We start from the raw sequence: 56982 nt of genomic DNA, 5'->3' as shown, positions 1-56982 counted from the left end.
CCTCGCGGGCCGCCCGGTCCAGGTCCGGGCGGCGGAGGGGGATCGTACGTCCCGTGGCGGGCCGGGTGACGGGCGGAGGCGGTGGCTCGGTGTCGCGCAGCGGGAAGACCGGGCCGTACACGCGGTCGCGCGGGCCGGCCCGGGCGCCGTCGTAGGCGAGCAGTTCGTGGAAGCTCCAGCCGGGCGGGAGGTCGGCGGTTTCGGCGCGCCTCGCATCCTGGACGGGGTGCAGAAAGCCGGTCGAGTACAGGAGGGTCAGGAGCGCGGTCAGGGCGCCCTCGGGCAGTTCGTGGCAGTGGCGGCCCAGCTCAGCGCGGGAGGCGGGGCCGGCGAGAAGCGCGAGCGGCGTGGCAGCGCGGGGGTCCTCGACCCGGACCCGGAAACGTGACCGTGGGGACTCCAGGGCGAGTTGGCCGTCGACCGGCCGCAGATGGGCGGTGCGGTCCAGGGTGAGCGGGGTGTCGGGCACGGGTCCGGGGCGCGGTGCGGCTTCGGGAGCGAGTGGCACGGCGGTCGCCAGGGGGCGGGAGCCGTGGGTGGCATGCCGTCGGAGGGTGTGCCCGAGCCGGTCCAGGCCGTGGTGGAACAGGGCGAGTTGGGGCTCCGGCGGCAGCCCGCAGCTCCGCGCCGTGGCATTGATACCGTCCGCCACCTCGTCGACGGCCGTGGGGCCCGCCGCGAGGGTGTGCAGCGCTTCGGCCAGGGGCGGGGTGTACGGGCCGAGCGGCGTACGGCCCCAGCGGTGGCGGACGGTCAGCAGGCCCTGGTCGTCGTGGACGGCGGTGCCGGGGTGCAGGGAGAGAAGCAGCGGCGGGCTCATGGCCGGTGGGCTCATGGCCGGTGGGCCCCGCTCCCGGCGGTGCGCAGATCGGCCGCCGCGCGTGCGGCGAAGTGGCGTAGCAGCGCTTCCTGCGGTCCGTACAGCCCGAGTCGGTTGCACATCAGATGGGCGCAGCGGTTGGCGGTCAGTGCGGCGCGCGGGCTTGGGAGGTCGAGCAGGGACGGATCGTCGCGCAGCGCGCTCAGGTCGGGCGTGAACTCGCCCGACCTCTCCAGGGCTTCGAGCGAGGCATACAGCCGCGAGACGCTGTGGCGCCATGCCGCGATGGGCCCCGTGGGGCCGTCGGAGCGCGGCCGCGGGTCGGGTGCGAGAAGGTGTCCGGCCCGGCGTACGAGGGCCCCTCGGCCGCTCTCGTAGGCACGGTCGAATGCCTCGGTGTCATACGCGGGCCCGAGCATACGGCGCCACGCCTCGGCGCCGGTGCGCAGCGCGTCGAGCCGTCGGCGCGGGTCGGGCTCCACCACGGCCCAGGTCAGCAGGGACACCGCGAAGCCTGCCGAAAGCCGCTCGGCGGGTCCGGGACGCCTGGCGAGAACGGCTTCGGCGCAGCGGCTGGCCTCCATGAAGTGCCGTTCCACCGCCGCGAGTGAGGCGCCGCTGCCGTAGCGGTCGTGTTCCGGCAGATAGCCGCGCACCTCCGCGCGGTCGTGCAGCCCGCGCCATGGCTCGTAGCCGGGCAGCCCCTCGCGGGTGGCGGCCTCGGTGGCGAAGCTCAGATAGGCCGCCTCGTCGACGGAGCGCGGCGAGGGGTGGTCGCCCAGCCATGCGTTCCACCGGTCGACGAGTTCGGTGGCGATGCCCTGGGGGCCGTTGTGTGCGGGTTCGCCGGCGAGAACGCGTACCCGCAGATGAGGACCGCCCTCCCAGTAGCGCAGAAAGAAGTGGCCGTGGATACGGCCGGCCTGGGCGAGGCCGGTCAGGGCGGGGGTCACGGCGTCCAGCAGCAGCGTGTCGAGGTCGCCCTGGTGGAAGAGGTGCACGGCCATCCACTGCCCGGGCGGGGTCGGCGGGTCAGACGGCCGGCTCATGGAAGTCTCCCGGGAGTTCGATGACGAATTCGCTCGTGTACGGGGTGTCGCCGTCGGACGCGGCCGGGTCCGGCAGTGCCTCCTCGATGTGGACGACGGTGTCCGGGTCGCCGAGAGAGCGAGTGAAGGCGGTCGTCAGGAGGGGCGAGGCGAAGTCGATGTACGCGGGTTTGTAGCCCTTGTCGGTGAAGGCGTCCGCGCCGTGGCTCCCGGGTGCGCGGGTGCGCACGAAGCAGGAGGCGGGAAGGCCCAGTTCACGGCGCCAGGCCAGCAGCCTCAGAAAGTGTTCGTGGTCGCGCTCGCCGGGCGTACGGCGGGGCACCGACCCGGCCCGGGTGAGCCATGAGCGGCGGCGCAGCACCACGCGCCCGGCCTCGATCCGGGGCAGGCTCGCCACGCCCCGGTCCGGCACGTCGTCGGCGAACGGCCCCGGCAGCAGCGGGTGTCCGGTGCGGAAGAGCGTATGCGGGTCGCCGAAGAGGCGCAGCACGGTCGCCAGTGGCGGTGGCAGCAGCAGCGGGCTCATCAGACCGAGGTGGACGGGCACCAGATCGGCGTCGCGCCGTGGTGAGCGGAGTGCGGGCAGCCCGGTGGCGCGGTCGAGGCGCACGGTCACCTCGCCGAGCGGAATGCGCCCGGGGCCGCTCCGGGCGCCACGGGTGAACGGGTGGTCGAAGGCGTGGGGCAGGGTGGGGTGCCGGAGGTTGGTGTTCGAGGCGTACAGACCGCCGATGTCCACGGGGATGCGGCCCTGGCCCATGTAAGTGGCGGGAGCCGGCGGCACGGGGCCGTCGGTGGCGCGGGCCCGCATCCGGTCCAGGCGGCCCTGCCAGTGGCCATGCCCGACGGTGACGGAGTTGAGCACGGCGCGCGGCCGTCCGTCCGGGCCGGGCAGCGGCTGGATGTAGTGGGCGAGGCTGAGCGGCGGGCGGGGCGCGGCGAGGTCGGTGGGCGGTTCACCGGCTCGTAGGGCCTGGAGGACGGTGGCGCGATGGTCGGCCAGGCGCCGGAGTGCGGGCAGCGGACTGTCCCGCAGAAGCGTGTCGTCGACGCCGAAGCCGGGCCGCAGCAGGGCCCGGACGTGTTCGGCGGCGGGCGACGGGTCCTCCTGCAGTTCGTGGAGAACCAGCAGCAGCGGCACCTGGGGGTGCGGGCCGTGCCGTTCGGCGAGCCATGCGGCCGCGGCGTACCGGGCGGGCAGATCGCGGTCGAGGACGGCCAGCGCCCGCCCGGCCGAGGCGAGGTCGGCGAGCAGCGGGCGCCAGGGTCCGTGGCCGAGGGTGACGGCCGTGCCGTCGAGCACGGAGTCCTCGTGGACGGGGCGGCGTTCGTACGGCTCGCCGGGGGCCGGGAGGCGCAGGGCGCGTTCCACGGCGAGCAGCCGGTCGCGGGCCGCGCGGGCCCGGTGGCGGCGCTCGGCGTGGTCCGCGGGGCGGGGGCGGCGGGGCAGCGCGGAGCGCAGGGCGGTCAGTGCACCGAGCGTGTCGCTGAGCGCGGAGGGGCCGTTGCCGGTGGGGCTGTTATCGGTGGGGCTGTTATCGGTGGGGCTGTTATCGGTGAGCCAGGTGATGAGCGCGTCGAGGTGGCAGGGCTCCAGATCGTCAAGGGGAAGGTCCTGCTGGAGAATTCCGGCCGCCACAAAGCGCCGGACTCCCGGCCCCGCGTCGGCCGCCGTGGCTCCGTCGAGGTTGCTCAAGGTGTCGAGGAGTCGCGGAGTCCGGTCCACGGCCGGGAAGGCGGTGACGCGGGCCCCGGGACCGGGGGCGATCAGGCGGAGGGTGCCGACGGCGACGTTCAGCGCCGGGTTGAGGCGCAGCCGCAGGGTGTCCCGCAGGGCCGGATGGGCGCGCAGCAGCCCGTCGGCGATGCGGCGCAGCCGGGCGAGGTTGAGTTCGGCGGACGTGGCGCGCCGCTCCAGGTCTCCGGTGTGCAGCCAGGGGCCGTCGGCGGTCCAGCGGGCCTGGCCGGTGGCGGTGAACGTGCCCTGCGGGCTGGTCTTCACGGCCGCCCGGGACAGATAACGGGCCAGGCTCACCAGGGCCTTGGTGCCGGGTGGCGGATGGCCCGGGGCGGCGATCCAGCGGTCCAGGACGTCGTCGAGCTCGGGGGTGGCATGCAGCAGCCCCTGCCGGAAACGAGGGTGCGCGAGGGCTTCCCGCAGGGCGGCGAGTGAGCCGTGTGTCTCTTCCTGGAGTACGGCCGCGAGGGACTCGGCGTGTTCCCCGCACTGGGCGCGCCGGTCGAGCCAGCGCCGGATCCGGTCGGCGAGCGGGCCGGGCAGCGCGGTCCGTACGGCCGTGTCCCATTCGGCGGCCCTCGGGGCGCGGCCCTGATGGACCGCCCGGCGCAGCCCGATGACCCGGGGCTTGAGGGCGGGTTCGGGCAGTGCCCCGATGACCGGGTGCAGGGCGTCGGCGATACGGCGGCCTTCCTCGGCGACCTGTTCCCGCGCCTGGAGGATGTGCTCGGCGAGCTCGAAGCTCTTCGGCGTGTTCAGGACGGCCAGCGTGGAGCGGGGCACCCCGGCGACGCGTACCACCGGGTCGGGCGGGGTGTTCATGGCAGCGCTCCAGAGGTGGCGAGGCGGACGGGGATACGGAGGCGGGGTTCGGGCTGTGCGTGGCCGAGGGTGAGGTGGCACGCCACGCCATCCACGTCGGGAATCAGCCCAAGGAGCGCGGCCGCGGCCTGAGTTGGCGCGTCGTCGTACCACGCGGCGAGCCCTGCGGCCGACGCGGCGACCCGCACGCGCAGCGCTTCGACGGCGCGCGGGGCCCCGGGCCCGCCGACGAGGTGCACGATGGCCCCGGCGCCGGCGAGGGCCGCGGCGGCGGGGTGTCCGCCACGGGTGAGGACATGGGCGTACGGCGCGGTGGGCCCGCGCCACACGGGTTCGAGCGGCCCCTGAGCGGTGTCCGCCCGGTACACACCGGGGTCCATACCGTCCACGGCGCGTACGGTCACGCGGTAGGGCGGCTCGGGCGCCGCCTTGCGCAGCAGGGTCAGCAGATCGGAAGCGGTGAGTCGGTCGGGTGCCGCCGTATAGACGGGAGGCTCGACGGGCAGGGCCGCCAACGCGTCCTCCATGCCCCCAGAGGCGGGGGCGGTGGCGGAGGAGGCGTACAGCAGCAAGGTGTCCGGCCCGGCGGCATGGGCGCACAGGCCGCACGCGGCGGCGACGAGCCGTACGCATGCGGCCGTCTCCCCCGCGCCGTCGCCCAGCTGCAGCGCGAGCGCCCCGTCGTACGCCCGGGCATGGTCGATACGCAGGGGGACGAGCCGGTGTGCCACCGGATCGTACGAATAACTCCCGGGTGTTACGGGGGTGTTGGCCCCGGTCGTCAGCCGCGTCCCGGCTATGCGCCCAAGCAGGCCGGGGCGCTCACCGGGCCGCGCCTCGAAGGGGCCGATGCCGCGGGCGTGGCCGAGCACGGCGGCCCAGCGCGAGAGGGGCACCGGGCGCGGGGTCCCGGTGTGGCAGGTGCAGCGGCGGGCGGCCCACAGGGTGTGGTCCACCGTGCCCAGAGCCGGTGGCGGGGGCAGTTGGACGGCGCCGGGGTGGTGGCCGGTCATGGGAAGGGGTGGGGGTCGGCGGACAGGTCACCGGTCAGCCGGGGCAGCCCTTCGGTGCGCCGCATGAGTGGCCCGTAGGTGACCGTGGCGGTGCCGGGGACGACGACCTTGGCCGCGGCCAGGTCCAGCGCGGCCACTTCGGCGGGCGTCTGGTCGACGGCGATCACATCGAGTCCGGTGTCCAGGTATCGGCTGATCAGATCCCGCAGATCGTCCGTGAGGTCCTGGTGGTGTCGCGGCAGGTGTCGGCCGCGGTGCACCTCGGTGAACGTGCGGGGCGGCTTGCCGTCGAGCAGGAAGGCGAGCCGTGCGAACGCCTCGGGCGCGGCGGCGGCCAGGGCGTGGTCGGCGGGGTGCGCGATGAGCGAGGGGTCGAGCGCGAGCCGGCGGGCCCGTTCCCGTTCGGCCCGGTAGCGGGAGGTCAGCAGGGTCAGATGGGGCACGAGCTCCATCAGGGCGCGTACGGCGGCCTGTTCCGGGTCGGGGTGGGCGCCGGCCGCGACGGCCGCGCGGGGTGTGTCCGGCCGCTCGTCCTCGTCCACGGCGAGGGCCACGACGCAGGGGATGTGCTGTTCCTGGGTGGCGTCGAGGAGATGGACACGGTGTCCGGTGAGCTGGGTGAGGTGTTCGACGAGGAGCGGTACGGCGCGGTCGCGGGCGCCGGCCGGGTCGATGGCGTCGAGCGGGGTGCGCCGGTACCAGGTGGTGAAGAAGGCGTCCCGTTCCGCCACTTCGAGCAGTCCGTGCAGCTGGGCCTCCTCAAGGCAGCTGCCCAGCGCACAGCCGTTGGACACCTCGAAGACGAAGGCGGGGTCCCGCTGAGTGGCGGACAGGAAGTAGACGTAGGACTGCGGCAGCAGCACGGGCCGGGCCCGCCCGTACGACCAGCCCCACACCCAGTCGGTCACCGCCGCCTCGTCGAAGCGGCGGAAGGGGAACCCGGGCAGGTCGTAGTGGCCGTCCGGGTGGAGCCCCAGCGTGCGCGGGTCGACGGCGTCCTCGCGCACCTCGGCGTACGCGGCCCGTACCGCGGCCCGCCGCGCCCGCGGCCGTACGCTCGCATACCGCTCGACGCCCTCCAGCAGCGCGCCCGCCTGTGCGGCGCCCCAGTCGTCGCCCGTCCCCAGCCCCGCCTCGAACTCGCCGCCACCGGGCAGCGTGAGCGGAGCCCGCGCGAGGGGCACCCCGGCGGACACCGCGCTCACCGCGCGCAGCAGCCCGGTCTCGGGGTCGGCGAGCGCGGTGCGCAGCCGGGTGGCGTCGGGGCGGCGCAGCCGGTGCCCCGGGCGGGGTTTGGGGCGGGGGCGGAGGGTCCGGGGCGCGGCCTGGGGGCCGTCGTCCGACAGCCCGCCGCATTCGGGGCAGCAGGGGTCGGGGAGGAAGGTGTGGCTGCTGACGTCGAGGGCGCGCAGGCCGATGACGGTCAGTTCCCGAGAAGAGATGCCTGCGGCCATGAGGCGCGTGGCGACGAGTTGAGCCGTGACCTCGGCGGCCACCGTGGTGAGCAGCGGAGACCGCTCGGGCTCCGGCGGCTCCGGCTCGGCGGTGTACCGCTCGCGCACCGCCCGTACCACCGGCCAGTCCTCGCGGGCGTGGGCGCGCCGCATACGCAGACAGCGGTGGCAGCCGGGGGCGCCCGGACGGACCAGCGGGCCGATCAGGGCGCGGGCGCCCTCGGTCCACACGGGAAGCCAGGTGACGCCGGAGGCGAGGGCACGGCGCCGGTGGCGGTCGTGTGCCGTGTCGCTCTCCCATCCGTCGCTCACGGTCAGCAGGACGGCGGGTGTGCGTAGGTCCCGCCCCGAGGTCAGGCGCTCGGCGATGGCCTGGTGCAGCAGGCCGCCGTCCCCGACCACGGCCGCCCGCACGTCAGCGGACCTCATCGAGAACCACCCGGGCCACGAAGGGGATGAGGGTATGGAAGTCCGCGTCATGGTCGAGCGGCACGGCGTATGCGGTGTATCCCTCAGCCTCCAGGCTCGTGGCGAGGTGGTCGATGCGCTCGCGGGGCCCGGAGCCGGGCAGCGACGCGGGTACGTGGCTGGTGAGCGGCCCCGGTGCGGCGAGGAGCGGCCGGGTCCCCGCGGCCGGCTCCGTTCCGCGTTGCCGGACGAGCAGCAGCTCACGCGCGGCCTCGGCGAGCGCTCCGGCCGCGGTGGCGGCGCAGCCCACCGAGACGAGCCGGTCCCCGGCCACCAGGCCGATGACCGGCGCCGCCGGCCCACCGGAGAGATCCCGTACCTCGGGTACCGGGCCGAGCGTGCGCAACAGCCGCCAGTGGCGCACCGCTTCGGGCTCGGTCAGCAACCCTTCCGGTATCAGCGTGGCGGGCTGCAGGTCGGCCGCGCGCCGCCGGGCGAGCGCCCGTACGGCGTCGAAGAGGGCGGCCTCCACCGCGGCATCCCAGCTCTCGGCGCATGCGGTGCCCGCGCCCGCGGGGCGGCCGCCCGGCTGCTCCTCCCCCGCCGGACGCGGCAGCACCAGCGGCGCGGCCAGAGACCGCGCGCCGCCGTCCGTCAGGCGCTCGGCGCGGAAGCAGACGGGGTCCGGAGCGGCTTGACCGGCCGGCTGCGGTGGTACGTGCGCGGCGGCGGACAGCGCGTACGACGCCCCGGCGCGGCGCAGCGCCGCGGCCGTGGCGGTCCGTGGGTCCAGGGAGGCCCCGACCACCACGCCCGCACCCGCCACAACACATTGCGCGACGGTGAGCGGTATCTGGCTGCCGTACTCCGTGGTGGGCGGTGCGTACGGTCCCGCGATGTCGTCGGCGCAGTCGGCGAGCCGCGCGGTGAGCTCGTCGGGGTCGAGCGCGGGGGCTTCGCGCAGCTCTTTCATCCGGCCCTCGGCGGCGCACCCCGAGTCGTGGCACCGGGGCGCGGGGAGCACGCGGTGGCGATGCGTGGCGAGCGTGGCGAGGTCGACGCGGAGGATCCCGGGTACGGAGCAGGAAGCATCGGCGTCCTCGTCGGGAATCCCGGTGAGGAGGCGGAAGACGGCCAGGGCGAGCCGTCCACCGACGAGGGCGGCGGCTGCCGCCGTCATGGGTGTGGCTCCGGCGCTGTCCGGGGCGGCGGTGTGCCGTATCCGATGCCGAACATCGGCCCAGGTGAGGCGGGGCGCGGTGGGCGGGAGGAGCCAGCAGTCGCCGGGCCGGCCGAGCGCGCGGAACAGCGGCACCCCGCCGCAGGCGCGTTCGACGGCCGCGACGCCCGGCCCCACTTGGGGGGTGGTCGCGTCGCCCGCGTACACCACGGCGTCGGCGGTGTCGTACGGAGGGCCGGCCTCCTCGGTGAACACCTGACGCAGTCCGCAGGCGAGAAGGGCGTGCCGGGTGGCCGCGTACAGCGGACCGTCGCCGAGCAGCAGCACGCGGGCGGTGCGATAGCGCTCGAAGCGGTGTTCCGGGGAGTCGAGCCAGTGCCCGATGTAGGCGATCTCGTGGCGGTGGCGGTGCAGTTCGGTGGCGGTGAGGCCGTGCGGCCGTGGCTCGGTGGCCTCCCGCAGGAAGTCCCGCCGCTGGAGGGTTTCCAGCAGACGTGTGGCGACCGCCCGGTGTCCGTCGGGGAGTTGGGCGAGTACGGCGTCCACGTCCTGGGCGCCGTCGAGGAGCGGCCACAGCCGCTCCAGCCACGCGTACACACCGGCTCCCCGAAGAGCGAGCGACGCGCCGGACGGTCCGAGCACGGCGGCGCCGTTCTCGGTCGGCGCGTACCGCACCTGCCGCACGAGCTTCAGCCGACGGCCGCCCATGACGGACCTCCCTCCGAGGGGGCCGGCCCCGGTGGCACGGAAGGCACGCCACCGGGGCCGGCCGCTGTGTCACGACAGCGCGCAGGAACTGCTGGCGCTCTGACAACAGGCGTACGCCCACGCCGAACCGGCGCCGCCGTTGTCCTCGGTCGTGTCCGACTCGACTACCTCGAACATCTCGTCACCGAGCTGTTCGAGGTCGAGGAGAGAGGTGTTCTCCATTTCCTCATTCCTTTCGATGGACTGCAAAGGACAATCGAATAGTTATCCCGCTCCAAAGGCGTCGGACACCCCTCTTACAGATTTCTTGCACGCCGCTTGCGGAATCTTGTTTCACCGCTGTCGCTCCGCTGACCTCCGTCTGCCCAGTCGTTTCCGTACCAACGCCGATGCTGATGCACATGAAGAAGGTCCATTTCGATGGCACACATCGAGTCCGGCATCCGGAAGAGACCTGGACGCTCATCAATGGGCTGCGGGACAGATTCGGTATCACGCGGGTCGCCGATGTCACCGGTCTCGACACCCTGGGCGTGCCGGTGGTGATGGCCGTGCGCCCGGCGGCCAAGACCCTCACCGTCTCGCAGGGCAAGGGGCCATCGCTGCTGCTGGCCCGCGTCTCCGCGGTCATGGAGTCCGTGGAGCTGTGGCACGCCGAGTACGCGTGTCCGGCCCCCGAGCTCAGGCACACCCCCGCATGCGAGCTGGAGTTGCCGTACGACGTATGCGATCTGCAGCAGCAGCACGGCAGCCTGCTGAGCGAACGGACACCGCTGGACTGGGTCATCGGCGTCGACGCCGTCAGCGGCACCAAGACCCTGGTGCCGCGCGCCTACGTCAGGGTCGACTACCAGGTGTCCCGGGCCTGGCAGCCACCGCTCCTGCACGGCTCCACCAACGGTCTGGCCAGCGGGAACACTTACGACGAGGCGTTGGCGCACGCGCTGTACGAGGTCATCGAGCGGGACTGCACGGCCACCATCGGCTCGCTGCCCGTGGCCGGGCGGCGGCATGTGGATCCGTCGAGCGTGGCCGATCCGCTGTGCGCGACGGTGCTCGGGCGGATCGCGGAGGCGGGCGCCTGGGTCGAGATCGTGGAGGTGCCCAACCGCTGGGGGCTGCCCTGCTTCGTGAGCTACATCTGGTCGGAGGACTTCCCGGCGCTCGCGGTCGGCTCCGGGGTGCACAGCTCACCGGCCGTGGCGCTCAGCCGCGCCGTGACGGAGTCGGCTCAGAGCCGGCTGACCGCGATCGCGGGCAGCCGCGACGACCTGGCCGCGGTGCTGTTCACGGGCGGCCCGTCGGCCGCCGCGCCGCCACCGGTCACCGAGGGCGAGATCGTCCCTTGGCAGGCCGTCTCCGGGCAGGGCCGTGAGTTCGCGGAGGACACCGAGGAGACGCGTTGGCTCGCGGGCGAGGTGCACCGGGTGACCGGCCGTCCGCCCGTGGCCGTCGACCTCAGTACGGAGAGCGGCTTCAGCGTGGTCAAGGTGGTGGCGGCGGGTCTTGAGTTCGACGGCCGCCACGAGATTCCACGGCCCCTCAAGGCCACGTCGTCATCCACCGCCCGTCCCAAGGGGGCCTCGTGACCGTCCATGTGTTCATCGGGCCCACCCTCTCGGCCGCCGATGTCCTGGCGGTGGCGGACCGTGCGGTGGTGCACCGCCCGGTGCGCCACGGCGATCTGCTCGCCCTGGACACGGGCGCGGCGGACACCGTGCTGATCATCGACGGGGTGTTCCACCAGACCGCCCCGGTGCGGCACAAGGAGATCATCGATGTCCTGGCCCGGCGCACCCGTGTCATCGGCGCCTCCAGCATGGGCGCGCTACGGGCCGCCGAGCTGTGGCCGTACGGCATGGAGGGCGTGGGGCTGGTCTTCGGCATGTACGCGCAGGGCGAGCTGGATTCCGACGAGGAGGTCGCGGTCGGCCATCTGCCGTCGGGCGAACACCGGCAGTTGACCGTTCCGCTGGTCAATGTGCGGTGGACGATCTCCAACGCGGTCACCGGGAAGGCGCTCGCTCCCGAGGACGGCACGACGCTGCTGAACACGGCCCGGACCCTGCACTACACCGAGCGGAGCTGGTCGGCGATCGTGCACACCACCCGGCGGCTGCACCCGGCCGCCGCCGAAGCGGCCGTGGCGCTGCGCGAGTTCGCGGAGCGCCACCCCGACCTCTCCGACCTCAAGCGGCGCGACGCGCTGCTGGCCCTGTCGCACTGCGCGACCCCGCGCACCGCCGCCTCCTTCCCCGGGTTCACGCCTGCCTGGATGGTGCCGCGCACGATGTATCTGGACCGCTGGCGCGGGACGTACCGCCCCGCGGTGCGTGATCGGCGCACGGCCGCGGTATCCGAGCTCGACGTGCTGCGCTTCCAGCAGCTGTACGCGCCCGACTTCCCGCTGCGCTACCGCCGGTTCGCGCTGACCCGGATCGCGGGCGTACCGCCGGCTTCCACCGACGACGGCGGCGACGGCAGCGACGGCAGCGACGGCGACAGTTGCCTCGTGCGCGCCGCGCTGGAGGCCGCGGACCAGCGCGGCATCTCCGCGCAGACGCTGCCGCCCTCCGCCTGGTCGTACTGGCTGACGCCGCGGGAGCAGCGCGAGGGCGGCCCCGAACACCGCCTGTCGACGCTGCTGGTGCGCTCGTTCCGGAGCGCACCCGGGGCGGTGCCCTTCCATGACGCCCCCGCGGAGCTGCGCGGTACGGACGAGGCGTGGGCCGCGAGCGCCGACGCCGTGGCGGCGGCGGACCGCCTCAACGAGCAGATGGCCCGCACCGGCGAGCGCCGCACCCCGCGCCATCTGCCGCTGCCCCTGGTCCGGCGCCACCTGGCGGACACCTGGCGCGTCGAGGAGCCCGCCGCGTTGACGGCCGTGGCGCGCGACCGGGGGTTCGTCTCCCTCGGGGAGGCCGAGGACGCCGCCCGGCGGTTCGTAACTCTGCGCCGGGCGCGCGGGGATCGGCGCCCCGAAGCCCCCGCCTGCTGAACGGACTATTCACCGCCCCCTGAACGAGGACCTTTCATGTTCATCTCCATTGAAAATCTGATGACCCGCTTGATAAACAAGAGCGAAGGGAAAAACGGTTCGGTCAACATAATCGCGGTATCGATATGCGGCTCCGCCGTGTGTCGCGATCGCGCTCCGCCCACGGGGGAGGACCAGATCCATGAACATCCTGATCGTCGAGGACGACGACAGAATAGCCGAGGCTCTAAAGCAGACCTTACGCGTCCACGGTTATGAATCGAATTACGTAGGCACGGGCGCGGCAGCCCTGACCCGGCTCGCGGACGCGGGCCTGGTCCTTCTCGACCTCGGCCTGCCGGATCTCGACGGCCACGAGGTCTGCCGGCGGATCCGCGAGCTGTCGTGCGTACCCGTCATCGTGCTCAGCGGCAGAACCGAGGAACTGGACCGGGTGATGGCCCTGCACATGGGCGCGGACGATTTCGTCGCCAAACCCTTCAGCCGCTATGAGTTGGTGGCCCGTATCCAGGCCGTGCTGCGCAGGGCGGGGGGCTGTCCCCAGCACGCAGCCGACGCGGTGGCTCCCGCCCCAGTCTCCCTGGAAACGTCCCTTCCGAAACCGGAACCGCACGGTCCGGCGCAGCCCCCGCTGCAGCCTCTCCTCCAGGCCGGCCCGATCCGGCTGGACCCGCGCACCCGCAAGCTGTTCGTGGAAGGCTCGGAAGTGCACATCACCCGCAAGGAGTTCGACCTGCTGGCGATGTTGCTCGAAGAGCCCGGAGCGGTGATGGAGCGCCAGGACATCATGTGCCGGGTGTGGGACGAGAACTGGTTCGGGTCCACCCGGACCCTCGACGTCCATGTGGGCTCGCTGCGCGCCAAGCTCGGCCATACGGAATGGATCGAGACCGTGCGCGGAGTCGGCTATCGGCTGGCGCTGCCGACCGCCGCGCACGCCTGAGACTGGACGTACCACGATGACGAAGAGGCTGCCCGCCCCCGCACCGGTCCCGGCACCGCCGCTCCCCGCTGTCGGCTCCCCCTCCATGGCCGCCGTGGCCGCCCATCAGGTGCGCGGCCCCCTGTCCTCCGTACGGCTCCGTCTGGAGCTGCTGCAGGACACGCTGACCGGTGCGTCCCATACGGCCGCCAGACGCGAGGTCTCCGGTGTGCTCCACGAGGTGGACCGCCTCTCCCATGTGCTGGAACAGGTGCTGGCCTGGGGCACCGTCGACCACGGCGCCGACACCCCGGTCGAGACGGTCGACGTCCTGAGCGTGGCCGCGTCCCGCGTCGACGCCTGGTCGGCCCTGGCCGCGGACCGTGGCGTACGGCTGCGGATGGACGGGACCGCCGTCACCGGCAGGCACGTCCGCAGCTCCCTGGAGCAGGTCCTCGACATCCTGCTCGACAACGCGCTGCATGTGACACCGGGCGGGGGCAGCGTGCTCGTGGCGGTGCACACCGCCGCCTCCGAGGCCCGTGTGGAGGTCCGCGATCAGGGGCCCGGAATGACGAACGAGGAGATCTCACACGCCTGCGAGCCGTTCTGGCGCGGAAGCTCCGGACCCGACCGCAAGGGAACGGGCCTCGGGCTGACGATCGCCGCGGGGCTCCTGGCCGCCTCGGGCGGCCGCCTCGAACTGGGCCGCTCCCCCGTCGGCGGGCTACGGGCGGTGGCGGTGCTGCCACGGGCGGAGTGACGCCTTCCAACCCACCACGCTCAGCGGGAGGGCCGCTGGTCGGTCAGGACGATGCTGGTGACCTCTCCGCGCATCCGGTCGTGGGCCATGAGGGCGGTGGTGGAGGCGGTGCGCGCGAGGTGCAGCCGGCGTGGCGGGAGGCCGGTCATCGCCGTGCACTCGCGGGTGAAATGCGCCTGGTCGCAGTAGCCGGAGGCGGCCGCGACCTGGGCCGGGACGCAGCCTCGCGCCAGCAGTCGCAAGGCGCGCCGCAGCCGCAGCACGCGCGCTGCGGTCTTGGGCGGCAGGCCGATCTGCTCCCGGAACCGCTTCTCCAGCGTCCGTGACCCCCAGCCCGTAAGCGCGGTCAACCGGCGGATCGGCACGGTGCCGCCGGTGCGTACGAGCTCCCGCCAGGCGGCCACCACGGGCGGTGCGCACGGCGGCCCGCCGGCGGCCCAGGCCGGCAGCACGGTGTCCAGCAGCTGGAACCGTTCGGGCCAGCCGGGCAGGGCCGCGAGCGCGTCGGTCAGGTCGTGGATGCGGGGGCCGAGGAGTTCGCCCGGGGGGATGACGGTCTCGGCCAGCTCGTGCATGGCCACCCCGAACAGGGTGAAGGCCACCCATGGTTCGAGGACCACCTCCACCCCGTACAGACTGCCGTTGTGCTCCCCCTGCCCGGCATGGGTGCCGAGCCCCATGAGCACGGAGGTGAAGTCGGCCGCGGACGAGGGCCGGGTCGGGTCGCTGATCCGCAGCGAGCCCTGGAAGCCGAGCATGAGGGTCACCGCCCCGATGGGCAGCTCCAGTCGGCGCCGGGGCCGCCCGAGGGCCATCCGGAAGCCGCGGTAGCCGTGCACACCCGGCCGCAGCCGCGGATGTGGCCGGGCCGCCACCGTCTCCCACGTTCGCTCGGGACAGACGCCGCGCCGCAGCCCGCCCATGGACGATTCCCCCCGGGACGATCCGAACACCCGTGACGGGTGTGATGGACAGGGCCCAGTCCAGTGGCCGGGGGATTGTTGCGCAAGCCGGATCCACGCCATCGAACAATCGCTTCAACGGGGCAGAACAGCGGGTCAGGAGTGCTCGGCGCACAGACAGCCCACGCCCTTCTCGATCCACTCCCGTCCCGCCCACTGCGGATGCCGTTCGATCATCACCGCCCTGACCTCCTCGGTGATCGTCTCCTCGCTCATGGCCGAGTCCCGGCGCACCCAGGTCTCCTCGCGCAGCGACAGGAGGTAGTCACGGACGTCGGCGAGCAGTTGCGGGCCGCCGATGTCGCCGTGGCCGGGTACCACCACCCGTGGGTCCTCGGCGGCCAGGCGCCGCATCACCTCGATCCAGCGGATGCCGGACACATCGGTGTCGTGCGGCGGAAACCAGGGGAAGATCGCGAACTGCCCGGCCTCCGCCAGATCTCCGGTGAACATCACCCCGGCGTCCGGGACCGTGACCACCTGATCCCCCTTGCTGTGCGCCCGGCCGGTGGCCCGCAGCCGCACCGCCCGGCCGCCGAGGTCGAGGTCGTACGAGGTGTCGTAGACGAGGTCCGGAGCCACCAGTTCGACCCCCTCCAGCTGCCGGGCGACCGGCTCGCCGAGCCCTCTGAACATCTCGAGGTAGCCGGGGCCCTTGGTGGCCAGATCCTCGGCCTGCGCCTTGTTGACCAGGTACGTAGCCTCCCCGGCGAACTCCTGTGCGCCGAAGGCGTGCTCGGGGTGGAAGTGCGTCGTCGTCAGATAGAGCTTGCGGCCACCGGCGTGATCGGCCGCGAATTTCAGCACGGCGGCGGCGTTGCGCGGGCCCATTCCGGTCTCGACGACCAGTACGGAGTGTGTGCCACCGATGATGCCGACGTTGGGCACCAGCTGGACGCCCCGGTTCGGGATCACCACCAGATCGCGGGCGAGTTCCCGCGCGTGGGCGGTCCGTACCACGGGCTCGGGCAGCGTGTATTCGGTCATGACACAGGCTCCTTTCGGGTCCGTCCCAGTCCAGCGCGGGAGGCAGGGGCGGGTCCAACACCGGTTCCGCAGGCCCGATACCGCGCGGGTATCGTTGCCGGTGATGGACCTACGCTCGCTCCGCTATTTCGTGGCCGTCGCCGAGGAGCGCCACTTCGGGCGCGCCGCGGTCCGGCTGCATATGACCCAGCCGCCGCTGAGCCGGGCCGTGAAGCAGCTGGAGACCGAGCTCGGCGCGCCCCTGCTGCGCCGCTCCGCCACGGGAGTCGCGCTCACCGCCGCCGGAACCGCGCTCTACGACGAGGCGCGCACGCTGCTGGCCGCTGCCGAGCAGGCGCGCGCCCGGGTCGCCGCCGCGGCCGGTGCCGCCACCATGACCATCGGCACCCTCGCCGACAGCGCCGAACAGGCCGGTCACCGCCTCGTCGCGGCCTTCCGCCGACGCCACCCCGATATCCATGTCGGCATCCGCGAAGCGGACTTCGCCGACCCGACCACGGGCCTGCGGGCAGGTCTCGTCGATGTCGCGCTCACCCGGACACCGTTCGACGACACCGGAATCAGCACCCATGTATTGCGCTCCGACCCGGTCGGGGCGGTGCTGCGCACCGAGGACCCGCTCGCCCGCCAGACCACCCTGCACCTGCGCGATCTCGCCGGGCGCCCATGGTTCCGGCTGCCCGAGGGCACCGATCCCCTCTGGGCCGCCTGCTGGACCGGCGCCATGTCCGGCGGTGAGCTCCGGGACGGTCCCGTGGTGCGCACGGCCCAGGAGTGTCAGCAGGCCGTGCTCTGGAACGGCACGGTCGGGCTGATGCCCCTCGCGCATACGCCGCCCGCCGGGCTCACCGTCGTACCGCTGGCCGACATGCCGCCCAGCCGGCTCGTCGTCGCCTGGAAAACCGACGACGCCGCCCCGCTCGTCCGCTCGTTCGTCGGCATCGCCGCGGCCCTCTACCGCTCAGGGGCGCCATCGGGCCGGCACCGTACCGTCCGGCGATCGACGACATCGTGATGATCTTCCCACGGGGCCGGTCGACGGCCAGGGGTTGCTGGGCGCGCATCCGGGCAGCGGCCTGAATGGTCGGCATAACGTCGAGCCACCTCGGCGAGGTCGGCGTCGCGGCCGATGACAGCCAGGTGTGCACACAGAGGCGAGCCGCAGGACGATCGGCCGTCCCATGCCGGCCCGGCTCCGGTGACCGCGATGCAGAGACCGCCGAGGTCGTGCTCTCTCAGGATAACCCCGCAGAGCGGGACGTCTCACCCAAGGCCGACAGAGAGGGTGCCAATCGGGCGATCCAGCGAGCGACGAGGCGTGAGCGGGCGCGAAGGGTGGTCAGCTCGTGGTGTCCGGGGCGGCCTGGTGGCCGGCCGCGGCCCAGGAGGCGAGGATGCGCAGGCCGTCGTGCGAGGGCGTGCCCGGTTTCGCGGTCCAGATGACCAGCTGCTGGTCCGGGTCGGTGCTGGCGGTGAGCGTGTCCCATTCGAGGACGAGGGGGCCGGCCACGGGGTGGTTCAGCGTCTTCGTGCCCACGGTGCGCGCGGCCACATGGCGAGCCGCCCACCACCGGCGGAAATCCGGGTCCCGCTCCGACAGTTCGTTCACCAGCGCGGTGAGCCGTGGGGAGCCGGCGCTGTGGGCCGCCTCCATACGCAGCTGGGCCACGGTGATCAGGGCCGTGTCCTCCCAGTCCGCGTACAGGTCTTTCATTCGGTCGCTGAAGACCATCTTCGCGTAGTTGCGGTCCTCGGGCGGGACCTGCCCGAAGTCGCCGACCAGGGCGGCGGCCAGCGGATTCCACGCGAGCACATCCATCTGGCGGCCGAGGACCATGGCCGGGATCGAGACGAGGTCGTCCAGCAACCGCTGCAACTGCGGATTGACCGTCTGCACCTCATGCCGACGCGACCGGCCGGTCTCCCGGCCCGCCAGCTCGAACGCGTACGCGCGCTGGTCCTCGTTCAGCCGCAGAACACGCGAGATGGCGGACAGCACCGGCTCGGACACCTGCATACGGCCCTGTTCCAGGCGGGTGTAGTAGTCGGTGCTGATGGCGGCCAACATGGCCACTTCCTCGCGGCGCAGCCCCGGCACCCGCCGGGACGCACCGCTGTCGGGCAGCCCCACGGAGCGGGGGGTCAGCTCGGCGCGCCGGGTCTTGAGGAACTGTCCCAGCTCGATGGCTGCGTTGCGCGTCATGCCAGCCATTTTCACAGAAACCGACCGCTGCGCGAATGGCTGGGCCACCGCTCCAGGGCAGGGGCAGGGGCCGAAGGGGGGAGAGTTTTCTCCCTGGTTGATTGCCTTCCGCGGTGGAACTCTCCTCTGTACGGGCACACGGGGGTACGGGCTCGGGAACGACGTGATGTACGGGCTCGAGACCGACGAGACCGACGAGAAGAAAGCACGCACGATGGAACTGCTGAAGCCACCGCCGACCATGAAACTGCCCGCCGAGTGGTTCACCGGCGACGCCTGGGCCGATGTGATCCACCGGGGCGAGGAGCCCTCCCGCGCCCGGGCCAACATGGTCAGGTTCTCGCCCGGCGCCCGTACCGCCTGGCATTCGCACGGCCTGGGCCAGACCCTCTACATCGTCGAGGGCATCGCGCTGATCCAGTCCCGCGGTGGCGACATCCTCGAGGCCCGCCCCGGCGATGTCGTCTACACGCCCCCGGGCGAGCAGCACTGGCACGGCGCCGCTCCCGACCGGTTCATGGCCCATCTCGCGCTGTGGGAGACCGACGAGGTCTCCTGGCTGGAGCATGTCACCGACGCCGAGTACAACGGCCCACGCGTCGGCACCCGCACCCGCCCCTGACGCGCGCGATCGCATACGCGAGGGCCGTATCACCCACATCACTCGCAAGACCGGTATCGCGAAGGAGACGAGCCGATGACGATATGGACGAGCGACGAGCTCAGCAACATCGCGGCGGCCGACGAACTCGAGATTGCTCCGCTCCGCGGGGACGGCACACCGCGCACAGCGGTGCCGATCTGGGTGGTCCGCGACGGCGACGATCTCTACGTCCGCTCCTTCCGGGGCAGCGGCGGCGCCTGGTACCGCGCCGCTCAGGCCAGCCACGCGGGCCACATCACCTCCGGTGGCGTCGACAAGGACGTCACCCTCGTCGAGGCGCCCGACCCCGGCGTCAACGACCGCATCGACGCCGCGTACCGCTCCAAGTACAGCCGCTACAGCGGAACGTACGTCAGGCCCATGGTCGCGGACACGGCGCGCGCCACGACGCTCAAGCTCGTACCGCGCTGACCGGCCCGACCACCCGCCCCCGCGGAAAACCCGCTCGGCCTGGTCGCTGCCGACGGCTACCGTGGTCTCGGCCGGGAGGGTGCCCGGTGCGCAGGCGGCGGATACTTCTGGATCAACGATCCTCGCGGGTTCGAATCCCGCCACCGGCCCGATGGCCGGCGTGGCCGAGCGGCCGAAGGCAAAGGCACCGCAGCCGACTCTCGATCTCGGGCACCCTCCCCCGGCCCGCCCGGGCCGCCCGGCCCGCCCGGGCCTTCGATATGAGCCAGATGCACCCGCTCGGGGGTAAACGCCCTTGCGAGCGGAAATGCTCTGACGAAGTGCGGTAGTCGAGTCACGGCGAAGGTCCAGGAAGGTTCGAGGGCTCAGGGGGGAGGCGACCGCGGCATGGGCGGCGCCTTGTACCTGGAGCCGCGGTTGGGGGCGAGGCTCGGATCGCTGCTGGAGTCGGACCACCTGCTGCACACCCTCGCCGACGCGCTCGGTTCGCCGCTGGGCGTGGTGCTGCCCGACCAGCTCGCCGAGAACGTGGAGCGGTTCCGCTCGGTGTACCGCGGCCACCACCTCACGGGCCAGATCCTCCTGGCACACAAGGCAAACCGGTCCAGCGCCCTGCTGCGGCGCCTCGCCGCCACCGGCGCGGGGGTCGACGTCGCCTCGCTCGGCGAGTTGCAGCACGCCCTGGGCTGCGGGTTCGCCCCGTCCCTGATCACGGCCACCGGGCCGAAGGACCCGCGGTTCCTGTGGCTGGCCGCCCGGACCGGGGCCACCGTGAGCCTCGACTCCCCCGCCGAGCTCGACCAGCTCGCCACGCTGGTGCGCGCCCACGGCCTGCCGCGCGTCCGGGTGCTGCTGCGGCTGTCGGGGTTCGAGTCGTCGGGCGTCAAGGTGCTGACGCGCCGCAGCCGCTTCGGTACGCCTGTACCGGAGCTGGACACCGTACTGGGCACCCTCAAGCGGTACGCCGACGCGGTGGAGCTGACCGGTGTCGCCTATCACCTCGACACCACGTCCGCCGCCGAGAAGGCGGTCGCCCTCGAAGGCTGTCTGCTGGCCCTGGAGGACTGTCGCGACCGGGGTCTGACGCCACGGGCCGTCGACATCGGCGGCGGTTTCGGGGTCAACTACCTCGCCGACCGTACCCAGTGGGAGCGGTACACGACCGAGCTCGCACAGGCCGTCCTGGGCACCCGCCCGCCGCTGACCTGGGGCGGCCATGGCTACGGGCTGCGCGAGGACGGCGGCACGCTGCGCGGTGCGCTCGGGGTGTACCCGGCGTACCGTCCGGTGGCCGGTGAGCGTTATCTGGACGATCTGCTGTCCCGCCCGGCCGCCGCCTTCGGTGGCCGCCCGCTGGCCACGCTGCTTCTGGAACACCTCTACGACCTGCACACCGAGCCCGGCCGCGCCCTGCTCGACCAGTGCGGGGTGACCCTGGCGCGGGTGCTGGAGACCCGGGACGTGGGGGCGGGCCCGCTGTGGGTGCGGCTCGCGGCCACGGCGGGCGACATCGGTCTTGAGGAACACGGCATCCTCATGGATCCCGTCCTGCTGCCACGCGAACCGGGCGCGTCCGGCGTGCCCGCCGGACCCGTGGAGACGTATCTGTTCGGAAGTCTGTGCCTGGAGTCCGACCTGATCACGCGGCGGGTGGTGCATCTGCCGCGCCGCCCCGCCCCCGGCGATCTGCTGGCCTTTGTGAACACGGCCGGGTACTGCATGGACTTCCATGCCACGCGGGCGCAACGGCAGCCCGTCGCCCGCAAGGTGGCCGCCTGGCAGGACCGCGCCGGGTGGCGCTGGTGTCTGGACGAGGAGTACTGGCCGATCACACCTCCTGGGGGACAGCAGTGAGGTACGACAGCATCACCGGCGCCATCGGCAACACCCCGCTGGTCCGCATCGACCCGGCCGTGCACGGACTGCGCCATATCGACCTGTACGCCAAGCTCGAACTGCTCAACCCCTTCGGATCGGTCAAGGACCGGGCCGCATGGCATATGGCGCGCCCGCAACTGGCCGCCGCCATGGCGGCCGACAGCCAGGTCGTCGAGCTCTCCAGCGGAAACACGGCCAAGGCGCTCGCCGTGATCGCGGGCATGCACGGGCTGTCCTTCAAGAGCGTGACCAACCGGATGCGGGTGCCGGAGATCAAGGATCTGCTTCTGCTGCTGGGCGCGGAGATCGAGGAGTTGCCGGGGCAGAGCGAGTGTCTGGACCCGACGGCGACGGACGACCCGCTCACCGTCTTCCACCGCACGCTCGCCGCGTCCGGCAGCGCCTATCTCCACACCGACCAGTACTTCAACGCCCGTAACACCGAGGCCCATATCACCGGCACCGGGCCGGAGATCGTCAAGGATCTGGACGGCAAGGCCCCGGACTGGTTCATCGCCTGCGTGGGCACCGCCGGATCCTCCACCGGCGTCGCCCGGGTGCTGCGCGAACACGACCCCGGGGTGCGGGTCGTCGGCCTGGTGGCGGCCAAGTCCGACTTCATCCCGGGCATCCGCACCCTCGACGAGGTGCACGAGGTCGGGCTGTTCGACCCGGACACCTACGACACCATCGAGTCCGTCAGCGCGGACGAGGCCATCGACGGACTGCTGACCCTGAACCGGCGCTGCGGCATCATGGCGGGGCCCACCGGTGGCGCCGCGTACGTCGGCGCCGTACGCCATCTGCGCGCGTACGACGAGAAGATACGCGCCGAGAAGACGTGTGACGAGAACCCGGGCGGTGAGCAGCCGTCGGAGCCGGGGGGCGGCCGCAGGACCGCGGTGTTCATCGTCTGCGACCGGGTGGAGAGCTATCTGAGCTACGTCCGGCAGCGGCGCCCGGAGCTGCTGGGCCACCCGCGCCGGAAGTACTCCGCCGCCGATGTGTCCGACGCCGAGGCGCTGGCCGCGCCGTCCATCACGGTCCCCGACGCGCGGGCGTGGATCGATCGGGAGGGGCCGCTGGTGGTCGATCTGCGCAGCCCGTACGCGTACGCCGCGCTGCATATCGACGGCTCGGTGAACATCGTGGACGAGCTGTTCGAGGAGCTGGTCCACGGCGGCCTGCCCTTCAGCCGCAGCCGGCCGGTGCTGCTGGCCTGCCCGGTGGGCGAGAAGTCCGCTCGGTACGCGGCGCTGCTGACCCGGATGGGCCACCCCGACATACGCAGCCTCGAAGGCGGCATCATCGCCTGGCGCGACGCCGGCGCACCGCTCGTACGGGACTGAGGTGGCCGCCATGCCGGAAGCGCCGGAGGGGCCGGAAGGGCTGAAATCTCTGGAGGCACTGGAAGAGCTGCGGAAGTGGCAGCGCCGGCTGCGCGCCCAGTTCCCGATCGTCACCGGCCAGCCGGATCTGGTCTACCTGGACAGCGCGGCCACCGCGCAGAAGCCGCAGGCCGTGCTCGACGCCGTCTGGGCCTATCTCACCACCACCAACGCCAACGCCGGGCGCGCCACCTACCCCTGGGCCAACCGGACCACGGCGCTGGTCGAGGAGGCCCGGGACCGGATCAAGGAGTTTCTGCACGACCCGACCCCCGACAGGTCGTGCACACACTTCACCAGCGGTACGACGGAGGGTCTGCGGACCGTGGCCCGCGACTGGCTCCCGGAGTATCTGGCCGACGGGGACGAAATCGTCGTGCCCATGGCGGACCACCAGGCGAACATCTCCCCCTGGCTGGAGGCGCAGCGGCTGCTGGCCCGCCAGGGTGTCCGGGTGTCCGTCGTCGAGATGCCGTACCAGAAGGGTTCGGGCGACTACGACCACCGCGCGCTGGCAGCACTCGCCGGGCCCCGGACCCGGTTTGTCGCCGTCACGCATGTCCACCACGTCTACGGCGCGGACATGAACGTCCACCGCATCCGCCGGGCCGTCGGCCCTCAGGCGGTCATCTGCCTGGACGCCGCCCAGAGCGTCGGCCATCTGCCGGTCTCCGTGGCCGACCTCGACGTGGACTTCGTCGTCTTCTCCGGGCACAAGGCCCTGGCCCTGCCGGGCTCGGGCGCGGTGTGGGCCCGGCAGGCGCGCGGGCCGAAGTTCCGGCCCGGCGGCTGGAGCGGCACCCCGAACACCGCGGGCATCGTCTCCCTGGCCGCCGCGCTCGACTGGCTGGACGCGGCGGGCCTCGACCGGATCGAACGCTGGACCATGGCCCTGGCGGCCCGGCTGACCGACGGGCTGCGGCGGTTGGACGCGTACGAGGTGCTGGGCTGCCGGACCAGCCTCGCCGCGGACTCGACCGTGCAGCGGCGCCAGGGCATCGTCGCCTTCCGGCATCGCGAAATCACCTCCGGCGACCTGGGGTTCATCCTCTTCAGCCATGGCTTCATGGTCCGCTCGGACAGCCACTGCCAGGGCAGCGCGGGCGAGCGGACCGGGTCGGTGCGGGTGAGTCTGCACCTCCACAACACCCCTGAGGAGATCGAGCGGCTGCTCGATGTGTTGCGCGGGCTTCAGTGAAACTCATGGTTCAAACTCAGCGAATCGGGTGAATTCTCCGGACAGATGTGAATGGGAACCGTTTCCATCTGTAGGCTTCAGGCGCGCCGAGAACAGCAGGGAACAGCACAGAGCAGCAGAGAACAGCAAGGTGGTACGACCCGATGAGGCTGAGCAGGGCCGCGGCCGAGCGGTGGGTAGGGCGCTGGGAGCGTCAGCAGCAGCGCTACGCGGTCGACCGCGAGGAACGGTTCACCGTGATCGCCGACGTCGTGCAGCACAGCACGGCCGACCGGCCGCGCCCGCTGATCGTCGACCTCGGCTGCGGCCCCGGGTCGCTGACCGCGCGGCTGGCCGAGCGGATGCCGGCCGCGGAGATCGTCGCGGTGGACCGCGACCCCCTGCTGCTGGCCCTCGCCCGAACCCGCCACGCCGCCGCGGCCCGCTATGTCGAGGCGGTCATCGGCGAGCCGGGGTGGACCGACGTACTGGGCCTGCACGGCCCCCTGGACGCCGCGGTCTCCACGACGGCGCTGCACTGCCTCACCGAGGAGTCGCTGCGCCGGACCTACCAGCGACTCGCCGCCCTGCTGCGCCCCGGCGGTGTCCTCGTCAACGCCGACCACTTTCCACCGGACGACACCCAGCCGGCGCGGATCGCCGCCCATGTCGGGGCGCGGCGCTCCGCGCGGCTGCGCGCGTTCGCCCACGAGGACTGGGAGTCCTGGTGGGCCGCCACGGCCGAGGACCCGGAGCTGGCCGGGCTGCTCGCCGAGCGCCGCGAGAGCCGGCAACCAGCACACCGGCAGGACTCGGGGGTCGGCCACAACGGCCTGTGTCTGTCGCGGCATATCGCGCTGCTACGGCAGGCGGGGTTCGCCCAGGCCGGGCCGGTCTGGCAGTTCGGGGACAGCCATGTCCTCGTCGCCGTCCGCCCGTGACACAGGCAGCGGCGGAGGCGCGGCGACGCTGTCGCGTACGACGATGTGGGTGCCGAGCACATGGTGGGCGCCCGCGGCGTGTTCGGGGTCGTGCAGGGCGATGCGTACGGCGGCGCGGCCAAGTTCCTCGGCGGGGGTGCGGACCGTGGTGAGCGGGGGGTTGAAGTCCTCGGCGAGCGGGATGTCGTTGTAGCCGACGACGGAGATGTCGTCGGGGACGCGCAGACCCGCCTCGGCGATGGCGCGCAGGGCCCCGGCGGCCACCATGTCGTCCCCGGCGAACACCGCGGTGAACTCCGGTGTGCCGTCAGTGCCGCCGAGGAGTTCGGCCATGGCGCGGTGTCCGGCGGTACGGCCCAGGCCGCAGTCGACGACCTGCGCGGCCTCGGGCGGCAGACCGTGCTGGGCGAGGGCGGCCCGGTAGCCGGCGACGCGTGCGTCCAGGGCCGTGTTGCCGGGCAGTCCGCCGAGGAAGACGATCCTGCGGTGGCCCGCGGAGAGCAGATGCCCGGTGAGGGCATGGGCCCCAGCCTCGTTGTCGAACTCGACGACCAGCGCCGGGATGTCCGGGTCAGGCGCGGGCCGTCCGCACAGCACGAGCCGGGCGCCGGAGGAGTCGAGGGCCTGCGCGTAGTGGGCGACGCGCTCACGGTAGGCGTCGTCCTCGACCACCCCGCCCACCAGGATCACAAGACGGGCGCCCTCCTCCCGCATGAGCTGCACGATCTCCAGCTCGCGCTGGGGGTTGCCGCCCGTGGTGCCCACCAGACACAGCCAGCCGCGCGCGGCCGCCTCGGCCTCCACGCCCTCGGCCACCTGTGCGTAGAAGGGGCTGGTGACCTGGCGCAACACGACCGCGACCATCTTGCGGCCACCGCCGACCAGAGCGCGGGCGTGGGCGTTGGCGACGTAGTCCAGGGCCCGCGCCGCGCGCATGACCCGGGTGCGGGTGGCCGGCGGGACCGGGTAGTTTCCGCTCAGCACGCGCGAGACCGTGGCCACGGACACGCCCGCCCGCTCCGCCACCTCACGGATCGTGACCCGCCCCTTTGCCGCCATCTCGCTCCCCGCTCTCCTCGCCGCGTACGTATCCGCGACCATTGTGTCGCCCGGCCTGCTCGGCCCGGGAAGCTGAGCCGCACCCGGCGGTCGGGGTCCGGGTTCAAACGGCTCCCTTCGCGGAGGTGGACTGCGTCGCCGCCGCTGTCGCCCGTCCTGGACCTGGGTGCCCCTGGTGGATGAACGCCGCCCAGACCGGGAGGCGTTCGAGCCCTGGACGCCGGATCTCGCGCAGCAGCGTGCCGGTCAGCGAGCCCGGATTTTCCCGGTCCGGGTCCAGCATCCACAGCTGCGCGGCTCTGAGTGCGTCCGCCGGTCCCTGCCCCTCGACGGTCAGGTAGTGGTGGAACACCGCCATCATCAGCGCAGAGGCCCCGTCCTGAGCGGTCCACCGCGATCCCACGACATTGCGTGCCCCACCCGAGACGAAGGCTGTCGTCAGGGTCAGGGCCTCGTCGTGGTCACGGGTGCTGAGGTCGGTCTCGCAGGCACTCAGGACCACCAGGGGCCCCTGTGCGCCGGGCTGTTCGTGCCACGGTCGGTCGAGCAGCCGGGTCACGGTCAGCATGCCCCGGTCCGGCGCGGCCCCGGGTCCGCCCTCCTCGGCCGGCAGCACGTCGGTGCCGTCCGGAAAGGCGAGATGCAGCGCCGACACCGTCGGACGCACCCCCGCGGAGCCGTGCGAGGCCACATGCAGCAGCGAGGGAGCCTTGGCAGGATCGGACAGGAGCGCGAGCACTTCGTCGGGGGTGCCGGCCGCCACCGGCTCCACGGGCGGTTCGTAGAACTCGCCGTACAGACGAGCCTGCGGGTAGAACGCCTCGTAGAGCGCCGTGGCCTCCAGCTCGGCGTAGGTCAGCTCCTGCCGGGGATCGGCGATCAGGACCGCCGCGCCGGTCGCGTCCCGGCCGGCGCGCTTGACTGTGCGCAGGAACTGGCCGCCGGACGCCGCGTAACTGATGACGGCGATCTGGCAGACGTGGTCGTGGGGCGCCGCGGCGGGCAGGCGTGCGGCGTGCCAGGGGACGACGCCCAGGCGGCCGCACGGCACGAGGACGATCCTGGGCGGGCCCGAACGGTTTTCGCGGCGGCTCTCGCCGGCGGTGAGGTGCCGCGTGACGGCTGTGAGGATGTCGTCGAGTGCCGCCCGGTACGCCCAGTCGCAGAGCGTCGACAGGGCCTCCTCCCAGGCCCGTTCGGCGGCCGGTTCGCCGAGCCGCTTGGACCGTTCGGCGGCCGCGTCGAGGTAGCGCTCAAGGGGACCGCTCTCGGTGGCGGACAGCAGCGGAAGGCCGCCTATGCCGACGCCGAAGTCCGCCCCCACGACGATCCCTACGCCGGGTGCGTCACCTTCGCCGGGCAGCAGATATACCAGCGCATCCGCTCCGGCCTCGGCGACACCGTCCGCCAGCTCATTGAGCGTGGGCGTGGTGAACAGGCCGTGCTGCCGGTAGCCGAGCGCCTCCAGGGCGCGGCGGCGCAGAGTGCTGCGCAGCTCGCCGGGGGGCCCGTCGGGCTCCCCGGCGTCGGCCGTGCCGGCCTTTCGCCATGCCTCGGCAAGCTCCCGCTGCCCGCGCGCTTCGAGGAGTTCGGGCACGGTACGCGACGTGGACGCGGCGTGCAGCACGAGGGCGCGGCCCAGCTCAAGGGCAGCCACCGCCTCCTCTGCCTGGTTCTGCGACGCGGCCCAGGTGGCCGCCATGACGCTGCGCGCGGCGCCGGCGCGAGCCGTCAACAGGCTGTGCTCCGAGCCCAGTTGCAGGATTACGTCGGCCGCGAGTGTGTTCAGAGCCTCTTTTGCGGTGGCCGCGGCGGAGGCCTGATCCGCCGGGTCCTGCGTGTGGTGCCAGCGGGCTCGGTATGCCTCTGCCAGCATCCACTGGGCCTTGGCGGCGAACCGGGGCCTTTGGCCCTGCCGTATGTCGTCGCACACCCGCCTCAGTTCGGCGATGAGAGGGTCGAGATCCGGGAGGTCGCGGGTGAGGGTGTACCGGACCATCAGGGACTGTGCGGAGTCCCACCGCTGACTCGTCGAGGCGTCAGGCGGCGCGACGGTGGCATGCCGCAGCTTTGTCGGGTCGCCGGTGACCCGGGCTCGTACGGCATCGGGGCCGGTGGCGTGCTGGGAGAGCGACTCCCTGATGAACGCGGGTGCGTGCGCTGCGGCTGCCAGACTCTGTTCGTGGTGGTCCGCGCCACGCAACCGCATGTCGTTGTCGTTCGTGAGGTTGCCGAGCGAGAGGCAGGCCTGGGCCAGGGCCAGCTGGATCTGGAAGCGGAATCCGTTGTCCGGCGGGGTGTCCGCCTCGAGCGCCTCGAGCTCGCCGAGGAGGACGCGCACCGTCGCCGCGTCCTCCGCCTTGTAGGCCGCGTCGATCCGGCTCATCAGGGGGTAGACACGGACCGCGACCGCGAATTCATCGGTTACCGGAGTCGTGGAGACCGCTGCGAACGACTGCATCTGGTCGGCCAACGCCGTCACGTACTCGTGACCGAGGGACTGGTCCTGGAGGTTGCCGCCGACACTCTCCCCCGCCTGCAGCAGCATGCCGATGAAATTCTCGATGGAGACGCTCGCCTCATGGCCGGGCGGCAGCTTTCCGTGTGCGGCGCGCAGCCGCCGCAATGCCCGGTTGATGGCCTCCGGGTCGCCGCCTCGCAAGGCTGCGAGCGCGTCGAGCACTGAGGGCATCATGGCGTCCATGGCGACGACATCGGGGTCGTCGTCGGCCGCGACCGACGTACGGGCTCGGCCCTGCTGCGGGCCGGAGGGGTCCGGAATGGTGCTCATCCGCTGCAACTGGCCGCGCAGTTCCGGCGCCAGCGGCAACTCCAGAGCCTCGGCCAGGAGCGCCGGCATCTCGGCCGCGATGGCCGCCATCTCCTCGGTCTCCTGGTACGCGCGCCAGTCGAGCAAGTTGAAGAAGCCGGCCTGGCCGACCCCACCCCCTGCCGGTGGTACGGGCATCGCCAGACTCAGCAGGGCCAGCGCGGCCCACCGCCGGTCGTCCGCATCCGTCGCCGCCCCGGTTCCGGTCCGGGGATCGCGGGCCTCCCGCAGCAGCAGCCGGGCCCGCTCCCGGTCCGGCGGCACACCGCCCCTGGCGAGGTGCCGCATCGTGAGGACGGAGCCGAGCTGGACCGTCACGGTGGCCCGCGGTTCCGCGTCGTGCTCCAACAGCCTCAGCAGCTCTTCGAGTTCGGCGATCGAGCTGTCGTACACATTCGGGTCGGCATTGGGGGTGCCCGGCGGGTACAGCCGCAGCGCCCGCTTCGTGGCGGCCATCACCCAGGCACGCAGCGCCCGGACGCCCCCGCCCTCCTCGATCTCCGCGTCGGTCACATCTCCCCCTCAACCTGCCGGGCGTCTCCGTGCGCTGCTCCCAGGAATCCGGCTGCTGCCACTCACCCTGCCAGCGAAGCAGCACGGTCCGCGCGGGGTGAAGCCCTGTCCCGAAGGGCGCCCAGTCCACAACCAGCATGCGCCCGATGCCGCGGCAATCGGTGCGGCCGGAATTCGACGCTACAGTCCTCTCACGAGCATCAGCCCAGGAAGATGAGCCGCACCTGGCGGTCGGGGTTGTCCTTGTTGGTGTCCGCCAACCTCCGCAAAGACAACACTCAGCGCAGACGCACACTTGCCGGGCGAGAGGGGCCACTGACCAGCCGGGCGGGCGAGACACGACTCACGGCTTCTCCGTCCGGGACGTAGAAGCCGTGGGTTCAAACCCCGCCCCCCGACAGTGCAATACCAGGTCAGAGGGCCTGATCCGCTCAGCGGGTCGGGCCCCTGAGTGGTTTCTGGGGGCTGTTAACACCGTGCCCACAAGCTCGTTACAAGCACCGCCGACACGGAGTAAACGTGCAGATGGTGACCGACCCGGTCGGGCGGCTGCTGTGGATCTCGCCGACGATGCCCGGCAGCGTGCACGATCTCATTGCGGCCCGCGGGTGACGACACCCCTGACCGCAGGTCCGCGGCTGTGCTCACTCTGGAGCGGCGATGCTGAAAGAGCTCATTGACTCAGCCGCCGCTCTTGCGCCGGAACGACCGCTGGCTCGCAGCCGGGCCGTTCGTCCTACGGACCTTCGACGCCTCGACGTTCGCAGCGAGATCAGCGGCGTCCGCCTGCGCACCGCGCTTGCGCGCCAGGGCCTCCCGGAACTTGCGCTTCAGGTCGTAGTGGCCGTCGCTGTCGGGCACCAGAGCGGACGTCTCGGGGTCGGTAGGCTCCGAACCTTCTACGGACGTCTCGGGGTCGGTCGGCTCCGAACCTTCTTGGGATGCGGACTCTGCGGTCATGGCGACCTCCTGGGTTCGGGCAGTGGGAAGCACAGCTTGTCATGCCGGGCACACCACGAGGGCGTTCATCTCGTAGATGTATGCACAGTACACAGGAGGGTCGGGCCGGGCTGGAGGTTCTCCGTTCCGGGGTCGGAAGTATCCGATCATCTGGGCAGCGGCTCTCAGCCGCCGCGACGCACCCGGGCCGCCTTGCGGGCTTCGGCGAGCTTGCGGGCCTCGGCAGCCTTTCGAGACTTGCCGCCGGCGCCGCGGGAGGTGTCCTTGCTGGTGCCCAGGCCGCGGAAGGGAGCATTGCTGTTCTTGGGCCGGGGCGTGGCGGGCCCGCCGTCGAGCGGGGTGCCGGAGGGGGCCTTGGCCCCGGTGATCCGGCTCAGCTCCGCCTCGCCCGAGCGTACCTTGGTGATGGTCGGCTCGATGCCGGCCTCTGCCATCAGACGGCTCATCTCGCGGCGCTGGCCCGCCGGCACCAACGTGACGACGCTGCCGGACTCACCGGCCCGGGCAGTACGGCCCGCGCGGTGCACATAGTCCTTGGGGTCGGTGGGCGGGTCGACGTTGACCACGAGATCGAGGTCGTCGACGTGCAGGCCACGGGCCGCGACATTGGTCGCCACCAGGACGGTGATCTGGCCGTTCTTGAACTGCGCCAGGGTCCGTGTGCGCTGCGGCTGGGACTTGCCGCTGTGCAGGGCCGCGGCGTGCACTCCGCTGGCTCGCAGATGCCGGGTGAGCTGGTCGACCGCGTGCTTGGTGTCCAGGAACAGCAGTACGCGGCCGTCGCGGGCGGCGATCTCCGTGGTGACGGCGTACCGGTCGGGGCCGTGGACGACCAGAACGTGGTGGTCCATCGTCGTGACCGCGCCCGCGGACGGGTCGACCGAGTGGACGACGGGGTCGTGGAGGTAGCGGCGGACCAGGTGGTCGACGTCGCGGTCCAGAGTGGCCGAGAACAGCATCCGCTGACCGTCGGGGTGTACCTGGTCGAGCACCTCGGTCACCTGCGGCAGGAAGCCCATGTCGCACATCTGGTCGGCCTCGTCGAGGACGGTGATCCCTACCCGTCCCAGGCGGCAGGCCCTGCGCTCGATGAGGTCGTGCAGACGGCCGGGGGTGGCGACGACCACCTCGGCTCCATCGCGCAGCGCAGCGGCCTGCCGGCCGATCGACATGCCGCCGACGACCGTGGCCATCCGAAGCCGCAGTGCCTCTGCGTACGGAGCAAGCGCCTCGGTGACCTGTTGGGCCAGCTCTCGGGTAGGCACCAGGATCAGAGCCAGGGGCTGCTTCGGTTCCGCGCGCCGCCCAGCCGTCCGGACGAGCAGCGGCAGGCCGAAAGCGAGAGTCTTGCCCGATCCGGTGCGCCCGCGCCCGAGGACATCGCGTCCCGCGAGGGCGTTGGGCAGCGTGGCTGCTTGGATCGGGAAGGGCTCGCGTACACCGAGTTCGCTGAGCGTTCGCAGCACCTCGGCTGGTAGTTCCAGGTCGGCGAAGGAAGCGACCGGGGGCACCGTTGGCGCAGTGGTCATGATCGGGGCGAGATCGCTGTGCGAGGTGCCGGGGAGGTCAGGGTGATTCATGAAGGGCCTTCCGCATGCGAACGTACCGAGGAAGGCCCGGTAGGAATGAGCCGTCGACGAACAAGAGGAACCGGACAGGCGGGATCGCCAACCGTCACGAGCACGCAAAACCATGAGGGTAACACGGAGTGACAGCCTCGCGTCCCGAGATCGCGGCCCGGCGGTCCCGGCCTCAGCCGGCCGTCTGCCCGCTACATCCCCAGGCTGCCAGCCCCTGCGCGGCTGCGCCCTCGATAGCCGCCTTGTCGTCTCTTCCGGAAGGCCGAGTGAGATCTTCTCGCCGGATCCACGTACGGTGAACGGTGGCTCTTCGAGCTTCTTGCCGGGCAGTTCGGCGGAACGCTTCTGATCCCGTTCCAGCCAGAGCTTGCGTGACTACTCCGGACGGCTTCGGGGGCGGTCCGGCCCTGGCGTTCGGTGGCCAGGATGATCCACAGGCCCCAGTCCGCGGCCAGCCTCTCGCGCCACTCCATCGCGGTGTGGTTGCGCGGGAAAGCCGCGGCCCGGGTCAGTGCGCGGGCACCACACCACAACAAGCCCACCGCCAGCCCGCCGAGCACGCTGGTGAAGATGTACACCTCGTAGGGGAGTACCGGCCCACTGACGCCGGTGGTGCCGGTTGGTGAGGGAAACCAGCTACCGACGATCTGCCCGAGACCGGGAACGTACGGGTGGTCGATCAAGCCCTTCGCGATCAGCCAGCCCCCCTCGTCCAAGGGACGGGCCTTACCCCCGGCCTCGGCACACATCAGAAGCTGTTCCAGCAGACCGAACCCCGCTCCAGCAGCGCCGCCCAGCACCACGAAGTCCGCCAGCCCCCACTGCATCCGCCCGCGCAGCGCCCACCCCGAAGACGAGCAGCACCGTGGGCCACCGCACCGTCCGCACCGTCCAGGACAGCAACAACAGCTGCAGCACAGCCCATACCGACGTAGCAGCCATCCAGAACGCCACGCCCCGCAACCCCCTCCAACTGGGCACTGAGATGAGGTCGTTCCTTGCGGACGATCAGCCGCATGCCGCTGGGCCGGCCGTCCAGCAGCTTGCCCGTGAGCTCGGCAGGCCGGGCCCAGGATCTTCAGCACATGCTGGTGGATCGCCTCGGTGATCACCATGCCGACCGAGTAGGACAGCCATCGGCCTCGCTTCGCGAGCCAGGACACGAAGTCGTGGATGTCGCCGGCGGAGTCCGTGCGGATCCGCGTCCGCCGCCCTCGCCGGTACTTCTTCGGCAGTTGAGCCAAGGCCAGTTGGGTGGTGGTGATGTGGTCGGCGGCCGTGTTCGAGCCCGCGTTCCCCGGTCTGAGGAGAGTGGCGACCGGCTCTCAGGTTCCGCCGGGGCCGTGGTCGACGAAGGCCGTCAGGAGGTGATGGCCGTAGGTCTTCTTCCAGGTCGCGGCCGCGTCCTCCTTGTCGGAGTGCGCGATTACGAGGACGCCGTCGAGGTCGACCGTGACCTGTCCATCGGTGTCCGGGGCGTTCTTGCCCGCCGACAGCCGGACCCGCTACGGATTTCGGCCCGTGCGGACCGGATGGCCCGCAGGGCTTTCTCGCCGGAGTCAGCGAGGGTGTCGATCAGGCGGGAGACCAAGGTCGCAAGGTACGGGTACGGAGATTGGGCGGCCACACCCAGGACGATCTTGCTCAGCCCAGGAAGCTGAGTCGCACCTGACGGTCGGGGTTGTCCTTGTTGGTATCCGCCAACCTCCGCAAAGACAACCCCAGGCTAACCAGATCGCGACGCGCACCCGGCGCCGGTGCCGTGGTCATCCCACGTCGGGATGACCACGGCGACCGGAGCGCCAGTGAGGTGGACAGCAAGTCGGCCGCGGCTGGTCTGTCGCACTGGCAGCCCCCGACATCCTTTCCGGACACCCGATCAGGAGTCGTAGCGCTCGGTTACCACAATCGTCGTCCCCGCGAGCGCCGTTCCCACCGGCGTCTCGGCCCAAAGTCCCGGTCGACCAGGTCCGGCGGGCGGGGCGCCAACGGTTCGGGCACCGTGGTACGGCGCCGCTGGCCCCGGATGACGCCTTCCAGGCCCAGCTCGCGCATCAGCCGCTCCACCGTGCCGCGGGCCACCGCCACACCCTTGCACCGCAGAGCCCGGGAGATCCGCCGGACCCGTAGGTGCCGCCCGATTCCGTGTGGATCTCCTCGATCAGCGGCATGAGCTGCTCGTCCCGCAGCCGGCGGGCCGACTTCGGCCGCTTCTTGCGGGCGTAGTAAGCAGACTCGGACAGTTCCAGCGCCCGGCAGGTGAACCCGACCCCGAGGCCCTTGTCCCGAAGGTGTTCGATCACCTGGTCCGCCTCTTCCGGGGACGGTCTTGCGGAGTTGTTTCAGTTCCTCCAGCTCGGCGGTGGTCAGCCGGTCATCACTTCCCCGGCGTCGGCCTCGGCCTGGCGAATCCAGCCACGCAGGGCTTTCTTGGGGATGCCGAGGTCCTTCGCGCGATGGGGCGGCCGGTGGCGCGGACCTCGCGGACGGCCCGCTCGCGCAGCTCGTCCGGATATTTACGTGGTGCCGGCACAGCTCGCGGTTCTCCGTACACCAGGATCATAAGCCTGGCTTCAGGGACTCCACGCAACCGGGGTCAGCTCATTCCGCTCTGCGGGAGCGGACAAGCGTCGAAGCCATCGAGAAGGCCCACAATGGAGTTCGGGGACTGGCTGTCTCGACCAGCCCGAGCGCGACCTATACAGGATGCATGAAGTGCTGTGCTGGTGTACGACTCATTCGTTTCCGTCAGTGTTATCCACCAAAGCTCTCCGTGCTTCCTCTAGAGACTCCGCCATCTCTTCTTCGTTCACATACGGGAGCCCTTCCCCTGGGCGGTACAGGGAGAGGGGTTCACTCAAGATCTCGTAGACGTCTGAGTCCAGGAAGTAGTCGATTGCGACCGCTTCGATCTGACTCACGACCTGCATCGACCTGTCCTGGCCGGATAGAAATACATTGATCAGCTCTAGGAGAGATTCCCGTGGATTCACGGCAAAGTTACCTGCTTCGGGATCATCACTGTGACGACATGATGAGGGTTGTTCGCGCTGACGACTACGAATGGTTTTCCTGGAAGTGAGGGGGCTCTCACCTGAATGGTACCCCTCACCGGATCGAACTTGATCTTTGTCCCCTTGTTCAGAATGTGGTCCACCACATCCAGCGTCGTAGGTGGACGGCCAGGCCCACTTCCGGCGACACGTTCGGCAGCATGTGCTGAGAGCGTTCGGCCGCCCGGAGTGGTCAGTCTTGGGACGTGGAGGCCGATTTCCTGCCGGTGGGAGAAGACGCGGTCATAGGGAACCAACTCCCCCCGAGGCGCCGAAGGCGAGGGCTCCGGAACCATGTACGGAGGCTTCTTGGGCGCGAGGCCGTCTGGATCTACCCAGTTGTGGGGGTTGTGGACGTAGGTAGTGGGGTTGGGTGAGGGTGCCAGACCGAGGGGGTCGGGGGTGAGGTAGCGGGCGGTTTCGGGGTCGTAGTGGCGGTGGAGGTTGTAGTGGTGGCCGGTTTCCAGATCGTGGTACTGGCCGGGGAAGCGGAGGGGGGCGTAGGCGGTGGCGTCGGGGTTCCAGGTGGTGGTGCCCCAGAGCGTGGTGCGGGACTGCCAGGCGATGTGGCCGGTGTCGTCGAGGAGGTGGGTGGGGGCGCCGATCAGGTCGGTAATGATCGCGTAGAAGCGGGTGTCGATCTCTTCCTGTGGGGTCTCGGCGCCGGGGGCGTACTGGGTGGTCTGCGTGAGAGGGGTCAGCCCGCTTTCGTCGTGGTCCCAGGTGAGCGTCTGGGTGCCGGGCCAGTTTGTTGAGGTGGTGGTCTGCTCGATGAGGGTGGTTTCGTGCCAGACGAATCTGACTTCCTCAGCCACCGAGCCGTCTGGGGCGAAGCGTTGTTTCGCTGCGCGGCGGCCGAGGGGGTCGTAGCGGTAGCACCAGGTGGTGCCGTCGGGGGTGACCACGTGGGTGAGGTGGTCTTGGGTGTCCCAGGTGTAGCGCCAGGTGTCGGGCTTCTTCGAAAGGCGGGGCTTCTGGCGCAGCGTGATGCGCCCGGCGGCGTCGTGTTCGTAGCGGGTGGTGCCCGCGGTCCGGATGCGGGTTCCGGTGTAGGTGCGAGCGCCGGTCGAGGCCGCGCCGGGGTGGGTTTCCGGCCAGGTGGCGTGGGTCTGGTTGCCCGCGGGGTCGTAGGAGTAGGACTCCTGCCAGGTGGCGGCTTGTACGTGCGTGACGCGGCCGGCCGGGTCCAGGGTGTAGCGGCTGGGGCCGGTGGTGGTGTCCTCGCAGGCGGTGAGGTAGCCGTCTTGACGCCAGGTGTAGGTGCGCCGCAACAGGGGCGCCTCTTGCGGGCCTGCGGTGTAGGACTGGCCGATGAGGCGGTTGGCTGGGTTCCATGCCTGGGTCAGGGACAGCCCCCCGGTCCACCTCCGTTGGGTGACACGTCCTGATCCGTCGTGGGTGGCGGTCAGTCCCCTGCCTGCGGTGGTCAAGGTGGTGCGGTTGCCTGCCCCGTCGTAGGTGTACGTGGTTCGGGCGCCTGCCGGTGAGCGGCGGGAGGCCAGCTGCCCCGCTGCGTCGTAGGTCAGATGCAAGGTGTGGCCGTCCACGGTTTCGGACAGCATGCGGCCCGCAGGATCGTAGGTGCGGGAGAGACTCATGCCGGGGCCGGTGGCTCGGAGAAGTTCCCCGGCCGGGCCCCAGCGAAAATTCGAGACCCTCCCAGCCACGTCCTGGGCCACCATGCGGCCCAGCGCGTCGTAGGTGTAGCCGGTGGTATGGCCCAGCGGGTCGGTACGCGAGATGAGTTGGCCCGCCGCGTCGTGCTGGTAGGCCACCGTACGGCCGTCGAAATCTGTCTCCGACAGCAGCCGTCCGGCCGGGTCGTAGGCGTAATCCCACGTCAGGCCCTGGGGGTTGGTGACCTGGGTCAGTCGCGCCTCGGCGTCGTGGGTGAAGGTATAGCGGGCCCCATCTGGGTCGGTGCGAGCGGTGAGCAGGTCGAGATGGGTGTACTCACAGCGCGTCACCCCACCGATCGGGTCCGTATGGGACAGGCAGTTGCCCTCGCCGTCGTATGTCCAGGACTCCGCAGCCCCGTCCGGGCCGGTGCGGCGCAGGAGTTTGCCTTCCGGGCTCCATATGTAGTGGGTCACCGCGCCCAGTGGATCGGTCTCGGCCACGATGCGGCCGAACGCGTCCCGCTGGTAGAAGGTGGTGGCTCCCAGCGGGTCGGTGATTTCGATGGGGAGCCCGGCCCCGTCGCAGCGCACCCGGGTCGTCGCGTCCAGCGGGTCGGTGACGGCGAGCAGGCCCCCGCGCGCGTCGTAGAGGTAGCGGGTGATGGCGGTGAGCGGGTCGGTGAGCGTGGTTCGGTTGCCCGCCGCGTCGAAGGTCTGCCGCCACACCGCGCCGCCCGGATCGGTGATCTGTACCGGGTTGCCCTGTGCGTCGAGCACCGCGCTGATCTCGCTGCCGTCCGGCCGGAGCACGGCTGTCAGATGCCCGCGCTCGTCGTAGCGCCAGCCGGTGGTGCGGCCCAGCGGGTCGGTCTCGGCGACCGTACGGCCGTCCTGGTCGTACACGGTGCGGCTGACCGCGCCGACTGCGTCGATCTCCCCGACGACCTGGTGCGCCTGGTCGATCAGATAGCGGGTGACCGCACCGTCCGGCGAGGTCAGGGTGGTGACTTTCAGGCCGGGGAAGTCCGGGTCCACTCCGTCGTAGCCGATGCGGAAGGTGAAGTGGCCGCCCTCGCCACCCTCGGCGATGACCCGGTCCTGCTGGTCGTAGGTGTAGGAGTACCAGCGGTTGTTGGTGTCGGTCCAGGACGTGACCCGTCCGGCCTGGTCGTAGGTGAAACGCAACGGTAAGCCCGAGGGGCCCGTGGTTTCGGTGAGATGGCCGTCGGTGTAGCCGTAGTCCATCACCCGGACCTCACCGGCGTGCAGGCCGGTGATCCGCTCACCGTCCGACGTCAGCCGCAGCCGGTAACCACCGCTGTGAAGGATCTCAGCGGGTGCGCCGGAAGCGTCGTAGGTGAAGGTGATGCGGTTGCCGTTGCGGTCGGCGATCTCCCGCAGAAGCGCCAGTGCCTCATTGCGGTACGGGGTGAAGGTGCGGACGAGCCCGGCCTCTGGGTCGGTGACGGTGTACGTACCGCCGTCCGCCGTCCGTGCCAGCAGCCACCGCGGCCCCTCCGCGGGCATGACCGCGGTGCCGCCCGGCACCGGATGCGGATAGGCCAGCAGCAGACCGTCCTCGGTGAAGAACACCACGCCTTGCTCATCGAACTCCAGTCGCTGGTCGGCCGTTGAGGCCCAGGTCGGGCCGAACCACCGCCCGGCGCGGTATCCGGAGTCAACTCGGCGGGAGAACACCAGCGGCAGCACACCCGGCAACGCCACATCCGTCTGCGGCAGGAACATTCGCCCAGTCGCCAGATCCACCGGGTCCGTACGGCCATGCCGCACCCTGTCCCACGTACGCGAGAACAGACCCCGGCCACGGCCCCGGAGGGCGCCGCGCGCCCACTGCATCGCCTCACGCGCCGCCAGCCTGGCGCCGATGCGTGAGGCGATCGGGCTCAGGGCGCGCGGGGCGAGGCTCATCAGCAGGGTCTCTGCCAGCCCCCCGCCCATGGCGAGTTCCAGCGGCATCGTGTACGGCATGGCGAACAGCGCGATGGTGAGGAGGAGGGGAAGGCCGACCTCAAGGAGCTTTTCCAGGAGGAAGTCGTCGGTACCGAGGATGCGGTAACCCGTCAGGGGGGCCTCGCCGCCGGCGATCGCCGACCAGCGGGACAGCAGCAGGATGCCGACGACGAGGGAGCCCACGCACACGGCGACGCGGAACTGGACCTGGGCAAGGGCCTCGCCCAGGGGAGAAGCGCTCGCAGTCCGGTAGCCGCCTACAGCCGAGATCAGGCGCCACAGGGCCAGGGCCAGCCCGGCCAGGCCAACACCGATCAGGATGTGCAGCCCGGCGCCTTTGGTGAAGTACTCCTGCAGACCCTTGGCGGACGGAAAGGAGCCCACCGCCAGATACATCAGGGAGGGGACGGCCAGCAGCAGGCTGAGCACCAGAAGTGCCTTCTCGTGCCGCGGCCAGCGGGGGCGCTGCTCCCGGGCCCGGCGCCACAGCTGCCGGAAGGTCACACCACGCCATGCCTCCGGGCTGTTTGTCGCGTCCATACGTCGGGTCTGCCGGGCGACCGACTCGCGTAGCAGGTCCAGCTTCTCCGCGTGGGTACGGGGGTGGGCCGTGGCGTACAGCAGCGCTCTGCGCTGTCGGGCGTAGCCCAGGGCGATGATCCACGTAGCCGGGAGGTGCAGCAGGGCGTACCCGAAGAGAGCTTCGGGGGCGGTCCGGCCCTGGCGTTCGGTGGCCAGCGCGACATCGAGCTCGCGCCGCCGGCCCAGGCGGGACCGGTGCAGATCCCAAATCCACGCGAGGGCAAGGCAACCCAGGATGATCCACAGGCCCCAGTCCGCGGCCAGCCTCTCGCGCCACTCCATCGCGGTGTGGTTGCGCGGGGAAGCCGCGGCGTAATTGTTCACCCAGTGGATCGCCACCGCCCCGGCCATCGGCACCAGCGCTGCGGCCCGGATCAGTGCGCGGGCACCACACCACAACAAGCCCACCGCCAGCCCGCCGAGCGCGCTGGTGAAGATGTGTACCTCGTAGAGGAGTACCGGCCCACCGACGCCAGTGGTGCCGGTTGGTGAGGGAAACCAACTGCCGGCGATCTGCCCGAGACCGGGAACGTACGGGTGGTCGGTCAAGCCCTTCGCGATCAGCCAGCCCCCCTCATCCACGGGAAGGGCCTTACCCCCGGCCTCGGCATACATCAGAAGCTGTTCCAGTAGACCGAACCCCGCTCCGGCGGCGCCGCCCAGCACCACGAAGTCCGCCAGCCCCCACTGCATCCGCCCGCGCAGCGCCCACCCCGCGACCACCAGCGGTGCGACCTTGATCAGCTCCTCCACCACCGGAGCCGTCGTCCATGACACCACATCCATGACGCCCGCCAGCGAACTCTCCCTCGCGGTCGCCAACTGACGTGCCACCACAAGCTCCAGCAGCATCGAGAGCACACCGCAGCCATACACGCCCACCCCGAAGGCGAGCAGCACCGTCGGCCACCGCACCGTCCGCACCGGCCAGGACAGCAACAACAGCTGCAGCACAGCCCATACCGACGTAGCAGCCATCCAGAACGCCACGCCCCGCAACCCCCTCCAACGCCGCTGCAGACCCGTCACGCTAAGTCGAACCGTCGTCACGCACAAGAGGCCTTTGGGTGCGCCGTACACGGACCCTCGATTTTCGTGTTCAACAGGGTAGGCGAGACGGCCTTTCCGTCGCAGCAGGCAGCCAGGACTCGGCGGTCTGACCCAACCCGGCACACCCATCGGGCTGCATGCCGAGATTCGTGCCGACATCCGCGCGCAGCTTGCACCACGCGCCGCTTCGGCGAAAACATCACTGAGCGATGATGTTCGCAGAGTGACCGAGTCGATCGGGGGATCTGCCATGCATCTGAGCCGCGTCAAGGTGAGCGGTCTGCGCGCGAGCGCAGAGACTCCAATGAGCTGCGACCTTCCCGGCAGATTCAGTGTGCTGATCGGTGCGAACGGCGCGGGCAAGACGACACTCACAGACGCGCTCTACCTCGCGCACCCAGGGAGTCGATTTCCCGTGCTACCGAGGCCGACTTCAGCTGTCCTGGCATCACCTGACGCCGGCGTAGAGCGCAGCGTCGACATCACCTATGCGTTGGGAGGCGACCTCGACGCGGAGGGGCGGCTTGGCCGCGAGCTTCATACCACGGGGCATCGGCGCCTCGGTGCAGACGCTGAATCCTGGAGTGTCTCCCTTCACCGACAACTGGGAACGGTCACCTCCCGCCTGGCCAACAGCCACGGAGTTGCGCGGAAGCTTGACCAGTTCAAACTGATCTACCTTCCCGCCTGGCGTCATCCGCTGGACGAACTGGCTCGACGCGAGGCACGCATCCTGGTCGAGCTGCTACGGGCGCGGCAGCAGGAACTCCACGGCAGCCGTAACCTGGTGGCCTTACGGGCCCGTGCCTCTCAGCTGTTGGAGGACCTTGCAAAAGACAGCCTGATCGACGCCGTCGAGGCACGGATCGGCGAACACTTGGGCAGGCTGTCTGACGGAGTAAGTCCGCAATGGCCCTACGTCCGCGGCCAGGTCATCGACGACACCTACCTCGCGCGCGTCCTGGAAATCATGCTCGCCGTCATCGAAGGCCGCTCCGCAGCCCGTCCCCTGGAGGTTTCCGGGCTGGGATATGTCAACCTCCTGCATATTGCCGTGACGTTGGCTGCGATACCCGACTCCGCCGAAGTCCCCCTCGCTTCACCGAACCCGCCGGAAGGAACCGGCGATCACGGGTCCCTCTCCGAGGAGGAGCAGGCGAGGCAAGCCTTCGAGAACCTGGCCCAAGCACAAGCCGAAGCGGCTTCCGAGGAAGACTCCTTCTTCTCCACAGCCCCCTTTCACGCAACGGTCGTCATCGAGGAGCCCGAAGCGCACCTGCACCCCCAGCTACAGCACTCACTGGTGCGCTACTTGCGCAGAACCGTCAAATCGCGACCCGAGTTGCAGGTGATCCTCACCAGTCACGCGACCGACATCATCACCGCCTGCGACCCTGCGGAACTCGTCGTCGTGCGTCGCACCAGCCACGGAAGCGTCAGCCGCTGCGTCAGGGACGTCGTCCCGCCCCAGCATCGCGAAGCCACGCTGCGCATGGCCAGACTGCACCTCGACGCGAGCCGTTCATCGGCACTCTTCGCCGAACGCCTGCTCCTGGTCGAAGGAGTGACGGAAGGCGCCGTGGTGCGAGAGTTCGGCCGCGCCTGGGCAGCCGACGACGAAGCGAAGCAAGCCTTCATTGATGCCCTGAGCATCGTCCCCATGGGCACCAAAGTAGGCCAATGGGCCGCCCATCTCCTGGCTACACCGGGGGCGGAATTGTGTACGAAGCTGGCCATCCTCCGTGACAGCGACAGCGACCTCCCCTTCGACAGCGCGCGCGATACGCCCAAGTGGCTGACCGAGCACGATGCATCCGTTGTCCAAGCCTTCATCAGCCACCCCACCCTCGAGCCGGCGATCACTCCGGGCAACGAGCACCTCGTCGAGGAAGCCCAGCGAACGATTGACCCGAAGCACCCGCTGACGGAAGTCACCCCCAACAGCGTCCGCGCCTACTTCGCCAGCCGAAGGACTGGAAAGGACGGAGAGGAAGCAGTCAAAGAAGGACGAGGCGCACGGCGAAAGGCCGAGTTCGCTCTCGCACTCGCCGCCCTGCTCCGCGAAACCAACGACACCGATCGCGAAGCGGCCGACCGCATGTCCCTTATCTCCGTACCCGGCCACCTCCAGAACCTCTTCGACTTCCTCTATCCCGCTGCCCCACACACCGCCGCCATCGACCCCACGTCCGACGAGTCCGCCATGGAACCGCCCGTATGGCTCGCGCCGGACACTATCTGGGACGAGTTGCCAGACGACGCCGGCTGGGACGACGACCTCGACGACCCGGCGTTCTGGCAGGAACACGAACCCAGCGACGAGGAGCGAGAGCCCGAGGCAGCAACAGTCGATGCGGACGAAACCACATGCTGGGACGAACTTCTCCTCGCACGTCCGACTCAGCAGAACCACACTGCAAGCCGCCAGCCGGGCGGCTGGCCCACACGCGTGCAGGTACCCGGACAGTGGCCACAGGGGCAGAGCAATGCCTAAGTCCGGCGCAGGGTTCGACGCCCTGACGCCACAACAGCTGACGGCTAGCGGCAGCCCGCACGACCGCGTCTACGTCGAAGCAGCGCCCGGTTCCGGAAAGACCACCGTGTCGGCTCTGCGCTTCGGCCTGCACCGCTTTGCCACCCCCACCGACCGGCGGGCGGTCGTAGCGGTCAGCTTCACCAGGTCAGCCACCGAGGAACTGCGAACGCGCGTCATCCGGCAATGGGGCCCGTCATCAGTAACCTGGCCGCATCGCATCGTGACCCTGGACACCCTTCTGTGCGACCTTCTCTTCCACCTGCTCCACGAAGGCGTTCTGCACTGGCCAGGAGGGCACACCAAACTTGAGGTCCTGGACACATGGCGGACGGCTCTCCCCACGAAGCCCGGCCGTATAAGGCCCGTACTGCAGGTCGACAGCGGCCAGGTCCTCGTCAGAACCGTCAACGAGTCTCAGTCCACGAGCCATCCTTCAGCCACGGACTTCAAGAGAGCGGTCTCTGCCGGTAGATGCACTCACGACAACGTACGGGAGGCTCTGCAGGGAGCCCTGACAGGCAGCTCCGCAAGGCAGGCACTGACCTCCTACTTCAAGACCACCGTGCGTTCATTGACGGTGGACGAAGTCTTCGACGCCAACGACCTGGACCGGGACGTCTTCTCGCTTGCCGCGTCGGGGGGCAGCTCCCTCACACTGGTCGGTGATCCCTGGCAAGCTCTCTACCAGTTCAGAGGCGCACGTCCCGCTGCCATGACGGTATACATCAGCGAGAACGGCTTCACCACACACCACCTGGACGAATCATTTCGGTGGGGCAGCGACAGGCAGGCATGGCTCACGCGGCAGCTGCGCCGGCGGATGCCGGTGACACTGCCGGCGGGTTCTGCCCATGACGCCGATGTAGTTCTTGCACACAAATGGAAGACTCTGTGGGACTCCGATCCACACGTCCTGCCCCTCGCCGTCAAGCCTCGCGTTGGTCAGGTCCAAGAGGCGATATGCACCCTGCTCCTCAATGAGATCACTCAGAATGCGCTCGGCCAACAGGCAGTGTTCCTGCACGATGCTCTGGTCACACTCGGCCTGGAGAAGGAAGAGCTAGCGACAACCCTCCGCCCCTGCCTGCAGAAAGCCATCACTCACCTCAAAGGCGGCATCCCGCCGTCGCTGGTGTGGCAGAGCTTGACAGGCAGCCTGGCCGACCGCATCCCGGCGGTCGCCGCGCAACAGCACGCGCGCAAGCCGCTCGGCGCACTGGCTCGTCTACAACTGCGGCTTGGAGATGACCAGCTGGTGCCTGGCCTAACCTGCCACCAGTCCAAGGGGCGCGAGTGGAACACAGTAGCCATAAGGCTGAGCGGGGCAGACGCCTCGGCCCTGGTGCTCGGCCTCGACCCTGCACAGGCCGACCATCGCGCCCTCTACGTGGCACTCACGCGTGCTCGCCTCGACACGCTGGCCCTCACATGAGCAGCAGCGCCGTCTGCTGATAGGCACCGGGTCCGAATCCGGGAAATGGCTGAACCCGGGCCCTCGCCCGGCGATGGGGATGCGCTCCCGGCGACCTTACGTGTTGATGCCGACGCAGGGCGGGCCATCGCAGAGGCTGGCCACGCAGGACGGCTCGGCCTTGGCACACGCGCCATCCTGGCCAAGCACATCCTCTTCCACTGGAACCGCATGGGATTCACCACGCGACAGCAGGCGATGTGGGCCCGAGTGGCCCGGGAGGCGATCCTTGGCCGCTGTCTTGCATTCGGGCAGCCCAAGTAGACCCTTGGCCTGCCGCACGAAGAGGCTTCCTGGGCCTCGTGCCCCATCCGTGCCCTCAGAGTGGTAAACAGCGGCCAGTCGCGGAGCGATCACGCTCGCCCTTGTACGCCTGCTATCCGGCTGCCGCTCGATGACGGAGACCGGCGGCTGATCGCTGATGCAGTTGTGGTCAGCCCACTCAGTGAGGAGGTCGGCCAGGCTGGCCAGCGGCGTCGTCATTGGCCAAGGTGGGCGCTCCTCGTGCCCCGTCCAGGTCAGGTGCACCACTGCCCAGGGAAAGGGACGGTCGGTGACGCTGAACAGCACGTCGTCACATCCTCCGCACCGGGCACCAGCAGAGACCCGGGCGCCATGCAACTGGTGTCCCGGAGCCAGCTCGCGGTGCAACTCCACATCCAGTAAATGCAAGCCACCATCAGGCACCCACCACGGGGCAGGGAGCTGCGACGGGTCATCCGGTGTGGGCTGCACAAGCAGATTCTTGCAGGGGTCAACCCGGCGGCGGCTGTGTTCGAGGTCATCAGCTGTACAGCAGCGAAGCACACCAACCATCGAGACGGCCGCCCACCGCCTCCGCCCCAGCCGACCGGCTGACCAGCCCGGCGAGCCTCAGCGACCGCCCCGTCCCTTGGGTGAATGAAGTAGTCATGTCATTCGAGGCGTATGAGGCACGATGTTGCTCCTCACTAACTTGGCCGCACCTCGTCTCTGATCAGGCTGCGGTGGTGCGGGCGGTGGTGACGAAGGCGGTTCGGACAGTTTCGGAGCGTTCAATAAGCGGGTCCCGGATCCAGCCGCCTATCAACTGCGGCCAGGCTGCGGGGCAGCGGTCTGCGAGAGCCAGCGTCTGCGCCACTTGTTCGTCGGAGACAGTGACAGTGTCGCGGAGGCAGAATTCAAGGAGATCTCGGTCCCGCCACCTCTCCTCGTCGTCCTTGCTATCCCAGTCGACGAGTAGCTGCCACGCGACGTAAGCCGCGTTGTGGTGATGATCGTCGCAGGTCTCCGGGTTGCCCTGACACCATCCGGCTTCCAGGGCGTTGATCGTCGAGCGCAGCACGGCCCGGTCAAGGGCCAGTCGCTCCAGGAGTCGGCAGTATGAGCGGAGGTCCTTCGCCAGGGACAGGAGGTCGGGCGGAGCTAAGAGTTCCAGCGGGACGTAGGCGCGCTCCACCAACATGGCGTGCTCGGCGAGGGAAGCCTCGCGCTCACCGTGACCGAGGTTCGGCAGCCGTTTCACTGTTCGAACCAGTGCGTCGGTCGCACGGAGTAACTCCGCGGACGCGTCGCCGAGCGCGCTGTGCTGCCCCCGTTCGTGTTCATTGCGACCCTGGACCCACACTGCCGCCACAGAGGCGTCGGCCTGGTTACGTCCCGCAATGAGCGTGGCGTCCGTTGCTTTCTCAGCGCTGCGTTTGTTCCACCATGCCGTGATGAGGGCGACGGGAACAGAGAGAAGGGCGGCTATGGCGCCCATATCCGCCAGGTCCATGGCCATATCCTGCCCGTGGAGGCCCCGCCTTCGCGGTCGTTCAGCGCAGGTCATGGGGATCAGCCCTGAGGCCTGGCCGCGAACGGCCGACGCAGATCCGTGGCATTGGGCCAGGCCCTCCGTGAGGGTCGTCGGTCCTTTCATCGAGGTGCCCGTCCTGATCGCCCTGATCCATGTCGCTCTGGCTTCCCGCCGCTTCTTCCTGAACACACCACCACGGCTGCCGAACCCCCGCTGCCAAGGAAGGCCCCGCCCGTGTCTGAAGCCAAGCCATTCGTATGTTCGGCTGCGTCCACAACGCCGGGTGCTCCCAGATAACCGCCTGGCTCACCCACCTCGCCGGTGACCGCGTCAAGGTCCGTCCGACCGGCTCCAACCCCGGCGACGTCGACGCAGCCGCCGTCGCCGATGTGGGCAAGGAGTCGGACGTCTACATCACCACGGGTTGCGACGACACCTGCCTCGTCCTCCCGGGCAGCGCTACTTCGACTGGAGGCTTGACGACTCTGCCAGACAGGGTGTCGATGCGGTCCATCCCATCCGCGACGAAAACAAGGCTCTGGTCGAGAGGCAGATCGTCGAGATCTCACGGCAATAGCATTGGGAATTTTCGGAGCCATCGTCTGTTATCGCCTGTTGCAGAGGCAGGGTGGCGCGTACAGTCGACCAAGTGCTCTACGGACAGCGGGCATTGCTGCCAGAACCCGGAACGTTCCCTGACGAGAAGGCCCTTGCTGCGTTCGTACTCGGCAAACTGGACCAGTGGTTCCACATTGAGGAGCAGGTGCCAGGACGCTACTGGACCGGCGAAGAGACACGAATAGACGCAGTGCTGAGGCCCCGGGAACCGAAAGGCTGGCACGATAAGAACCCTGCCTTCGGCGTCGAGTTCAAGAGCCTCGCTCCGAACACCAGCACCGGCGACCGCTATGGCTGGGTTGCGCAGGCCGTCGGATACACGCACTGCCAGTGGCAGGGCTACGGCAGGCTGGGGATTTTCCTATGCCCGTCCCCTCTGACCTGGCTCCTATCCCGCGCCGACAAGATCGCCACTGCCCGCCAGCGGCAGATCAGCCCTGAGATGCTTGAGAAGGAACGTCAACGGGTCCGCGAGTACGGGCGCCGCTTCGGCAAGGAGTACTCCAACGCATACGTCGACAGCGAGGCGCTGCTGGCGCACCGGCGCCGCCTTGGTGAGCTGACCTATGAAGAGTTCACCGCTCGCGCCGACGGGTACTCCAATGCCGACGAACGACAGCGCGAGCATGATCTGCGAATGGCCGAGGAGCTGACCCACCTACTTGGACAGCTCAGTGTCGGCGATCTCATGCCCTACGAGAAGATCGGCTGGGCACTCATGCGGTCGGGAACACGGCTGTGGAGCGAACGCGACGGCGCGACCAAGATCCCGTACGGGCTGCGCCCCCGTATCGGCTCCGGACGACGGAGGCACTGAAGCAGTCACTCCGGGCAGGCTGCCGCAAGGAGCCAGCGAGGGAGGGCTCCTGGGAGCCATTTGGGAGCCGACCCGCTCCCCGAGCCGCCGCGAGACCACGCGAAACCTACCCACACCAGCGCCCTGAACTGCGCAAACGCCATTTAGGCCAGTACCGATCTCGACCGAACCCATTCGGGACGAAGAGGTCGTGGGTTCACATCGCGCCGCGCGGGCGCCCGGGAACTGGCGCTGACGGGCGGATCACGCACGAGCCAAGCGCTACTCGGTGCGGCCGGAATTCGACGCTACTGTCCCCTCACGAGCATCAGCCCAGGAAGCTCAGCCGCACCTGACGGTTGGGATTATCTCTATTCGTATCGACGAGGCATACGGACTGCCAGGTGCCGAGCGCCATCCGGCCGCCGATGACCGGGAGCGTGGCGTGCGGCGGGACGATCGCGGGGAGCACATGGTCGCGGCCGTGGCCGGGGCTGCCGTGGCGGTGGTGCCAGCGGTCGTCTGCGGGCAGCAGTTCGCGCAGCGCGGCGAGCAGGTCGGTGTCGCTGCCCGCACCCGTCTCCAGGATCGCGATACCGGCGGTGGCATGGGGGACGAAGACATTGAGCAGCCCGTCCCGGCCCTGGCTCACCTCCCTCAGATACGCCTCGCAGTCGGCCGTGAGATCGGCGACCCGCTCGGTGGAGCCCGTGGTGATCCGGAGGATGTGGGTGCGGAAGGTCTGGGTCATGGCCCCATCCTCGTACGTCCGCCCGTAAAACCGCCGCAACAAAGGTCCGAGTGGCAAGACACCATTGACCGCATCCGGACGCCCTCGCTACGTTCAAGGGCATGTCTACGTCAGCCTTGCTCACCACGCGCGGTCATATCGACCTGCTGCGGGTGGCCTCCGCCGCGTGTCCCGGCGGCTGCTGATCCTGTCACGACGTCGCGCGTAAGAACGCCTGCGCCGACGCTTCTTACCGCTCTCTGAGCTTCTCCTCCCGCGCGTTCTCAGCGCGTTCCGTCACCTTTCCCGCTTCGCCCACCCCGTTTGTGGAGCCTTCATGTCCCCGGTTCTCGAACCGGTCGTTCCGCTGTCCGCGCGCCGCCGCACCGTGCCCCGGTGGCTGCGCCGTACGACCGGTCCCCTCGTCCTGCTCATCGCCTGGCAGGTGTGCAGCGCCACCGGTGTGCTGTCCCCCGACACCCTCGCCTCCCCCGGCACCATCTCCCGTACCGCCTCCGACCTGATCGGGGACGGCACCCTGCCGCACGCCATGCTGGTGTCGGTGCAGCGGGTGCTGGTCGGGCTGCTGATCGGCGCGGTGGCCGGGGTGTCGCTCGCCCTCGTCTCGGGGCTGTCCCGGCTGGGTGAGGACCTGGTCGACGCGACGGTGCAGATGCTCCGCACCATTCCCTGGGTCGGGATGATCCCCCTGTTCATCATCTGGCTGGGCATCGGCGAGGCGCCGAAGATCGCCCTCATCGCGCTCGGTGTGACCTTCCATCTGTACTTGAACGTCTACGCGGGCATCCGCGGGGTCGACGCCCAGCTGATCGAGGCCGGAACCGCGCTCGGGCTCGGCCGCTGGGGGCTGATCCGCCATGTGGTGCTGCCCGGGGCGCTGCCGGGGGCGATGACCGGGCTGCGGTACTCGCTCGCCACCGCCTGGCTGGCGCTGGTCTTCGGCGAGACGATCAACGCCGACGACGGAATCGGCTTTCTGCTCAACCGGGCCCGGGAGTTCTTCCAGACCGATGTGATCGTGGTCTGCCTGATCGTCTACGCCGCGCTCGGCCTGCTCGCCGATTTCATCGTCCGTACTCTTGAGAGGCTGCTGCTGCAATGGCGACCGAGCTTCACGGGCAAATAGGCCCGGTCGAAAAGAATCCGACCGCCGACGCCCACGCCGACCCCGCCGCCGTACGGGTGCACGGGCTGACCCGGACCTTCGACGGCCGCGCTGTGATCGACCGGCTGGAACTGACCGTACGCCCCGGCGAGTTCGTCGCCCTGCTCGGCCACAGCGGCTGCGGCAAGTCCACCCTGCTGCGCATTCTCGCCGGGCTCGACCGGGAGATCGAGGGCGAGGTGCTGGTGCCGCGCGCCAAGGCGGTCGCGTTCCAGGCGCCGCGGCTGATGCCGTGGAAGCGGGTCTGGCGCAATGTGCTGCTGGGGCTGCCCGGCCGCCCCGGGCGGGCGGTCGCCGAGCGGGCACTGGCGGAGGTCGGCCTCGGCCACCGGTCGACCGCCTGGCCCAAGACGCTGTCCGGCGGCGAGGCCCAGCGCGCCTCGCTCGCCCGCGCGCTGGTGCGCGAGCCCGATCTGCTGCTGCTCGACGAGCCGTTCGGCGCGCTGGACGCGCTCACCCGTATCAAGGCCCAGCAGCTGGTCGCCGAGCTGTGGCAGCGGCGCGGCTGCGCGGTGCTGCTGGTGACGCACGACGTCGAGGAGGCACTGCTGCTCGCCGACCGGGTGCTGGTCATGGACCACGGCGTGATCGCGTACGAGCGGCAGATCGGCCTGGACCGGCCACGCGACATCTCCGATCCGCGCTTCGCGGAACTGCGCACCGAACTCCTGGACCGGCTGGGCGTGGCGGCTCCCACGGCGACTCCCACAGCGGCTGCCACAACGGCTCCCACGGCGTCGCCCGCCACATCGCCCGCGCCATCGCCCCGTAAGGCCGCATGACACCCCCCGCACCATCCGAACCACCCTCACGAACGGACCTGCCGATATGAGACGGCGTATCGCCCCGGCCCTGCTCCTCCCCTTCGCCCTCCTGCTGGCCGCCTGCACCGCCACATCGTCCGCCGACGACTCGGGCGGTGCGGGCTCGAACACCGACGGCAACGGCGATCTCACCCTGCGGGTCGGCGACCAGAAGGGCAACGACGAGGCGGTGCTGCGCGCCGCCGGCGAGCTGGACGACCTGCCGTACAAAATCCGGTGGTCGACCTTCACCTCCGGGCCGCCGATCCTCGAGGCGGTGAGCGCCAAGGCGGTGGACATCGGCGGGGTGGGCAACACCCCGCCGGTCTTCGCCGCCGCCGCCAACTCCAACATCAAGGTGGTGGCCGCCAAACACGGCACCGCCGACGGCGAGACGATCCTGGTGAAGAAGGGCTCGCCGCTGGAGAAGGTCGCCGACCTCAAGGGCAAGTCGGTGGCCGTCGCACAGGGCAGTTCGGCGCACTACCAGCTCGTCGCCTCGCTCGCGAAGGCCGGGCTGTCGATCAAGGACGTCAAGGTCACCTTCCTCCAGCCCGCCGACGCGCTCGCGGCCTTCACCCGCGACAGGGTGGACGCCTGGGCCATCTGGGACCCGTACACCTCCCAGGCGGTCCGGTCGGCGGACGCCCGTATCCTGACCACCGGTCAGGGCGTGGTCAACGGCCTCAACTTCCAGGTCGCCAACCCCTCCTCGCTCGACGACAAGAAGAAGGCCAAGGCGATCGGCGACTATCTCAAGCGGCTGCGCCGCGCCCAGAACTGGGTCTACAAGCACCCGGAGGCATGGGCCAAGATCTGGGCGAAGGAGACCGGGCTGCCGTACGAGGTGGCACTGGACTCGGTGAAGCGGACCAACGGGAGCCGGGTGTATGTGGCCGTCGACAAGGACGCCATCGCCTCGGAACAGAAGATCGCGGACACCTTCGCCAAGCTGAAGCTGATCCCGCGCCGCTTCGCCTTCGCCGATTACGTCGACACCCGATTCAACGCCGGTCTGCCGCCGTCCACGACGGCACCGCGCAGTTACGGGGCAGCTGCGGAAAAGACCGAGCCGAAAAAATGAGAATTCGGAATTCACCCGCCAAAGAAAGTCCATAGCTTTATCCGGGAAGAATTCTGTTAACGTGCCGTCATGAAGTCGCAGCCCGTGGCGGAGGGGCACGCCGACCCCGCTCGGCGTGCCCGTCGCCGTGTCCGTACCGCCGGCTCCGAGGGGCCCGTATTCGTCGATTCCTCGGGGCGCAGGGCCCGTGTGTTCCGGCGGGTCGGCGTGGTCGCGGGAATCGTCTCCGTCGGATACGCCACGGTGCTCGCGGTGGCCATCATGGGCGGCACTCCCTTCGCCCCCGAAACGCTGATCCCGGGGAGTTCGGCGACTTCCAAGGAAAGCGAGCAGTCCAATAAGGGCCGTTCCCACAAGGGGAATTCGGGATCGGCCACCCCCTCCCCCGGCCCTTCGGCCGCCACGAACGGTGGCGCCGTCACCGGGCCCACCGCCCGGCAGTCGCCCTCCGCCAAGAAGCCCACGTCCACCGCGAGCAGGCGGGCCTCCTCCTCGGCCAAAGCCTCGGCCACGGCCACCACGACGGCATCCCGCCACACCTCCGGGCCGTCCGGCACCTCCTCGGCGTCGGCCTCGCCTTCGGCATCATCCGGGGAGCCGCCGAAGGCGACCCCCTCCGCATCCGCCTCGCCCGGCCCCGCCACCACGGACACCCCCGAGGACGGCGCGACGAGCGAGCCGTAGGGCGTCGGCTCAGTCGGTGAAACGGCCTGGGATCACCATCCCGGTCTCGTAGGCGGCGATCACGGCTTGGACGCGGTCGCGGAGTCCGAGCTTGGTGAGGATGTTGCTGACATGCGTTTTCACGGTGTGCTCGCTCACCACCAGGTCCGCTGCGATCTCCGCGTTGGACAGGCCGCAACCGAGCAGCCGCAATGTCTCCCGCTCGCGGGCGGTGAGCACGTCCAGTCGTTCGGTCCGCGGTGGTGGCACCACCGCGCCGGAGGTGAAGGCGGCGATCAGGGTGCGGGTGACGGAGGGAGCGAGCAGCGAGTCGCCGACCGCGACCATTCGGACGGCGTGCACGAGGTCGTCCCGCCGCACATCCTTGAGCAGGAAGCCGCTCGCGCCCGCGCGCAGGGCGTCGAAGAGGTAGCCGTCCTGCCCGAAAGTGGTCAGCATGATCACCCGGCAGGCCGTCTCGGCACAGATGATCCGGGCTGCCTCGATACCGTCCATCCCCGGCATCCGGATGTCGAGCAGGACGACATCGGGGCGGTGCGCGCGGGCGGCGCCGACCGCCTCGAACCCGTCGCCGCTCTCCGCGACGACCTCGATGCCGGGCTGCGCGGCCAGGATCATGGCGAAGCCGGCGCGGACCAGCTCCTGATCGTCGGCCACCACGACACGGATCGTCATGACGCCACTCCGATTTCCGGGGCGGCCACGGGCAGCCGCGCTCTCACTTCGAATCCCGGGAGTCGGTCCGCCCGCGGGCCCGCCGTCGCGGTCCCGCCGCACGCGGCGGCCCGCTCGCGGATGCCGATCAGGCCGTTCCCGCCGGACGGCAGGTCCGTTCCCGCGCCACGCCCGTTGTCGGCGACGAGGATCTCCAGGTCGTTGTCACGCCAGCAAAGCCGTACCTCGGCGCGGTCCGCTCTGGCGTGCTTGACGACGTTGGTCAGGGCCTCCTGCACGATCCGGTAGGCCGCGACACCACAGTCGGCGGGCAGTGGACGTGGCTCGCCTTCGGTGGTGCAGCGCACCTCCACGCCGGCTCGGGCGACCTTCCGGGTGAGCTCGGGCAGATCGTGAACCGTCGGCTGCGGAGCTCGTGTGCCCTCCTCGTCCCTGAGCACGGCGAGCATCCGGCGCAACTGGTCCAAGGCGTCGCGACCGGTGCCGGCGATCGCGTCGAACGCGGCCGCGGCGCGGGCGGGCGCCGTGTCCAGCACGACCGGGCCCGCCTCGGCCTGGACGACCATGAGGCTGATCGAGTGGGCCAGCACATCGTGCATGTCCCGGGCGATGCGTGCGCGTTCGCGCTCGGCGGCGCGTTCCTCGGCTGCCCGGCGTTCGCTTTCGAGGCGGACAGCGCGTTCGGCGAGAACGGCTGCCTGGGCACGGGACCCGGCCGAGGCCCGGCCGAGCGCATAGGCGGCGACGTACAGCACGACGCCGCGGGTCGCGGTGTCCAGCGAGCCGACTGTGGCGAGGCCGCCCGCACACATTCCCAGGAACACCGGTATCCGGACCCGGGACGGGCAGCCGGACGCCACCCCGTACAACGCGATGAGGACCGCGTACCACAGCGGCTGTGGAGCGACCGGGTCGGTCAAGTCGTAGAGGACGGAGAAGGCGGCGCAGACCAGCAGGACCGCCACCGGAGCGCGCCGCCGCGCCGCCAGCGGGAGTGACGCCCCGGCCGCCGCGACATAGCCCCACCAGTGCCAGGGGCGCCCACTGTCGCTGTGCCGGAACAGCAGGGGTGAGAGCTGGGCGGCGGCGACGACGATGGCGAGCCCCGCGTCCGACCATGACGAATCCACCAGACGGCGAAGCGGTGGGAAGACAGGCAGCGCGGACACGAGGGTGGATTCTCCCACGGGAGGCGTTCGGCGGGACCTCAGGCATGCGCCGTGGGCTGCGCCGTGGCGCCACGGGCGACGCGGCGGGCGAACGGCGCCAGTCCGGCGAACAGCAACACGCCCGCGACCGGCAGCAGATCGAGCCCGGCCGGCAATACCAGCGCTCCCGTCACGACGGGCGCCGCCTGCCATGCCGGAACGGCACGGGCCACCGCGAGCTGGCAGAACACGACAACCAGGCCGAGAAAGAACAGCACTGGTCCGACCGTGTAGACGACCATGTCCATCCCGGGGACCTTGATGACGTCGGAGAACATCGCCCGCATGTCGTCGTGGTCGTTGGCCAATGCCCCGATGACGATGTCGACGGCGATCTGGACCACGGTGCAGGCGGTGCCGGCGAGCGCCGCGGCGACCGTCCACGTAGCGAACCTGCCACCGCCCGCCAGCCGTCGCAGGTCCAGGAACACCGGGACGAACAGCAACAACGCGGCGAGGAAGGCCAGGTGACCGGTCATCCAGGCGGGACCGGGGCCGCGCTCGTCATCCAGACCGTCCAGAATGCGGATGAGCCCGTAGACGATGACCAGGAGCGGTGCGGCAATGAAAGCGAGGGGTTTTCTCATGCCGACGATCATCATTGCGACGGGTGTTGCCGCACATCGCCGACGTGACCCATCTCCGTTCTCCCCCGGACGACGGAGGCGGACGAGGGAGGCGGACGACGGATCCGGGCGCCGGTCAGCCGAGAGCCTTTCGAATGTTGCCCCTCAGCACATCCAGATCGCCGCGCACCGCGTCGTACTCGTGCTTGTTCCGCTGGATGTCGGAGCGCTGACGCTTGGCGAGGGCGGCCCACCACACGCCGAGGGTGTTGTGCTCCCGCTTGCACTCGACGTCGGCGACGGCCGTGGCCACCTCCCGCCGGGTGTGGGGGGTGTTGCCGTCCTTGCCTCGCCGCCACCCCTTGTCGTCGTACGCGGCCATCGGATCCGCGAACCGCTTGCCGCCCTTGTCCACGACACACTTCGACCAGGTGGCGAAGGCCCGGCGCACCTGCCGGTCCTTCTCCACCGCCTTCCGCAGATCGGCATCGTGCGTGGCGGGGAAGGTCCACATGCGCCGGGAGTCCGCGACGCCCTTGAGCAGTTGCTCGTTGGCCTTCTCCGAACACCCCCGCTCGCGGGACTTGCCCCCCTTCGGTATGGCTCCGGTGCGGGACATGCCGTAGAGGGCCGCGTGCTCCGCTCGGGTCACCGCCCGTCCGGTCGGCTCCAATGCCTTGCGGGGCTTCGGTTCCCAGCCGTAGCCCCACCGCTTGGCCCGGTCGAGGTCGAATGCGCCCAGCGATGTCGGCAGGGCGGTGATGACGAGCGTCGCTGCCGGGGTGGAAGGGGCCAGAGGCTTGGGGTCGGCGGGGAAGTCGGTGAATCCGAGGCGGATCATGCACCGCTGGGCCAGAAGGCGCTGCGCCTTGCCGAACCGCCTGCTTTCCTCGGTGTCGAGCCGGTAACTGTCGAGCGGGAGGTCCGGCAGGTCCTTCTCCTCCATGACCTCCGGCACCCCCTTCGCACCGGGGGACCTGGGCGCGTCCGCGCCAGAGCCGCAGCCGGCCACCGCCACCGCCACCGCGGTCAGCAGGGCGGCGGCCCACCGCCGCGTATGACTCGACACCCGCGTAACCATCGAACACCCTCCCCGTACGCCCCGCCCAAGGGGTCGGGAGCCTACCGTCCCGCCACGTCGGTGACGAAAGCGGCCCGTTGGGAAGATCCGGCCGCGGACCGTAGTTAGTAGAAGCGTGAACGACATAGCTGCGGTGCGCGAGGTGGACGTCGTGGTGATCGGGGCCGGGCAGGCCGGGCTGTCCAGCGCCTATCACCTGCGTCGGGCCGGGTACGAGCCGGGGACCGGCTTTGTGGCCCTCGACCACTCCCCCGGCCCCGGCGGCGCATGGCAGTTCCGCTGGCCGTCGCTGACGTACGGCAAGGTGCACGGGATGTACGACCTGCCGGGCATGCGGCTGACCGGCGCGGATGACGGCCGGCCGTCGTCCGAGGTGATCACGGAGTACTTCACGCGCTATGAGTCCGCCTTCGATCTGCGGATCGTCCGCCCGGTCGATGTCACGGCGGTACGCGAGGGGGACGGCGGGCGGCTGCGGGTGGAGAGCTCGGCGGGGGTGTGGTCCACGCGCGCGCTGATCAACGCGACCGGCACCTGGGACCGCCCCTTCTGGCCCCGCTACCCCGGGCAGGCCACGTTCCGAGGGCGGCAGCTGCACACCGCCCAGTACCCGGGGCCCGAGGCTTTCGCGGGGCAGCGGGTGATCGTCGTCGGGGGCGGGGCCTCCGGCGTACAGCATCTGCTGGAGATCGCCGAGGTGGCTGCGGAGACCACCTGGGTGACGCGGCGGCCGCCCGTCTTCCGCTCCGGGCCCTTCGGCGAGGAGCAGGGGCGGGCGTCCGTGGCGATGGTGGAGGAGCGGGTGCGGCAGGGGCTGCCGCCGCTCAGTGTGGTGTCCGTGACCGGGCTGCCGATGACCGAGGCGATGCAGCGGGCCCGGGCGAAGGGGGTGCTCGACCGGCAGCCGATGTTCGAGCGGATCACCCCGGACGGGGTGGCCTGGGCGGACGGGCGGTCCGTGGCCGCCGACGTGATCCTGTGGGCCACCGGCTTTCGCGCCGCCATCGACCACCTCGCCCCGCTGAAGCTGCGCGAGCCGGGTGGTGGGATCGCCGTCGAGGGGACGCGGTCGCTCCGCGACCCCCGCGTCCATCTGGTCGGCTTCGGGCCATCGGCCAGCACGGTGGGCGCCAACCGGGCCGGGCGGGCCGCCGTACACGAGATCCGGGAACTGCTCGCGGGCCCCGAGCGTGCCATCGCGTCAGCCGTGTCGGTCTAGACAGCTCTGAGCGCCGGGCGGCGCTACGCCCCGCGCCCGGGGCGGCCGACGACCGCGAAGGTCGAGTCGCGGACCACGAGCTCGGGCTGGAGCACGATGCGCCGGTGCCGGTGTGCGTCGGCGTCCTCGCCGGTCTCCTCGATCAGCAGCTCCGCCGCCGTACGCCCCATCCGGAAGGCGGGCTGCCGTACGGACGTCAGCGGCACCGCTGCCGCCGCCGCGAACTCGATGTCGTCGTAGCCCACCAGCGCCACCTCCCCCGGCACCGACACCCCGGCCGCGAAGAGCGCCTGCAGCACCCCGAGCGCCAGCAGGTCGTTGGCGCAGAAGACGGCGGTCGGCCGCGGCGACATGCCCAGCAGCCTCGCCCCCGCGTCCCGCCCCGCCGCCACATCCAGCCGCTCGGCCTCGATATGGACCAGGTCGCCGGGCGACATGTTCTCCTCGGCGAGCGCGCTGAGCAGGCCCTTGCGCCGGTCCTGGCACTGCGGCAGATGCATCGGGCCGCTGACGTACACCAGCGCGCGGTGTCCCTGGGCGAGCAGATGGCGGCCGGCGAGGGCGCCGCCCTCGACGTCGTCCACGGACACCGAGCAGCCCTCGTCCTCCGGCATCTCACGGTCCACGAAGACGTACGGGATGTCGTGGCGCCGGAAGCCCAGCAGATTGCGCCCGGTGGCGTCGGCCGGGGTCACCAGCACACCGCGCACCCGGTGTTCGGCGAACAGCGAGAGGTAGTCGGCCTCCTCGTCGGGGCTCTGCGCGCTGTTGCACACCATCACCCCGAGCCCCGCCTCACGCGCCGCCCGCTCCGCACCACTGGCCACATCCACAAAGAACGGATT

At 70.6% G+C, this 56982-nt stretch carries 47 protein-coding genes and 4 pseudogenes (1 of these 51 only partly in view); 23 read left to right on the top strand and 28 right to left on the bottom strand.

Features of this window, described 5'->3' with window-relative positions:
• The 7 genes from ACWDSL_RS05645 to ACWDSL_RS05615 all read right to left on the bottom strand — a co-directional run.
• Positions 1-820, bottom strand: the 5' portion of a protein-coding gene (locus tag ACWDSL_RS05645; protein ID WP_450482017.1) for a SagB family peptide dehydrogenase. 644 nt of this gene lie to the left of the window's left edge; 820 of the gene's 1464 nt are visible here — the first part of the coding sequence; its start codon is at positions 818-820; the stop codon falls past the left edge of the window.
• An 11-nt stretch (positions 821-831) separates the two neighbouring features.
• A complete protein-coding gene (locus ACWDSL_RS05640) occupies positions 832-1869 on the bottom strand; it encodes a lantibiotic dehydratase C-terminal domain-containing protein (protein WP_450482015.1) in 1038 nt (345 codons plus the stop codon).
• Positions 1853-4429, bottom strand: a complete 2577-nt coding sequence (locus ACWDSL_RS05635) for a lantibiotic dehydratase (protein WP_450482013.1) — start codon at positions 4427-4429, stop codon at positions 1853-1855. Before ACWDSL_RS05635 ends, ACWDSL_RS05640 begins: the two co-directional genes overlap by 17 nt.
• Positions 4426-5442 (bottom strand): hypothetical protein, encoded by a 1017-nt coding sequence (locus ACWDSL_RS05630; RefSeq protein ID WP_450482011.1) that lies wholly within the window; start codon positions 5440-5442, stop codon positions 4426-4428. The genes ACWDSL_RS05635 and ACWDSL_RS05630 overlap by 4 nt, the downstream gene beginning before the upstream one ends.
• Positions 5439-7325 (bottom strand): TOMM precursor leader peptide-binding protein, encoded by a 1887-nt coding sequence (locus ACWDSL_RS05625; RefSeq protein ID WP_450482009.1) that lies wholly within the window; start codon positions 7323-7325, stop codon positions 5439-5441. Before ACWDSL_RS05625 ends, ACWDSL_RS05630 begins: the two co-directional genes overlap by 4 nt.
• Positions 7312-9192, bottom strand: a complete 1881-nt coding sequence (locus ACWDSL_RS05620) for a group-specific protein (RefSeq protein WP_450482008.1) — start codon at positions 9190-9192, stop codon at positions 7312-7314. Before ACWDSL_RS05620 ends, ACWDSL_RS05625 begins: the two co-directional genes overlap by 14 nt.
• Positions 9193-9261: 69 nt before the next feature.
• Positions 9262-9414, bottom strand: coding sequence for a hypothetical protein (locus tag ACWDSL_RS05615; RefSeq protein WP_398527298.1), 153 nt, complete (start codon positions 9412-9414; stop codon positions 9262-9264).
• A 179-nt stretch (positions 9415-9593) separates the two neighbouring features.
• Between ACWDSL_RS05615 and ACWDSL_RS05610 the strand changes: the two genes are divergently transcribed.
• The 4 genes from ACWDSL_RS05610 to ACWDSL_RS05595 all read left to right on the top strand — a co-directional run bounded on the left by ACWDSL_RS05610 (position 9594) and on the right by ACWDSL_RS05595 (position 13875).
• On the top strand, positions 9594-10781 hold the full coding sequence (locus ACWDSL_RS05610; RefSeq protein ID WP_450482006.1) for a YcaO-like family protein: 1188 nt from the start codon (positions 9594-9596) through the stop codon (positions 10779-10781).
• Positions 10778-12190 (top strand): TfuA-like protein, encoded by a 1413-nt coding sequence (locus ACWDSL_RS05605; protein ID WP_450482004.1) that lies wholly within the window; start codon positions 10778-10780, stop codon positions 12188-12190. The genes ACWDSL_RS05610 and ACWDSL_RS05605 overlap by 4 nt, the downstream gene beginning before the upstream one ends.
• Before the next feature lie 181 nt (positions 12191-12371).
• A complete protein-coding gene (locus tag ACWDSL_RS05600; RefSeq protein WP_450482002.1) occupies positions 12372-13133 on the top strand; it encodes a response regulator transcription factor in 762 nt (253 codons plus the stop codon).
• 16 nt (positions 13134-13149) lie between these two features.
• Positions 13150-13875, top strand: coding sequence for a sensor histidine kinase (locus tag ACWDSL_RS05595; RefSeq protein ID WP_450482000.1), 726 nt, complete (start codon positions 13150-13152; stop codon positions 13873-13875).
• Positions 13876-13895: 20 nt separating this feature from the next.
• Here the strand turns inward: ACWDSL_RS05595 and ACWDSL_RS05590 are convergent, their stop codons facing one another.
• The gene (locus tag ACWDSL_RS05590) at positions 13896-14798 is read right to left on the bottom strand and encodes a helix-turn-helix domain-containing protein (RefSeq protein WP_450481998.1); all 903 of its coding nucleotides are present in this window, start codon (positions 14796-14798) and stop codon (positions 13896-13898) included.
• A 135-nt stretch (positions 14799-14933) separates the two neighbouring features.
• Positions 14934-15824 carry an MBL fold metallo-hydrolase gene (locus ACWDSL_RS05585; RefSeq protein ID WP_450481996.1) on the bottom strand — a complete coding sequence of 297 codons (891 nt, stop codon included), beginning with the start codon at positions 15822-15824 and terminating at the stop codon, positions 14934-14936.
• 103 nt (positions 15825-15927) lie between these two features.
• Between ACWDSL_RS05585 and ACWDSL_RS05580 the strand changes: the two genes are divergently transcribed.
• Positions 15928-16839, top strand: coding sequence for a LysR family transcriptional regulator (locus ACWDSL_RS05580; RefSeq protein ID WP_450481994.1), 912 nt, complete (start codon positions 15928-15930; stop codon positions 16837-16839).
• A gap of 324 nt (positions 16840-17163) precedes the next feature.
• Here ACWDSL_RS05580 and ACWDSL_RS05575 read toward each other — a convergent pair whose 3' ends face one another.
• Positions 17164-18027 (bottom strand): helix-turn-helix domain-containing protein, encoded by an 864-nt coding sequence (locus tag ACWDSL_RS05575; RefSeq protein WP_450481992.1) that lies wholly within the window; start codon positions 18025-18027, stop codon positions 17164-17166.
• Between the two features lie 214 nt (positions 18028-18241).
• On the opposite strand from ACWDSL_RS05575, the gene ACWDSL_RS05570 reads away from it, so the two are divergent.
• The 6 genes from ACWDSL_RS05570 (at position 18242) to ACWDSL_RS05545 (ending at position 24486) form a co-directional block, all read left to right on the top strand.
• Complete coding sequence (locus ACWDSL_RS05570; RefSeq protein WP_450482075.1) at positions 18242-18649, top strand: (R)-mandelonitrile lyase; 408 nt, start codon at positions 18242-18244, stop codon at positions 18647-18649.
• Positions 18650-18724: 75 nt separating this feature from the next.
• Complete coding sequence (locus tag ACWDSL_RS05565) at positions 18725-19102, top strand: DUF2255 family protein (RefSeq protein ID WP_450481990.1); 378 nt, start codon at positions 18725-18727, stop codon at positions 19100-19102.
• A 387-nt stretch (positions 19103-19489) separates the two neighbouring features.
• Positions 19490-20956 (top strand): Y4yA family PLP-dependent enzyme, encoded by a 1467-nt coding sequence (locus tag ACWDSL_RS05560; RefSeq protein ID WP_450481988.1) that lies wholly within the window; start codon positions 19490-19492, stop codon positions 20954-20956.
• Entirely contained in the window at positions 20953-22329 is a 1377-nt protein-coding gene (locus ACWDSL_RS05555) for a pyridoxal-phosphate dependent enzyme (RefSeq protein WP_450481986.1), read from the top strand. The genes ACWDSL_RS05560 and ACWDSL_RS05555 overlap by 4 nt, the downstream gene beginning before the upstream one ends.
• Positions 22330-22339: 10 nt before the next feature.
• Positions 22340-23566 (top strand): aminotransferase class V-fold PLP-dependent enzyme, encoded by a 1227-nt coding sequence (locus ACWDSL_RS05550; RefSeq protein WP_450481984.1) that lies wholly within the window; start codon positions 22340-22342, stop codon positions 23564-23566.
• 143 nt (positions 23567-23709) lie between these two features.
• Complete coding sequence (locus tag ACWDSL_RS05545; RefSeq protein ID WP_450481982.1) at positions 23710-24486, top strand: class I SAM-dependent methyltransferase; 777 nt, start codon at positions 23710-23712, stop codon at positions 24484-24486.
• On the opposite strand, the gene ACWDSL_RS05540 is transcribed toward ACWDSL_RS05545, so the two are convergent.
• Positions 24406-25545 (bottom strand): LacI family DNA-binding transcriptional regulator, encoded by a 1140-nt coding sequence (locus tag ACWDSL_RS05540; RefSeq protein WP_450481980.1) that lies wholly within the window; start codon positions 25543-25545, stop codon positions 24406-24408. The genes ACWDSL_RS05545 and ACWDSL_RS05540 overlap by 81 nt on opposite strands.
• 103 nt (positions 25546-25648) lie before the next feature.
• Entirely contained in the window at positions 25649-28888 is a 3240-nt protein-coding gene (locus ACWDSL_RS05535) for a CHAT domain-containing protein (protein WP_450481979.1), read from the bottom strand.
• A 495-nt stretch (positions 28889-29383) separates the two neighbouring features.
• Here ACWDSL_RS05535 and ACWDSL_RS05530 point away from each other — a divergent pair.
• Positions 29384-29494 (top strand): annotated as a pseudogene (locus ACWDSL_RS05530) (transposase family protein); the annotation flags it as partial.
• Positions 29495-29569: 75 nt separating this feature from the next.
• Here ACWDSL_RS05530 and ACWDSL_RS05525 read toward each other — a convergent pair.
• The 8 genes and pseudogenes from ACWDSL_RS05525 to ACWDSL_RS05490 all read right to left on the bottom strand — a co-directional run bounded on the left by ACWDSL_RS05525 (position 29570) and on the right by ACWDSL_RS05490 (position 39631).
• Positions 29570-29848 carry a DUF5302 domain-containing protein gene (locus ACWDSL_RS05525; RefSeq protein ID WP_450481977.1) on the bottom strand — a complete coding sequence of 93 codons (279 nt, stop codon included), beginning with the start codon at positions 29846-29848 and terminating at the stop codon, positions 29570-29572.
• Between the two features lie 164 nt (positions 29849-30012).
• Positions 30013-31428, bottom strand: coding sequence for a DEAD/DEAH box helicase (locus ACWDSL_RS05520; RefSeq protein ID WP_450481975.1), 1416 nt, complete (start codon positions 31426-31428; stop codon positions 30013-30015).
• A gap of 191 nt (positions 31429-31619) precedes the next feature.
• Positions 31620-32255, bottom strand: a complete 636-nt coding sequence (locus ACWDSL_RS05515; RefSeq protein WP_450482076.1) for a hypothetical protein — start codon at positions 32253-32255, stop codon at positions 31620-31622.
• 139 nt (positions 32256-32394) lie between these two features.
• Positions 32395-33016: pseudogene (locus ACWDSL_RS05510) on the bottom strand (transposase); the annotation flags it as partial.
• A gap of 311 nt (positions 33017-33327) precedes the next feature.
• Positions 33328-33510, bottom strand: a complete 183-nt coding sequence (locus ACWDSL_RS05505; RefSeq protein ID WP_450481973.1) for a hypothetical protein — start codon at positions 33508-33510, stop codon at positions 33328-33330.
• Positions 33483-33731, bottom strand: a complete 249-nt coding sequence (locus ACWDSL_RS05500) for a hypothetical protein (protein ID WP_450481971.1) — start codon at positions 33729-33731, stop codon at positions 33483-33485. Before ACWDSL_RS05500 ends, ACWDSL_RS05505 begins: the two co-directional genes overlap by 28 nt.
• Before the next feature lie 432 nt (positions 33732-34163).
• Complete coding sequence (locus tag ACWDSL_RS05495; protein ID WP_450481969.1) at positions 34164-34421, bottom strand: hypothetical protein; 258 nt, start codon at positions 34419-34421, stop codon at positions 34164-34166.
• On the bottom strand, positions 34418-39631 hold the full coding sequence (locus tag ACWDSL_RS05490; RefSeq protein ID WP_450481967.1) for a DUF6531 domain-containing protein: 5214 nt from the start codon (positions 39629-39631) through the stop codon (positions 34418-34420). Before ACWDSL_RS05490 ends, ACWDSL_RS05495 begins: the two co-directional genes overlap by 4 nt.
• Positions 39632-39926: 295 nt before the next feature.
• Between ACWDSL_RS05490 and ACWDSL_RS05485 the strand changes: the two genes are divergently transcribed.
• A complete protein-coding gene (locus ACWDSL_RS05485; protein WP_450481965.1) occupies positions 39927-42197 on the top strand; it encodes an ATP-dependent nuclease in 2271 nt (756 codons plus the stop codon).
• Positions 42190-43671, top strand: a complete 1482-nt coding sequence (locus ACWDSL_RS05480) for a UvrD-helicase domain-containing protein (RefSeq protein ID WP_450481963.1) — start codon at positions 42190-42192, stop codon at positions 43669-43671. Before ACWDSL_RS05485 ends, ACWDSL_RS05480 begins: the two co-directional genes overlap by 8 nt.
• Before the next feature lie 96 nt (positions 43672-43767).
• On the opposite strand, the gene ACWDSL_RS05475 is transcribed toward ACWDSL_RS05480, so the two are convergent.
• Positions 43768-44280, bottom strand: coding sequence for a hypothetical protein (locus ACWDSL_RS05475; RefSeq protein ID WP_450481961.1), 513 nt, complete (start codon positions 44278-44280; stop codon positions 43768-43770).
• A gap of 406 nt (positions 44281-44686) precedes the next feature.
• Positions 44687-45466, bottom strand: a complete 780-nt coding sequence (locus ACWDSL_RS05470; protein ID WP_450481959.1) for a hypothetical protein — start codon at positions 45464-45466, stop codon at positions 44687-44689.
• A gap of 127 nt (positions 45467-45593) precedes the next feature.
• On the opposite strand from ACWDSL_RS05470, the pseudogene ACWDSL_RS05465 reads away from it, so the two are divergent.
• The 3 genes and pseudogenes from ACWDSL_RS05465 to ACWDSL_RS05455 all read left to right on the top strand — a co-directional run.
• Positions 45594-45729 (top strand): annotated as a pseudogene (locus ACWDSL_RS05465) (ACR3 family arsenite efflux transporter); the annotation flags it as partial.
• A 15-nt stretch (positions 45730-45744) separates the two neighbouring features.
• Positions 45745-46064 (top strand): annotated as a pseudogene (locus ACWDSL_RS05460) (phosphotyrosine protein phosphatase).
• A 72-nt stretch (positions 46065-46136) separates the two neighbouring features.
• Complete coding sequence (locus ACWDSL_RS05455) at positions 46137-46922, top strand: hypothetical protein (RefSeq protein WP_450481957.1); 786 nt, start codon at positions 46137-46139, stop codon at positions 46920-46922.
• Between the two features lie 307 nt (positions 46923-47229).
• Here the strand turns inward: ACWDSL_RS05455 and ACWDSL_RS05450 are convergent, their stop codons facing one another.
• On the bottom strand, positions 47230-47652 hold the full coding sequence (locus tag ACWDSL_RS05450; RefSeq protein ID WP_450481955.1) for a secondary thiamine-phosphate synthase enzyme YjbQ: 423 nt from the start codon (positions 47650-47652) through the stop codon (positions 47230-47232).
• 101 nt (positions 47653-47753) lie between these two features.
• Between ACWDSL_RS05450 and ACWDSL_RS05445 the strand changes: the two genes are divergently transcribed.
• The 5 genes from ACWDSL_RS05445 (at position 47754) to ACWDSL_RS05425 (ending at position 51388) form a co-directional block, all read left to right on the top strand.
• Positions 47754-47837 (top strand): putative leader peptide, encoded by an 84-nt coding sequence (locus tag ACWDSL_RS05445; RefSeq protein WP_358647469.1) that lies wholly within the window; start codon positions 47754-47756, stop codon positions 47835-47837.
• A 131-nt stretch (positions 47838-47968) separates the two neighbouring features.
• Complete coding sequence (locus tag ACWDSL_RS05440; protein ID WP_450481953.1) at positions 47969-48778, top strand: ABC transporter permease; 810 nt, start codon at positions 47969-47971, stop codon at positions 48776-48778.
• On the top strand, positions 48751-49599 hold the full coding sequence (locus ACWDSL_RS05435; RefSeq protein WP_450481951.1) for an ABC transporter ATP-binding protein: 849 nt from the start codon (positions 48751-48753) through the stop codon (positions 49597-49599). The genes ACWDSL_RS05440 and ACWDSL_RS05435 overlap by 28 nt, the downstream gene beginning before the upstream one ends.
• 46 nt (positions 49600-49645) lie before the next feature.
• A complete protein-coding gene (locus tag ACWDSL_RS05430) occupies positions 49646-50704 on the top strand; it encodes an ABC transporter substrate-binding protein (protein WP_450481949.1) in 1059 nt (352 codons plus the stop codon).
• A 69-nt stretch (positions 50705-50773) separates the two neighbouring features.
• A complete protein-coding gene (locus tag ACWDSL_RS05425; protein WP_450481947.1) occupies positions 50774-51388 on the top strand; it encodes a hypothetical protein in 615 nt (204 codons plus the stop codon).
• A 9-nt stretch (positions 51389-51397) separates the two neighbouring features.
• On the opposite strand, the gene ACWDSL_RS05420 is transcribed toward ACWDSL_RS05425, so the two are convergent.
• The 4 genes from ACWDSL_RS05420 to ACWDSL_RS05405 form a co-directional block, all read right to left on the bottom strand.
• Positions 51398-52063 (bottom strand): response regulator, encoded by a 666-nt coding sequence (locus ACWDSL_RS05420; RefSeq protein WP_450481946.1) that lies wholly within the window; start codon positions 52061-52063, stop codon positions 51398-51400.
• On the bottom strand, positions 52060-53232 hold the full coding sequence (locus tag ACWDSL_RS05415; protein WP_450481944.1) for a sensor histidine kinase: 1173 nt from the start codon (positions 53230-53232) through the stop codon (positions 52060-52062). The genes ACWDSL_RS05420 and ACWDSL_RS05415 overlap by 4 nt, the downstream gene beginning before the upstream one ends.
• A gap of 38 nt (positions 53233-53270) precedes the next feature.
• Complete coding sequence (locus ACWDSL_RS05410) at positions 53271-53873, bottom strand: hypothetical protein (RefSeq protein WP_450481942.1); 603 nt, start codon at positions 53871-53873, stop codon at positions 53271-53273.
• Positions 53874-53973: 100 nt separating this feature from the next.
• Complete coding sequence (locus ACWDSL_RS05405) at positions 53974-54906, bottom strand: hypothetical protein (RefSeq protein WP_450481940.1); 933 nt, start codon at positions 54904-54906, stop codon at positions 53974-53976.
• Between the two features lie 97 nt (positions 54907-55003).
• Between ACWDSL_RS05405 and ACWDSL_RS05400 the strand changes: the two genes are divergently transcribed.
• Positions 55004-56137, top strand: a complete 1134-nt coding sequence (locus tag ACWDSL_RS05400; RefSeq protein ID WP_450482072.1) for an NAD(P)-binding domain-containing protein — start codon at positions 55004-55006, stop codon at positions 56135-56137.
• Between the two features lie 23 nt (positions 56138-56160).
• Here the strand turns inward: ACWDSL_RS05400 and ACWDSL_RS05395 are convergent.
• Positions 56161-56982, bottom strand: an 822-nt coding sequence (locus tag ACWDSL_RS05395) for a substrate-binding domain-containing protein (RefSeq protein WP_450481938.1), incomplete at its 5' end; no start/stop codon positions are given.

The sequence above is a fragment of the Streptomyces sp. NPDC000941 genome (genome assembly GCF_053599555.1).
Note: the sequence above shows the minus strand (reverse complement) of the source record. Positions and strands in the feature narration are given on the sequence as shown.

Coding starts and splice junctions, on each gene's coding strand:
- ACWDSL_RS05435 (WP_450481951.1), top strand. CDS start 48,751: ATGGCGACCGAGCTTCACGGGCAAATAGGCCCGGTCGAAAAGAATCCG.
- ACWDSL_RS05430 (WP_450481949.1), top strand. CDS start 49,646: ATGAGACGGCGTATCGCCCCGGCCCTGCTCCTCCCCTTCGCCCTCCTG.
- ACWDSL_RS05525 (WP_450481977.1), bottom strand. CDS start 29,848: ATGACCGCAGAGTCCGCATCCCAAGAAGGTTCGGAGCCGACCGACCCC.
- ACWDSL_RS05580 (WP_450481994.1), top strand. CDS start 15,928: ATGGACCTACGCTCGCTCCGCTATTTCGTGGCCGTCGCCGAGGAGCGC.
- ACWDSL_RS05585 (WP_450481996.1), bottom strand. CDS start 15,824: ATGACCGAATACACGCTGCCCGAGCCCGTGGTACGGACCGCCCACGCG.
- ACWDSL_RS05575 (WP_450481992.1), bottom strand. CDS start 18,027: ATGACGCGCAACGCAGCCATCGAGCTGGGACAGTTCCTCAAGACCCGG.
- ACWDSL_RS05640 (WP_450482015.1), bottom strand. CDS start 1,869: ATGAGCCGGCCGTCTGACCCGCCGACCCCGCCCGGGCAGTGGATGGCC.
- ACWDSL_RS05425 (WP_450481947.1), top strand. CDS start 50,774: ATGAAGTCGCAGCCCGTGGCGGAGGGGCACGCCGACCCCGCTCGGCGT.
- ACWDSL_RS05550 (WP_450481984.1), top strand. CDS start 22,340: ATGCCGGAAGCGCCGGAGGGGCCGGAAGGGCTGAAATCTCTGGAGGCA.
- ACWDSL_RS05520 (WP_450481975.1), bottom strand. CDS start 31,428: ATGAATCACCCTGACCTCCCCGGCACCTCGCACAGCGATCTCGCCCCG.
- ACWDSL_RS05595 (WP_450482000.1), top strand. CDS start 13,150: ATGACGAAGAGGCTGCCCGCCCCCGCACCGGTCCCGGCACCGCCGCTC.
- ACWDSL_RS05625 (WP_450482009.1), bottom strand. CDS start 7,325: ATGAGGTCCGCTGACGTGCGGGCGGCCGTGGTCGGGGACGGCGGCCTG.
- ACWDSL_RS05545 (WP_450481982.1), top strand. CDS start 23,710: ATGAGGCTGAGCAGGGCCGCGGCCGAGCGGTGGGTAGGGCGCTGGGAG.
- ACWDSL_RS05620 (WP_450482008.1), bottom strand. CDS start 9,192: ATGGGCGGCCGTCGGCTGAAGCTCGTGCGGCAGGTGCGGTACGCGCCG.
- ACWDSL_RS05450 (WP_450481955.1), bottom strand. CDS start 47,652: ATGACCCAGACCTTCCGCACCCACATCCTCCGGATCACCACGGGCTCC.
- ACWDSL_RS05590 (WP_450481998.1), bottom strand. CDS start 14,798: ATGGGCGGGCTGCGGCGCGGCGTCTGTCCCGAGCGAACGTGGGAGACG.
- ACWDSL_RS05570 (WP_450482075.1), top strand. CDS start 18,242: ATGGAACTGCTGAAGCCACCGCCGACCATGAAACTGCCCGCCGAGTGG.
- ACWDSL_RS05515 (WP_450482076.1), bottom strand. CDS start 32,255: ATGCAGTGGGGGCTGGCGGACTTCGTGGTGCTGGGCGGCGCTGCTGGA.
- ACWDSL_RS05420 (WP_450481946.1), bottom strand. CDS start 52,063: ATGACGATCCGTGTCGTGGTGGCCGACGATCAGGAGCTGGTCCGCGCC.
- ACWDSL_RS05445 (WP_358647469.1), top strand. CDS start 47,754: ATGTCTACGTCAGCCTTGCTCACCACGCGCGGTCATATCGACCTGCTG.
- ACWDSL_RS05440 (WP_450481953.1), top strand. CDS start 47,969: ATGTCCCCGGTTCTCGAACCGGTCGTTCCGCTGTCCGCGCGCCGCCGC.
- ACWDSL_RS05490 (WP_450481967.1), bottom strand. CDS start 39,631: ATGGCTGCTACGTCGGTATGGGCTGTGCTGCAGCTGTTGTTGCTGTCC.
- ACWDSL_RS05630 (WP_450482011.1), bottom strand. CDS start 5,442: ATGACCGGCCACCACCCCGGCGCCGTCCAACTGCCCCCGCCACCGGCT.
- ACWDSL_RS05610 (WP_450482006.1), top strand. CDS start 9,594: ATGAAGAAGGTCCATTTCGATGGCACACATCGAGTCCGGCATCCGGAA.
- ACWDSL_RS05600 (WP_450482002.1), top strand. CDS start 12,372: ATGAACATCCTGATCGTCGAGGACGACGACAGAATAGCCGAGGCTCTA.
- ACWDSL_RS05540 (WP_450481980.1), bottom strand. CDS start 25,545: ATGGCGGCAAAGGGGCGGGTCACGATCCGTGAGGTGGCGGAGCGGGCG.
- ACWDSL_RS05635 (WP_450482013.1), bottom strand. CDS start 4,429: ATGAACACCCCGCCCGACCCGGTGGTACGCGTCGCCGGGGTGCCCCGC.
- ACWDSL_RS05470 (WP_450481959.1), bottom strand. CDS start 45,466: ATGGACCTGGCGGATATGGGCGCCATAGCCGCCCTTCTCTCTGTTCCC.
- ACWDSL_RS05480 (WP_450481963.1), top strand. CDS start 42,190: ATGCCTAAGTCCGGCGCAGGGTTCGACGCCCTGACGCCACAACAGCTG.
- ACWDSL_RS05615 (WP_398527298.1), bottom strand. CDS start 9,414: ATGGAGAACACCTCTCTCCTCGACCTCGAACAGCTCGGTGACGAGATG.
- ACWDSL_RS05560 (WP_450481988.1), top strand. CDS start 19,490: ATGGGCGGCGCCTTGTACCTGGAGCCGCGGTTGGGGGCGAGGCTCGGA.
- ACWDSL_RS05410 (WP_450481942.1), bottom strand. CDS start 53,873: ATGATGATCGTCGGCATGAGAAAACCCCTCGCTTTCATTGCCGCACCG.
- ACWDSL_RS05565 (WP_450481990.1), top strand. CDS start 18,725: ATGACGATATGGACGAGCGACGAGCTCAGCAACATCGCGGCGGCCGAC.